Here is a 55,730-nt window from a genome sequence, read left to right as displayed (position 1 = left end):
TGCAGCGCCTCCTGAATGGCCTCGCGGGTGATCTCGTGGAACACCATGCGGCGGGTGGGCACCTTGGGCTGCAGCACCTGTTGCAGGTGCCAACTGATACTTTCCCCCTCCCGGTCTTCGTCAGTGGCCAGAATTAGCTCGTCGGCTTTCTTAAGCGCCTCCTTCAGCTGTTTGACTACCTTTCTTTTGTCCTTGGGGATCACGTAGAGAGGCTCGAAGTTGGCGTGGACATTGACCCCGAGACGGCTCCACTCTTCTCCCTTCACCTCTTCGGGAATGTCAGAGGCCGACTCCGGCAGATCGCGTACATGTCCCATCGAGGCTTGCACCTCATAGCCGGCGGGCAAGAAGCCGCGGATGGTACGGGCTTTGGTGGGAGATTCGACAATGACCAGCTTGGGCATGATGATGTTGACTAGAAGGAATCGACTGAAGGTGGTGAGCCTCCCGACCCAGGGGTGCGGCGGATCGGCGCCCACAATCGGGTCTACCTATGGATCTATCGCTACTTCTTCTGGAGCCTAGCAAGTCTGCTTGTGCTTGGCTAGCGATCCTGGGCGGTTGACCTGGGCAGTCTGCTCCTATTCGACCTCTTAGCACAACCATGAAGCTGCATCACTTTTCCATTCGCACCGCCGATATTTTTCGCTCCATCGCCTTTTACGAGGGTCTGGGCTTTGTGGTGGAAGAACGGTTTACCGCTGGGATCACCTTAGCCTGCTGGATGCTCAGCCCCTGGGGTCGCCTGGAGCTGATGCAGGTGCCGCAGCCCCATCCTGCGCCGGATCCTTTCGGGGATCCCCACTATGTGGGCTACTACCATCCCTCTTTGGAGATCGGCCCTGAATGGGGATCCCTGGCCGACTATCTACAGCATCTGGAGGCACAGGTGCCCCTTACCTTGCTGTTGCCGCCGCAGTGCCAGCAAATTGGCGGCCAAGTCTATGAGGTGGCGTTCATCGCCGATCCCGATGGCCTGCCGATCGAACTCATCCGCCCCCAGGGATGCCCAGGATCAGAATAAGGTTTGCCCCGACGCAGGGATCCAGGAGATATCTCCTCAATTGACGGAACGGGTGGAGGCGGTCGCTCTCTCTAGCTGGGCTGGCCCTTAAGGATCCCAGCGCTAGAGGCGTTCCTTGATGGGCCAGCCAAAGTGGCAGGGGCAGAACCAGCGCCCAGTCCGGCGCCTGCGCCGAGAAGCGGATCAGATCATGGGGCCCAAGGGTCAAGACAATCCCAAAGTAACGCCTAGAAAGGTAGCTCCTCCTCTGCGGGGGCTAGGGGGGACTGGGTTGCCGGCGGGCCGTAGGCTTCACCCAGATCCGGGGATCCCTCTGCTTCCAGGCTCTCGAGAGCGGACAGTTCTGCCGTCGCCTCCTCGGGCGAGGCCAGGATCCCTTGCAAATCTATCAGGCTGCCGTTGAAATGGTCGGCAAAGCGGCGGGCCACCTCCGCCAGCTCGTGGGCAAGGTGGTAGGAGGGAGGCTTTGCCGCTTGCGCTGGCGGGATGGAGTTCTCGCCAGGGGTCTCTGGCTCAGCAGGAGGAGGTTGCCCGACTCTACCGTAGCTTTGGGATCCCGCCTTGGGAGATGGCGATAAGTCTTTGGGGAGGTTGTCGCCCCTGGGGGTTCGGCTCTGCAACTTTGCAGGGGCGAGGGGTGGAGCCTTTTCGCGACCTGAGGTTTCGCCAGCACTCCCCTCACGATGGCGGGACGAAGGTCCCTGCTGCACCACCAAATTTAGCCGCACCGGGCGCTGCAGCAGGTTGTGGAGCGCAGAGCAGAGCTCGGCTTCTTTGCTGCGCACCTTGTCCACTAAGCCCTTATTGGGAAAAGCAAGGGTAATCTCTAAGGTCTCCGTCCCGTCAGAGCCAACGAGAGACTCCTGCTGCAAATAGCCGGATGCCAATAGGCCTCTGGTGATGGGGCGAAGGTTTTCAAGAAACTCCTCCCACCGGGGCCGCAGCAGCTTGAGGGGATGCGGATCTTTCGCTTTTTCCGGGCTGGCCGGCTTCTCCCGACTTGGCTTTGCCGTTTGCGACGGCGGGAGGGATCCCCCTGTTGCAGCAGGGGAAGGGGCTGGGGTCTCTGGAAGGGTTGTCGTAGGAGCTGTCAGCTCCTCGCTGGCTGGGACGGTGGGGCTAGGGGTCTTTCCGACCGTTGGCGGGCCGACGGCTGGGAGCGGCTCTCCGCCTTTGGCCTCTATTGACGGCAGCGGGACGGCACTCTGGCGAAGCTGGCCCAGCAGATCCAGCAGGGCGATCTCCAACCAAAGCTGGGGTTGCCCGCTCTGGCGAATTTGCGGCTCGCACTGGCGCAGGTGGCTCTGGGCCGCCAGCAGCATCTCCACCGAGTAGCGAGGAGCCCGCTGCTGCAGAGCTGCCCAGGTGGGATCCGTTACGGCCGCCAACTGCCGCTGTTGGGGGGCCGTCTTGGCCAGCAGCAGATCCCGGTAAAAAACCACCAGGCTCTGCAGCACCACCAGGGGCTCTCTGCCCCGCTCCAGCAATTGTCGCGTCTGGGCCAGCACCGCCTGCACATCCTGAGCCAGCAACGCATCGGTCAAATCCAAAAGCTGCCGCTCCGGGATCCCGCCCACCAAGTCCCATACGGCTTCTGGGGTGATGGATCCCTCCAGCAAGCTGAGCTGATCCAACAGGCGCTCGGCGTCCCGCAGCCCGCCCTGGGCCAGTTGGGCCACCAGGTGCAAGGCTTCTGGTGCAATGGGGATCCCTTCCTGGGCGGCGATCTGGCCCAGGTGGGCCACCATGTCGTCGAGGGGGATGCGGCGGAAGTCAAACCGCTGACAGCGGGAAACGATGGTGGGCAGAACCCGCTGTGGGTCGGTGGTGGCCAGCACAAACACCACGCGAGGAGGCGGCTCTTCCAGCGTCTTCAGCAACGCGTTGAAGGCGGCATTGCTGAGCATGTGGCACTCGTCGATGACATAGACCTTGTAGCGGCTATTTACCGGCGCAAATTGGGCCCGCTCGATCAGCTCGCGGATGTTGTCCACGCCGGTGTTGCTGGCCGCGTCGATCTCAATCACGTCCAAAGAAGAGCCGGCGGTGATGGCGCGGCACTGGCTGCATACCTGACAGGGATCCGGCGTTGGCCCCTGCTCGCAATTTAAAGACTTGGCCAAGATGCGGGCGCTGGAGGTTTTTCCGGTGCCCCGCGGCCCACAGAACAAGTAGGCCGGCGCCACCCGCCCCAGCCGGATGGCATTGGCCAAAGTCTGCACGACTGCCCCTTGGCCCACCACCTCGGCAAAGCGCTGCGGGCGGTATTTCAAATGAAGGGGTTCGTACTTGCCAGCAACGGCCATTTTTTCGAGCTCTCCAGTCGCCTTGCAAGCGCGCCCCCGCCGAAACCGCTCTTGCTGGGCAATGCTGAGGCATCCCAGGGGGGCTCCCCTATTCTGGCTTCTCCCTTTGTCCCTCAAGAGCGATACTGGGCCTGGGAGGAGATGTCGCTCCCTGGGCGGGCAGAGCTTTGGGATCCCGGCGGCGCAGCGGAGGGATCTGCGGCAATTGCACCTTCCAGCCGGGGGCATCCAGTTGATCCACGTGCTGCAGCCGGTAGCTGAGCTGGTACAGTTCCCTCTTGAGCCGGCGATTTTCTGCCTGCATGGCGGCGATGCGCTCGCGGATGGGCTGCAGGCGGGCCTGAAGTTTGCGCCGGTAGAGCTCCGGCAGCTCCTGGAGCATCTGCTCCAACACCTGCTTTTCTTGGTAGAGCTGCTCGATCTCGGCCTCGTAGCTGCGAATTTGCCGCTGTTGCTTTTCTTGGCGCAGCTCCAACAGGTCGATCTGGCTCTGCAGCAGGCGGTTGCGCTCCCGCAAAAGCTGGATCTCCCGCTCCCGCGCCGCCAGCGCTGAGGTCCACAAAGACTCTCTCCCGCTGCCACAAAGTGCTTCCTGCATCGCCTCTTTCTCGATCCATCCAGACATAGCTGCAAAGAAAGGGATCCCTCCCCCGTCACTCTATCCGGCTCGGCGGGGTGGGGCAAATGGCCCCTCCTTCTCTGGGGTGAGCCCCCAGGGCTTGCCTAACCTGGGCTTCCAGCTGCGCCAGGGATCCGGAATTGTCCAGCACTACATGGGCGCGACGGGCCTTTTCTTCTAGGGGCCACTGGCTGGCCAGGCGCGCCTCGATTTCTGCCGCCGTCAGCAGATCCCGCTGCGCCAGCCGCTGCCGCTGCTGCTCCGGGGTACAGGTCACCACCCAGATCTCGCTGGCCCAGTTTTCCATGTGGGCCTCAAACAGGAGCGGGATCATCAGGCAAACGGTGGGATGGCCTTCCCCGTGAGGACATTGGCAACTGGGTCGAGCCTCAGTCGCTTCCTCAGGCGGCGCAGATGCCCCGTGGGCCTCGAGAAACTCCCGCAGCCGCGCTTTGACAAAAGGATGGATCTGGGCTTCCAGCCAGGCCCGCTCGGCGGCATCGGCAAAGACAATCCGCCCCAACTGGCGGCGATCCAGCGCTCCAGAGGGATCCTGGATGGCCCGGCCGTAGCGCTGCAGCACCCGCTCGCGGATGGGGGATCCCACCGCTAGGGCTTGCCGCGCCATCTGATCTGCATCGGCCACCGGGATCCCGTGCCGTTCCAAGAGGCGGGCCACCGTGGATTTGCCTGTGGCTATGCCGCCCGTCAGGCCGATGATTCTCATGGGAGCTGGGTGATTTCAAATGAGTTGGAGACAGGCCCAAGCGCTCCGCGCCGGCCCTCACCCCCAGCCCCTCTCCCAGAGGGAGAGGGGAGATCCCCTTCAAGGCGAGGCCCTTTGGGCAGAGGGTGGGGAAAGGCAAGGTTCTGTTAAGAGACTATACTCAAAGCCTTCCACCAAGGCCCGGCAGGAGGCTTCGATGATGTTGGTGGAAACTCCCACCGTGGTCCAACGGCGGTGGCCGTCGCTAAACTCCACCAGCACCCGCGTCTTGGCCGAGGTGCCGGCCCGCCCGTCCAAGATGCGCACCTTGTAGTCGGCCAGGTGAATGGCCTCCAGTTGCGGGTAAAACTCCAGCAAGGCTTTGCGCAGCGCCCCATCCAAAGCCGCCACCGGCCCATTGCCTTCCGCTGCCGTCACCCGCGTCTGCCCCCGCACCGCAATCTTCACCGCCGCCAAGGACTGCACCTCCGTTGCCTCGCCGCTGGGATCCCAGTCTTTGCTGCTCCAGTCGGAGCGGGTGGTGGCGCTGACATGGAAGCTGAGCACCTCAAACGGATGCGAGCGCTGCCCCAACAGCTCCCGCACCAAGAGCTCAAAGCTGGCCTCAGCGGCCTCAAACTGGTAGCCCTGCAGCTCCAAGGTCTTCAGCCGCTCTAGGATCAAGCGGGCCTGGGGATCCGACTTGTCCAGCCGGATCCCGAACTCGGCCACCTTGCTGAGGATATTGCTCAGCCCCGCCTGTTCCGAGACGACGATGCGCCGGCAGTTGCCCACCTGCTCCGGGGCGATGTGCTCGTAGGTGAGGGGGTTTTTTTGGACGGCGCTGACGTGGATCCCGCCCTTGTGGGCAAAGGCCGACCGGCCCACAAACGGCGCGTGGTCATCTGGGGCCAGGTTGACCACCTCGCTGATGGCGCGGGAGATCTCTGTTAGGTGTTGCAGCTTCCCCTCCGGCAGACAGCGGTAGCCCAGCTTCAGTTGCAAGTTGGGGATAACGCTGCACAGGTCGGCATTGCCACAGCGCTCCCCGTAGCCGTTGATGGTGCCCTGCACCATGCGCGCCCCCGACTGTACTGCCGCCAGGGCATTGGCCACAGCAGTGCCAGAGTCGTTGTGGGTGTGGATCCCCAAGGGCAAATGCCCCAGGTGATGGGATTCGGCCAAGACGGCTGCCGTGATGGCGGCGATCTCGTGGGGCAGGGATCCGCCGTTGGTATCGCAGAGAACCAGCCACTCCGCCCCTGCCTCGGCAGCCGCCACGAGGGTTTGCAGGGCGTAGTCGGGGTTGTGGCGGTAGGCGTCGAACCAGTGCTCGGCATCGTAGATCACCCGCCGCCCTTGGGAGCGCAAATAGGCGATGGTGTCGCGGATCATGGCCAGGTTTTCCTGCAGCGTGGTGCCCAGCCCCTCCGTAACATGCAGATCCCAAGACTTGCCAAAAACCGTCACGTAGCGGGTTCCCGCCGCCAAGATGGCCTGCAGCAGGGGGTCATCGGCTGCCCGCCGCCCCGGCTTGCGGGTGGAGCAAAAGGCCACCAGCTCCGCCTGCTCCAGCGGCTCTTCCCGCAGTTGCCAGAAAAATTGTCCATCTTTGGGATTGGCCCCCGGCCAGCCCCCCTCAATAAAGGGGATCCCCAGCCGATCCAGCAGCTTGGCAATCTGCACCTTATCTGGCACCGACAGCGACAGCCCCTCCCGCTGCGCCCCATCCCGCAGCGTGGTGTCGTAGAGGGTGATGGCGACCGGAGAATCTGCTTCAGTCTTCATACCGCATCAACTTTTTGTAAAAGGCGGTGGTGAAATCCGGCGGCTGCCCCCGCTGCACCAGCGCTACCACGTCGATGAGGTAGTCCACAAACTCGTAGTTGGCGATGGAGAGCTGGTAAGTGAGCTCGGCATCCTGATCGAAGACCACCTGCACCACGGTCAGATCTGCGGGCAACAGCGACGTGTGCCAACTGGCCAGGAAACGCACGGGCTTGTCTCCCTCGATGGCCCTCTGTCCTTCCAGGCTGCCTTTTTTGTAAAGGCCCACGGCCAGGGGCAGGTACTGCCGGCGGGCAACCGCGTAATAGGGCTGATAGACGGACACTTCCGACGGGCCGGCGGGTTCGAGCTGCAGAGCCATGGCGTGTCAAGGGAAGAAAACGGTTAAGGACGGCAACAACCCCAACTGCAATCCAGCCTACCGCCTCGACGACTTGCTGGTCTAAGGGTTAGGGGCTCTAGGAGGGATCCGGCACCTTCTTTGGGAGAAAAGCGTTGGAAAGTCGAGAAGCTCTGCGGAAGAATAGGAGAAGTAAAGAGGGGATCCCCCCAAGCGACTCCCTCTTCGGCATGTCCTGGACCCATGGACACCAACCAAGACAGGAACATCCCTTCCCCCGCCCCAGCTCTGGCGACGGAGTGGGATCCCGTGCTGCAGCAAAAGTTTGAGCAGCTTGCCCAGATCTTGGCCAAGATGGGGCGGGTCTTGGTGGCCTACTCAGGCGGGGTGGATAGCAGCCTGGTGGCCAAGCTGGCCTGGGATCAGTTGGGGGAGGGGGCCCTGGCCGTCACTGCCGCCTCCCCTGCCCTTTTGCCCGAAGATCTGGAGGAGGCCATCTGGCAAGCCCAATCCATCGGCATCCGCCACCAGATCGTCGAGACCCAGGAGCTGCAGGATCCCCGCTACGCCGCCAACCCCGCTAACCGCTGCTACTTCTGCAAAAGCCACTTGCATGACCTGCTGTGCCGGCTGGCGCAAGCCCAAGGATACGACTACGTGGTGGATGGCCTCAACGCCGACGATCTGGCCGACTACCGGCCGGGAGTGCAGGCAGCTCGAGAGCGGGGCGTGCGTTCCCCCCTGGCGGAGGTGGGGATGAGCAAGCTGGAGGTGCGGCAACTGTCTCGCCATCTGGGCCTGCCCTGGTGGGATAAGCCGGCTCAGCCCTGCCTCAGCTCCCGCTTTCCCTATGGCGAGGCCATCACTGCCGAGAAGCTGCGCCGAGTGGGGGCGGCAGAGCGCTATTTGCGCAGCTTGGGCTGGCACCAGGTGCGGGTGCGCTCCGAGAAAGATACTGCTCGCATCGAACTGCCCCCTCACCAGATCCGAGAGTTTGTGCAAAAAACCGATCTGGAAGCGCTGGTCAGGGCTCTGCAATCCTTCGGCTACCTCTACGTCAGTCTCGATTTGGAGGGCTACCGCAGCGGCAAGCTCAACCGCGCCCTCAACCCGCCCCCGCCGACAACGGGCTGAGCCAGCCCGGGGGCTTGGGCTGAAGTTTTGCGCAGGTTTGGGGGAGTATGAAAGGGTTTTGGTGGCTCTGGCTTTGCTTGGGGGTGTTTGGCCTGGCAACGGCTGCTCCTGCCTCAGCCCAGAAAGACCAGGTGGCAGCCGCTCAGCCTGGGGATACGAGTGCCCCCGATACCCTTGCGGATCGCACGTTACGGCTGCGCTCCGACCGCCAAACCTTCGACCAACGGGCGCAGGTTTTCCAGGCGGAAGGAAATGTGGAGATGCGGCTGGGCCGCTCTGTGCTGCGGGCAGACCGCCTGCGCATCGAGCTGCAACAGCGGCGAGCCCTGGCCGAGGGCAATGTCTCGGTGGAGCTGCATCGGCAGCGCATCCAGGGATCCCGCCTGGAATACGACTTTGAGCGGGAGCAGGGAGTTTTGGAAGAGGCCTTCGGGCAGGTGGATATCGGCCAGTTGCAGGCCGCCGGATCCCCGGCAGCGGCCCTCTCGCCGCAGCGGCTGGTGCGCTTTCGCGCCGTTCGCATCCGCTTCGCTGCCAACAACTGGGAAGGAGAGCAAGTGCAGTTGACCAACGACCCGCTAGATCCGCCAGAGCTGGAGATCCGCAGCCCGCGAGTGACCTCCGCCCTGCAGCCGGATGGTTCCAGCCTGCTGATGGCCGAGGCGGGGCAACTGGTTTTCGACCAGGTCTTTTTTTTGCCCCTGCCCATTCGGCTGCGTCTTGACTCCTTCAACCGTCAGCCTCCGGTCAGCCTTTTTTACGATGACTTCGACCGGGAAGAACTGCGGCGCGGCCTGATCCTGCAAGCCAACATCGAGCTGCTGCAGGATCCCAACCTCAGCTTGGTGCTCTCCCCCCAACTGTATCCGCAGCGCCTCTGGGGGAGCCTCCAAGGGATCCGCGATGGGGTTGGGCTGCGGACGGATTTTCGTTGGCGGCAACCGGAAGCCAATGCCCAAACCTCGCTGTTTGCCGAGCTGCGCGGGATCGTCTTCGAGGAATTTGCTCGGCGCTTGCGGGCGCAGGTCGAACACCGCGTTACCACCGGCGACGGCGGCCAAGTCACCTACACCTATGCTTATCGGGAGCGTTTTTTCAGCGGGCGGCTGGGGTTTCAGATCGTGGAAAATCGCTTCGGTGTCAGCTACAACTCGCCCACCCTCCTTCTCGGCGACACCGGCTTGAATTTCAGCTACCGCATAGCCGCCGACTCCATCGACGCCCTAGGACAACTCGGCGACATCGACACCGATCCCGATCTAGCCCTGGCCAAGACCACCGACCGCATCCAGCTCACCCGACTGCAACTGGGGGCAACCGTGAGCCGCTCCTTTCCCATTTGGCGGCCCCCCAAGACGGCAGCAGATCCCCCACCCCGCTTTTCCGCTTTGCCCATCGAACAGGGAATCTGGCTCAACACCGGCCTCAGCAGCAGCCAGTCGTTCTACTCCAATGGCCGTGCCCAAAGCTATACTGCCGGCAGCATTGGCCTCGACGCGGTAATCGGGGCTTTCGTGGCCGATACCTTCGACTACACCAACCTGAGGGTGACCTACTCCAATGGCTTTTTGGCGGGGGCCTCGCCGTTTTTGTTCGACCGCATCACCACGCGGGAGCAGCTTGTTCTGGGCTTTTTACAGCAACTGTACGGCCCGCTGCGGGTGGGGGCCGAAACCACACTGGATCTCCAATCCGGCCAGCAGGTGGATACCACCTATCGCCTGGGTTACGACCGCCGCACCTATGGATTTAGCTTGCAATACAATCCGGTGCGTCAGTCGGGGGCGCTGGAGCTGCGGGTGGAGGGCCTGAACTGGGATCCCCGCCAGTCCTCGCCGAAGCCGACGACCGGAGCGAGCCTCCACGAGCCGTGATCCCCAAACTCCCAAGGGGACTCAAAATGTAATCTTAACTACTGCTCTGCGGAGATTCTCTGTGAGAAATTGCCTCGCCGCAGGGAGAAATTTCAATCCAAATCCCTCCTGATTTGAAGGGCCATTCTGAAAAATCAAAACGGTAAGATAAAATACAGAAATTACTTTTCCAGGATTCATTTTTGCTGGTTGGGATCGCCGTATCAAAGGCTACTGCAGCGATCCCCAGGCGGTGTTAGGGTAGATAATAGGCTGAGCAGAGTGGGCTGGTGATCTAATTATGCAAACACTTGATGCGATCCCCGACAAAAAACGAGTAGAGCGAATAACCTGTAGCTACATCAACGCGACCAGCTCCGTTCAGGTGGTTCGCATCACAAATATCGAGAACTGGTACTTTGAGCGGGTGGTCTTCCCAGGGCAGCGGCTGCTGTTTGAGGCAGTGCTGGGAGCCAAACTGGAGATCCACACGGGCATGATGGCCAGCTCCATCCTGACGGATATCATCCCTTGCGAAAAGCTGCGCGTGCGAGAGACGGAGCCGGTGACGGTGGGCGCCTAGATGCCCCGAGGCCAGCGGTGTGGACTAGGTCTCGCGACCTTGCTCCTTTCTCTCCTCTCTTTCCGGGCTAGGGGAAGGTTGGGGTGAGGGGCGAGGCTTGGGCGGCAGTGGGATCTCAAGGAAACGGGCGCTCAACCGCACCGGGCTGATCTCGCGCCGTTGCGGCGGCCACGGGATCCCCAGCCAACGGGCCGTGAGCTCCAGCAGGCTGGGGGGCGGTGTGGGAGTAGGGGTGGGCGTTGGTGGTGGGGTGGGGTACAGATCCAAGCGCGGCGGACGGGGGGTGCTGACCCGAAAAGCATCGGGGGGAGGTTGGGTCAGCGGCACATTGGGATCCCCGCACCCCAGCAGGCCCAGCCCCAGCAGGATGTACAGCGTTGCGGTGCCTCTGCTTCTCATGAACAAGCTGCCGAGCATCGACACCAGACTATCACCGGGATCCCAGGGCTCTGAGCTGGGTTTGCAGATCTGCTTCCAGGGCAGATAGCTTGCGAGCTATGGCTGCGTAGCGGTTGGCAGTCAAGTTTTTGGCGATAAATTGCTCCAGCAGTTGCTGATCCCGGGCAACCATCTGGTTAAAGTACTGCTCTACGGGAACCCGTGGGTCTTCGATCAAGGCTCTGCACATCTGCAAAGCCGTGATCAACTGGGCCCGCACCTGCAAAAAGAGCGACTGGATATACCGCTGCTCGGCCTGGCTCAGTTGGCGAAAATCTCGCCAATACTGGCCCCCCTCCAGCGATTGTTGGAGCTCTTGCACCCAGCGGTTGTACTCTTTTACCTTGCGGGCGAGATCGCTGGCAAACTCCATGATCTTGGGAGGGCTATTTAGGAGGTGGGCCTCCTGCCAGCGCTGGCGAATGCGGCGCAGGCTCTGCTGCAGCTCCAAGCTGGCCCAGAGGAGCCCCAGCAAAACCACCGCCAGCAACACGACGGCCACTGTATACAGTAGCCAATAGCCGGGATCCCGCATCCCCAAAAAGATCACCAGGGCAACCACCAACAGGCAGAGGGCCAGCATAACCCAGAAGCGCAGTTGTTGTTGTTGCAGACGCAGGTACCCTTCCCTCAGGCCAAATGCTTCACAGCAAGCCTCCAGATCCGCATCCATGATCTGGCGAAACTCCTCTAGAGAGATTGGTTCGGCAGTGATCATCGAAGACCCTCGCAACGCAATCTGGGTTGAAGTCCAGGCCGTTAGGATTTGCCCTGCCAATTCCGCGCGGCTTCCGTACTCTCCTCCAGCGGCTCCAGCACCTCGCTGGCTGGAACCACCATCAACCCATAGCCCCCTTCGCGACAAAAATCGACGATCTCCTGAGTATCAAAGCGCTCGGCCAGCGGCTTGGGCAGCCCCTGCTGGGCCAGCCTTTGGGCATATTTTTTCGCCCCAAAGGCGCTCTCAAACGCAATGACAATGTCCTGCCCCCCGATCTGGCGTGTGCAGATCCCCTCTTGGCCATTGGCTTGGTAAAGCAGCACGATGACCTGGGAAGGCAAGTCTTCCGGGCTAGCCCAAGCCAACTCCTTCTCAGCCTGGGATCCGCCGCCGAGCAACACATCCCGCGCCTCGTTGAGCCGTGCCAGTTGCGCCTCCAGCAAGGGCCTTTGCCGTTCGTCCTCCAGCTCCAAGAGGGCGGCACTAAGGGTTTGATATTCTCGAAACCACTTCCTCCGGATCTCCCGTTCGCTGGCATCCGGCGGCAGGTTGAGAACTTGGAGGGCCTCGGCGGTGTCCATCGACAGCCTCTGCTCGGATTGAGAGGAACGTCACTGTCCACAGTCTAGACTAACCGCTCTGGGAGCTTTGAGAGGGGGACTCTTCCAGGGATCCCCGCTCCTTGGCGCTGTCAGCCGGTCGTTGGGTAGGAAGCCGAACTGCTGAGCAATTCCCCTTGCACCACGTTCGAGATGCCGCCAGCGGGGTGGGCAGATATCGGGCTTGGCCAACTGGATAGGCAAATCGGGCAGAGCAGCAAAGGATGGTGTGGCACAGCAAGTGGGGGTTGCCTGCCAGCAGCTACTGCAAGTTGTGAAAGAATCGCCGCTCTCCCCCTGCGTGGGAGCAAGCCGGCAGGGCTGCGGACAACGTCAAGGTTAATTCTCAGTTAAGAAAAAAGCCGTTGCGGGGTGTAATCCCGCTGCATCTATGAGAAGATGGTAAAGCTGTGCTTTTTGTTCGCACGGCTTCGGTAGTCTATCTGGCCAATTAGGGGATAGTATGCTGCACACACTATCTGGCCAATTAGGGGATAGGTCTCTGGCTCTGATCGGGATCCACTGCATCCTAGAGCTTTACGACTGCCCGGCCAAACTTCTGGATGATGTTTCCCTGGTGCAACAGGCCTTGCGGGAGGCAGCAAGACGCTCCAACTCCACCCTCTTGGGCGAGCTTTGCCATCCGTTTGAGCCACAGGGGATCACGGCTCTGGCCCTTTTGGGAGAATCCCATATCTCCATTCACACTTGGCCCGAAGCGGGCTATGCAGCGGTGGATGTGTTCACCTGTGGTCGCCACACGCGGCCCGAAGCAGCCTGTGAATACTTGATCCAGGTGTTTCAAGCGCGGCGGTATTCGCTGCGCAAGCTACCTCGCCGAACCACGGATGCGGCACCCATTGAAGAGATGGCGGATTTTCCCGAAGCGCTAAGCTGTGAAACGGCCGGACGAAGGCGCTGAGATCCCGCCACTTTTTGTCAGGTGTCCTATGAACACCCCAAAGAGCTTCTTCTGGGCGCAGGAGTACTTCACCCCCTGGGACTACACTGCCCGTGCCATCACGCGCATTCTGGCCTACCGAAAAACCCGTTTTCAGGAGATGCTGATCGCCGAGACGGGAGCCTATGGCAAGGGCCTGATGCTGGATGGCCACTGGCAGTCCACCACGGCGGACGAATTCCTGTACCACGAGGCTCTGGTTCATCCGGCCCTGGTGCAGGTCGTCCAGGCGGGTGGGATCCCGCGGCGAGTGTTGATATTGGGTGGTGCGGAAGGGGCGACGCTGCGGGAGGTGCTGCGCTGGCGCTCGGTGGAGCAAGTGGTGATGGTGGATATCGACGGGGAGGTGGTGGAAGCCTGTCGAGAGCATCTGCCGGAAATGCACCAAGGATCCTTTGCGGATCCGCGGGCAGAGGTGGTGATCGCCGACGCCTTGGACTTTCTTGGCCAGACGGAGCCGATCTGGGACGCGATCCTTTCCGATCTGTCGGATCCCGTTGAGGCCGGCCCGGCCTACCGCCTCTTTACCCAGGAGTTTTTCCGCCAGGTTCGCTCCAAGTTGCAGACCGCTGGGGCTTTTGTCATCCAAGCTGGGCCGACGGGTCCAGTGGAGTTGTGGCAGCACACTCGCATCGTTCACACCTTGAAAACGGTGTTTGCTGCTGTGCAGCCCTACGCTATCTACGCCCCCACCTACGGCGGGCCGCTGGGGTTTGCCCTGGCAGCCCAGGATCCCATCTCTTCCAGGCCGGAGCCCGAACAGGTCGACCAGATCCTGGCCCAACACCTGGATCCCGACCGCGGAGCGCTGCGCTTCATCGATGGCATCACCCTCCTGGGACTCTACCAGGTTCCCGCCCACCTGCGCCGTGCCATTGCTGCTGAGACCACCGTCTACACCCTGGCCAACCCTCCTCAGGTCGAGTAATCTGGCGGCCCAATCCGCGATTAAAAGTGGGATCCCAGGGTATTTGTCTTCGGTGCCATAACTTGGTAGATTCGTGAGCAGCCGAATTTTGCTTCCCCGATGAAAGTCCTGGTTATTGGTGGTGACGGATACTGCGGCTGGGCAACGGCCCTACACCTGTCCAACAGGGGCTATGAGGTGGCCATTCTCGATTCCTACGTGCGCCGCCTCTGGGATCTGCAGCTAGGGGTTTCTACCCTGACGCCCATTGCCCAGCTCGAGCAGCGGGTGGATCGCTGGAAGGGGCTGACCGGCAAGGATATTCCCATTTTCGTTTGCGACGTCACCAACTACGAGGCCCTCATTTCTTGCATGCGTCGCTTTGAGCCGGAGGCCATCGTCCACTTTGGCGAGCAGCGCTCTGCTCCCTACTCGATGATTAGCCGCGAACATGCGGTGATGACCCAGGTCAACAACGTGGTGGGCACCCTGAACATCCTCTACGCCATCAAGGAGGAGTTTCCCGACTGCCACCTGGTGAAGCTGGGCACCATGGGCGAGTATGGCACCCCCAACATCGACATCGAGGAGGGGTACATCACCATCGAGCACAACGGCCGCAAGGATACCCTGCCCTATCCCAAACAGCCGGGTTCCATGTATCACCTCTCCAAGGTGCACGACAGCCACAACATCCACTTCGCCTGCCGCGTCTGGGGCCTGCGGGCTACCGACCTCAATCAAGGGGTGGTGTACGGCGTGTTAACAGAAGAAACCGGCATGGATGAGGTGCTGATCAACCGCCTCGACTACGATGGCGTGTTCGGCACGGCCCTGAACCGCTTTTGCGTTCAAGCCGCAGTGGGCCACCCCCTGACGGTGTACGGCAAGGGGGGCCAAACCCGTGGCTTCCTGGATATCCGCGATACGGTGCGCTGTGTGGAGCTGGCCATCGCCAATCCTCCTGAGCCAGGTCAGTTCCGGGTGATGAACCAGTTCACCGAGCAATTTAGCGTGGAGCAACTGGCGCTGATGGTGCAAAAGGCCGGAGCCGCCATGGGCCTGAAGGTGGAAATCAACTACTTGGAAAACCCCCGTGTCGAGCTGGAGGAGCACTACTACAACGCCAAAAATACCAAGCTCCTAGACCTGGGCCTACAACCCCACTACCTATCTGACTCGCTTTTGGACTCGCTGCTCAACTTCGCCCTCAAGTACAAAGACCGCGTGGATGTGCGGCAGATCCTGCCCAAGGTGAAGTGGAAGGGCTAGCTCTCCAGGCAAGCTTGGGCCAGGCTCAGCCAGCCGCGGGCCAGATTCTCCAGGTCATAGCCCCCTTCTAACCCGAAGACGGTCTTGCGGGTCACCTCCTCCAGGCAGAGGTGGGCCATGCGGCCAAAGTCTTCCGGCTCCAGCAGCATACTGGCCAAGGGATCCCCTTTGGCACAGTCAAAGCCGGCGCTCACCAGCAGCAAATCCGGTTGGAAGGCCCGCAAAAACGGCAAGACCTTCTCATCGAGAGCTTTTTTGTAGACCGACCAGTCTGACCTGGCAGGCAGAGGCACGTTGCAGAGGTTGCCGTGGATCCCGGTTTCGCGAGCGGAGCCGGTGCCGGGGTAGAGGGGAAACTGATGGATGGAGGCATAGGCCAGTTGGGGATAGCGCTCCACCACCGCCTGCGTGCCGTTGCCGTGGTGAACATCCCAATCGAAAATCGCCACCCGCTTCACCCCCGGCTGATCCAGCGCCCACAGCGCCGCAATGGCTGCGTTGCTGAATAAACAAAACCCCATTGCCCGTTCTGGCTCTGCGTGATGCCCAGGCGGACGACACAGCACCAAAGCAGGCTGAGCCGCGGCCAAAGCCGAGGCCGAAGCAGCAATCCAGGCTCCAACTGCCTGCCGCGCCGCCTCAAAGCTCGCTGGGGAAACGGCGGTATCGGCATCGAGGCGACCCCCTCCTGCCGCAGCCAACTCGGCCACCCGTTGAATGTGCCAGCGCGGGTGTACCCGCTCCAGTTGTGCAAGATCGGCCAAGGGGGGATCCCGCCATTCCAGATGCTCGGCGAAAGAGGCACCGCGCAGCGCCTTGACAATGGCCTGCAGGCGAGCCGGACGCTCGGGGTGAAACGGCCCGGCGTCGTGGCGGAGAAAAGTCTCAGAATAGTAAACGGGCAACATACCAGGGCAAGGTAGCGTTCTTGCAGTCTAGCCTAAGCCCATCTTCCCTCTACCCGTAGAAGGCTTCCGACATGGATCCCGCATAGGGATCAACGCCAAAAGAAGCTTGTTGCAGCTTTTGATTGACCACCTCCCGCACTACCGAGCGGAGCAATTCCAGCTCAGAAGGGTTGAGCTGATCGCGGCTGGGACACTCATCGGCAGCCAGCCACATATAAACAGCAGGAACCCGGTTTAAGATCTGCTGCATCAGCGCTTCCCGCTCCCTGGCATCGTGGAAAACCTGCTGATGGGGGTGCTCAGTACAGAGGACATTTTCCAGTTCTCCCAAAGCCAGGTACTCAACGATATTAACCAACATCTTTTCCATTTGTCCCTCCTAAAAATCCCCGTCGCTCTTAAAACAGGCATTAAACAAAAAGTGCAACTTTCTCCTTTCCTCCTTCGCCGCTCTTTGCCTCGGACTCTTGCCTACAGGCCGGATAGCTGAGCCGGCGGCAGATCCAGTCCACCAGCGGGAAGAGGTTGTGGATTTGTCTGCTAAGATCTCCCCTGCGGCCAATCCTTAGCCCCCTCTATTTGCCCCGTTTGCCCTCCCCTCTGCCGCTGAAAGCAGCCAACAATCAGCAGCCGGAAAATCTCTTCGCTGGTATCCGGTACCAACGAAAAATTATCGGCTTTTTGAGAAGGACAGGGTAGGCCATTTAACAAAGACTATAGAAACTCAACCGCAAGAGGGAAGAAGATCTTACCCAGCTACTCCTCCTCCAATACGCTAACACGTAACTATGTAGGAAGTTATGGGACTATTAAGAAGTTTACACATTTCTTGACGATCGGCTAACACTTTCGTTTGGCAAAGACACCCACTTGAAGAGCTAAGCGGAGCAACTCTTCGCCTGGCTACAAGCTCTGAAAAGCTGCCAAGATCTAAGGATCTAAAACTATGTCTAGCCTGCTATTGGCAAATCGACTCGCTGAGCCTGGATCCAGAAAGATTCCAGGTCGTAATAGTCTCTTTCCTCCTGCATGAACACATGGACGATGAGATCGGCATAGTCGATCAGTATCCAAGAGCCTGACTCTTGACCTTCGATGCGGCGCGGACTCTGTTGCCACTCCTCCCAAACCTTTTCCTCGATTGCTCGGGCAATGGCGCGGACTTGCGTAAGCGAGTAGCCGCTGACCAGAAGAAAGTAATCTGCCAAAGTGGAGACTTGGGATACATCCAGCAGAACGATATCGCCACCTTTTTTCTCTTCTGCCGCGCGAGCTGCACTCAGCGCCATGCAATAGATGGGATCCCCAGCAGGGGCAGGCATGAGATGTAGCAACTAAAACCCTCCTGAAACGACTGAGTTAACCTAGGACACCGCTTTTTCTAAAGGATGTAACAAAAAATGATTCCGAGTCATGAGTGTGCGCGGATGAACCACCTGATTCCGGTCTAGCAAAAATTTTAGGCTCAAGTCACATACTCCCACTACGGTTTTAGACAAATCTACAAAAGCCATCTGCCGCAACCGCTCCAATTCTGGGCTGTTGCCCCGATTCGGCTCCAGGGCATCGGCCACGAAAACCACGCAACTGAGCGGATCCATGCCGGGCTGCCCTAGCGTGTGGTTGGCAATGGCCGCCAAAATCTCCGGGTCCTGTACCTGAAACTGCTCCCGCGCCACCAGGGATCCCACCTCAGCGTGCAGGATGTGAGGTTCGGCCCGCTCAATTTCATCCAGCTCCCGTTCCTGAGCCACCCTTTGCAACAGTTGCTCCGGGGGGAAGGACTTGGCCAAGTCGTGCATCAGCCCTGCCCAAGCAGCTTTTTGCTCATCCAGCCCATAGTGAGCTGCCAGTTGCCGGGCCATCGCCTCTACCCCCAAGATGTGGCGAAGGCGAGGGGGGGGCACCTGCTCCTGGAGCCAGGCCAACACCTCTTCCCGCCGTAAGACCGGGCTAGTCATTTTGCAACTTCAGCACCGCCATAAACGCCTCTTGGGGCACCTCGACGGTTCCCACCGCCTTCATGCGCTTTTTCCCCTCCTTTTGTTTTTCCAACAGCTTGCGCTTGCGGGTCACATCCCCCCCATAGCACTTGGCCAGGACATTTTTGCGCAGGGCAGGAATAGTTTCGCGGGCTATCACCCGAGAGCCAATTGCTGCTTGAATGGGCACCTCAAACTGGTGGCGTGGGATCAGCTCGCGCAGCTTGGCTACCAAAGACCGGCCCACATAAAAGGCTTTGTCCCGATGCACAATGGTGGACAGAGAATCCACCACGTCGCCGTTGATGAGGATGTCCAAGCGCACCAGGTCGTCGGCGCGGTAACCCACCATTTGGTAATCCATACTGGCGTAGCCGCGGGTGCGAGATTTCAGTTGATCGAAAAAGTCGGTGACCACTTCTGCCAGCGGTAGCTCATACACGAGCGTAGTTCGACCCTGCGCCAGGTATTTCATGTCCTTAAAGGTGCCGCGTTTGGTCTCGCACAGCTCCATCACGGTACCGACAAATTCCTCAGGAAGAATCACCTCTACCCTCACAATCGGCTCCTCAATGCTGGTGCGCTCGTTGGGGGGAGGCAGCTTGCTGGGATTGTCTACCCGAATCACAGAGCCATCGTTGAGGGTAACCTGATACACCACCGTCGGAGCGGTGATCACCAAATCCAGGTTGTATTCCCGCTCCAGGCGTTCCTGCACCACCTCCATGTGCAGCAGGCCCAAGAAACCACAGCGGAAGCCAAAGCCCATCGCAGGGGAAACTTCCGGCTCAAAGTAGAGGGCGGCATCGTTGAGCTTCAGTTTTTCCAGAGCTTCTTTGAGTTCGGCGTATTGATCGGAGTTGCTGGGGAAGAGGCCGCAGAAGACCATCGGCTTGGCTTCTTTGTAGCCGGGCAGAGGCTCAGAGGCCTTGCGATGGACAAGTGTGATGGTATCCCCGACACGGGCGTGCTCGACACTTTTAATGGCGGCGGCAATGTAGCCCACTTCCCCAGCATGGAGAGACGCAACGGACTCTTGATGAGGGCGCATCACCCCCAGCTCGGTAATTTCGTATTCCCGACCGGAGGCCATGAAGCAGATCTTATCTCCCGTCTTCACCTCCCCATCCATGATGCGCACATAGACAATCACGCCGCGGTAGGAGTCGTAGTAGCTATCGAAAATTAGGGCCCGCAAGGGATCCGCCACTGTATCCCGCGGCGGGGGCACCCGCTGCACAATGGCCTCTAGGATCTCTGGGATGCCGATGCCCATTTTGGCAGAGGCCAAGATCGCTCCGCTGCAATCGAGGCCGATGACCTGCTCGATCTCGGCGATCACCCGCTCCGGCTCCGCCCCCGGCAGGTCGATTTTGTTAATGACCGGGATGATCTCCAGGTTGTTCTCCAGGGCCAGATAGACGTTGGCCAGGGTCTGCGCCTCCACACCTTGAGAGGCATCCACCACCAGCAGCGCCCCTTCGCAGGCGGCCAGGGAGCGGGAGACTTCGTAGGTAAAGTCCACATGCCCCGGCGTATCGATGAGGTTGAGGACATAGTCTTGGCCGTCTTGGGCGCGGTAGTTCATGCGGGCCGCCTGCAGCTTGATGGTGATGCCCCGCTCCCGTTCCAGTTCCATGTTGTCCAACAGTTGCGGCTTCATCTCGCGGGCTGAAACGGTGCCGGTCGCCTCCAGCAGCCGGTCGGCCAGGGTGGATTTACCGTGGTCGATGTGGGCGATGATGGAAAAGTTGCGAATGCGGGAGACGGGAACGTCGGTCATAAAAACCTGGTTGGGGCAAAGATTTTTTACAATGCTAGCCTCTTTGGCCCTCTGCCTGGGCCAAGGTTGCCCAGAAGTTAAAGTGGCTGGGACAGCTTTTCCCGGCAACGCCGACGATGGCCGGTGTAACAGATGGGTCGCTTGCGTGGCAGCAATTTTACCAAGCAGACTTTCTCTCAAGGCGGAGAAACCCGAAGGGCCTCAGGTGGGTTGTGACAACTCCGCCGGGGAGCTGTGGGGCCAGCTCGAGAGTAGAGGGATCAGCCCTACTTATCCAGCTTCTCGATGTAGGGGCGAATGTCGTTGAGGTCGATGTAGCGATCGGTGGCATTGCGCAGCTCGCGGGCGATCATTCCTTCAGTGGAGACGACTGTAATCAAAGTGTTTTTGGAGCGCAACAGCTCAACGGCCCGCTCAAAATCGCCATCGCCGCTAAACAAGATGATCCTGTCGTATTGCCCAACCGTGTTGAACATATCGATGACGATCTCGATATCCAGGTTGGCCTTCTGGGAGTAGCGGCCAGAGTCTTCGTCTCGATACTCTTTAAGGATCTTGGTGCGCACCGTAAAACCCAAGCTGATCAGAGCATCTCGAAAGGCCCTTTGATCGTTGGGATCCTTGATGCCGGTGTACCAAAATGCGTTGACTAGCTCGACGTTGGGCTGTGACCTGACAAAATAATCCAAGACTCGGCGCGGGTCGAAAAACCAGCCATTTTTTTGTTGAGCATAAAACATATTGTTCCCATCGATAAAGATGGAAACCCGCGTGACGGGATGGCGAAACATAAAGATTTTTCTCGGAATAAAGGTGGACTGGTCAGGAAAAGAGGGTGAAAACGAGAGTGTCGATTATCCTAAGGTAAGGGTGGCCACGGCAGGCCAGCGCCTGCTGATACCGATCACCCATCATAGCGAAAACAGGGATCTTTTTCCCTAGCCATTAGCCCAGGCGCCTTTGGAGATCAGGGTGGGTTCCGGCTGCCGCAGGGCATAGCTGGATCCAGGGCGGTCGGCTTGGCTAACGTACAGCTCTGCCAATTGTCGGGCCAGGTTGCGGATGCGCCCAATGTAGAGGGTGCGCTCGGCTACGGCAATGACGCCGCGGGCATCGAGCAGGTTGAAGGTGTGGGAGCACTTGAGCACATAGTCGTAGGCGGGCAGGAGCAGCGACACCGCCAGCCGATCGGGAAGCACCTGTTTTTGCAGCTTCTGCTGTGTGGTTTCGATCAGGCGCTTGGCCTCGGCTTCGTAGAGCCGGAACAATTCCAGTAGCATCTCCGGATCGGAATACTCGAAGTTGTAATAAGATTGCTCGACCTCATTTTGGAAATAGATTTGCCCATAGGTAATCCGGCCTAGGGAAGGGTGCTCACCCCAGCAGAGGTCGAAAACCGAGTCCACCCCCTGTAGGTACATGGCCAGGCGCTCTAGGCCGTAGGTAATCTCCACAGAAACGGGGCGACAATCCAGCCCGCCCACTTGCTGGAAGTAGGTGAATTGGGTTATTTCCATGCCATCTAGCCACACTTCCCAGCCCACGCCCCAAGCCCCCAAGGTGGGAGATTCCCAATCATCTTCCACAAAGCGAATGTCGTGTTCTGCCGGGTCAATGCCCAGGGCCCGCAGGCTCTCCAGGTACACCTCCTGGATGTCGTCGGGGGAGGGCTTGATCAGAACCTGGTACTGAAAGTAGTGCTGCAGACGGTTGGGGTTTTGGCCGTAGCGCCCATCGGTGGGGCGGCGACAAGGTTCCACATAAGCCACCCGCCAGGGATCCGGCCCCAGGGCGTGCAAAAACGTGTGGGGGCTCATGGTGCCGGCGCCTTTTTCCAGGTCGTAGGGTTGCAGGATGAGGCAGCCTTGCTCCCCCCAAAACTGCTGCAGGCGAAAGATCAAGTCCTGAAAGGTGTGGGCTGACATACCAAGGGCTGAGCAGGGATACCTTATCCTACCAATCTCCCCCCCTCAGTCGATCAGCTCTTCTTGATCGGCATCCGCTGGGTCTGAGTGGTTCCACTCGATGGGCGGCATTTGGTCGAAGGCTTGTTTGAGGGCGCTCTCCCAGAGCTTGCGCATTTTGGCCAGGTAGGGATCCCCGGTGCGCAGGCGCAGACGGTGGGTGACCTTGAACTGATCCGCTTGCACCATCACCAAATCGATGGGGGGGCCGACGGAGATGTTGGATTTCATGGTGGAGTCAATGGAGAGGAGAGCGCATTTGGCCGCATCTGCTAGCGAGGTTTCGTAGGAGAGGGTGCGATCCAGGATGGGTTTGCCGTATTTGGTTTCCCCCATCTGCAAAAAAGGGGTTTCCGGGGTGGCCTGGATGCAGTTGCCCTGGCTGTAGATCAAAAAGAGGGCCGGCTCTTCGCCTCGGATCTGTCCCCCCAGCAACAGGCTGCACTGGGCGTCGATACCGTCCTTTTCCAGCCAGGGTCGGTCTTGCTCCTGGATGTACCGAATTTTGGATCCCAGGTAGCGGGCCACGTCGTAGAGATGGGGGAAGGTGTGGAGATTGGAACTTTCCGGTTGGCGCAGATCCCGCTGCACTTCGGTCAAAACGCCCTGGGTGATGGACAGGTTGCCGGAGGTGCAGATCAAGATCACCCGCTCTTCGGGCACGGAAAAATCGAACAGCTTTTGGTAGGTGGAGACGTAGTCCACCCCGGCGTGGGTGCGGGAATCTGCCGCCATCACCAAGCCAAAGCGGGTGATGATGCCAAGGCAGTAGGTCATGCGAACGATGCGGCTCGGCTCTCTGATTGTAGAGGGATTGTAGAGGCGATTGTAGAGGTTCAGGGGAAAGCAAATCCGATTTTGTGGCGGATTTCCTCCCGCAGGCGGGCGGTGATCGAGGCTTCGTCCAAATCGGCCAAAATCTGGGCTATGGCGGCTTTGGGGCCCTCTGGCCCCCAACTGGCTCCCTGGGCCAGGTAGTGGCGGGCGGACTCGCCGATGGCATAGCAGGAAAACCCGGCCAAGACCGCTTGCGTCAGGGCCACCGAACCGTAGGCCCCTAGGGAGAATCCTCCAGCGAAGGGCAGGGATCCCCCCAGCAAGGTTTTCAGGGATCCCAGGCCCAAGAGCGCCACCCATTCTCCTGCCCCCAGGCTGAGCATGCTGAGGACGATCTTCTGCAGCAGTTGTGCGGCTCCCGCGCTGCTCATGGGCCAGCCATAGAGGCGGGACAGGCGCAGGATCAAGGCAATATCCAGGGCCAGCCCTCCCAAGGTATCGAGCAGGGTAACGGGGTTGAGGGCAACGGCCAGCGCCTTGGTGCGGGCAGCGGCGGCGATGAGGTCTTGGGCTTGCTGGGCGCGGCTTTGCAGCTTGCGCTCGATGACCTGTTGGTTGACGCGATCGGCAAACAGGAGGGCATTCAAGGCCAGCAGGGAGCGCCCCTCCCGGTGCAGCACCTCCAGGATCTTCAGGCGCAGGGCGTCCACTTGGGGGGGGCCGATCTCCATCTCCACGCCGAAGCTGCCATCTGGCCTCTGCACCAGCCGCGGCACGCGCGGGGAGGCCGCCACCATGACGATCTCGTCGGGAGAAAGAAGTTGCCGCACCCGTTCGTTGCGGATCTTGTCGTAGATGGCCTGGCGATCCGCCTCCGGGTACTGGTCGATCTTGTTGAACACCAGCAGCATGGGCTTGCCCGCCTCCCGCAGGGCCGCCAGGGCCTCAAACTCCACCCGCGTCAGATCCCCGCAGACCACAAAGAGGATCAGATCGGCCCGCTGCGCCACCTCCTGGGCCAGCCGTGCCCGCTCCTCGCCGTCCACTTCATCCAGGCCGGGCGTGTCGATCAGCTCCAGACGGGATCCCTGCCAGTGACTAACCTGAACCGACTGCACCGAGGCAGGGGGCAGACGGGATCCCTGCAGGGCTGCTGCAGAGAAGGGGGATTGGGGGCGGGTTTCCCAACTGATGTTCCAAGCTGCCGCTTGCTGGGTGCGGGTAATGCCGTGGGTGGGCCCCGTCTGGAAGACCGGCTCCCCCAGCAAAGCATTGAGCAGAGAAGATTTGCCCCGCCCCACCAGGCCAAAGGCAGCGATGTGGATCACCTCGGTTTCCAGCTTGTCCAGCAGCGTCTGCAGGCTCTCCAGCTCCCCTTCCAAACCCGCCATCTCCTGGGGGCTTAGATCCAGTTGAGCCACCCACTGGCGCAGGCTGCGCTTGGCTTGCTGGTAGTTGAGGTCATCTTCTAGGGTGTTGCGGCGAGCCATGGCAGTGACGCTCAATAGCAGTGGAGAACAGCCCGGCAGGGGCGGGTGTCAACCCTCAACGACAACGATGACGATAAGCAGAAACGCTAATCTCAAAGAAAGGCAGTTGGCCTTGCCGGGATCTGCAACTTTAAAAATAACGTTGAGAACTGGGAGTTTGCGACAGGAGCTTTTTCATGCCGAGGGCCATCTGGAACGGGGTGGTTGTGGCGGAGACCGACCGCTACGAAACCGTGGAAGGCAACATCTATTTTCCGCCGGAATCCCTGCGCTGGGAATACTTCCAGCCCAGCTCCACCCACACCACCTGCCCCTGGAAAGGACAAGCCAGCTACTACACCCTGGTGGTCAACGGCCAGGAGAACAAAGACGCCGCCTGGTACTACCCGGATCCCAAGCCGGCTGCAGCCAACATCCGCGGCTACGTGGCCTTCTGGAAGGGCGTCGAGGTAGAACTCTAGCCGAGCCGAGTTGCCAACTGAGTATGATGGAGAAGAATTGGAGGGGCAATGCGATGCTGACCGATGGCCAGATTCCACGCAGCCCAACCCGCTGGGCAAGCAGGTGGTGTTGGGCCGGCTTGAGCCTCCTGTTGCTCGGTTGTGGCCCGGCAGGGTTTCGCACGCCGCGCCCCACGCTGGCCGGCAGCGGCCTCAACAGTATCTTCCCCGATGGGGAGCCCTCCTTCAGCGGGGATGGTCGCTACCTGGTGTTTTCCTCCGCCCGCGGCGGCAGCCAGGATATTTTTCTCTACGACACGGTGGAACAGCGGCTGGTGGACTTGCCCGGCCTGAATTCCAGCGACGTGGCCGCCACCTCGCCCGACATCAGCGCCGACGGCCGCTACATCGTTTACGTGTCCAATGCGCTGGGCAAATCGGAGATTTTTCTCTACGACCGCCAAACCCGCCGCGTTGAGAATATCAGCAGCCGGGTACCGGGAGATGTGCGCAACCCCACCATCAGCGGCGATGGCCGCTTTATCGCCTTTGAGAGCAACGGTCGCGGCCAGTGGAACATCGAGATCTTCGACCGTGGCCCGGCAGCGGCCACACGGCCCTCTGCCCCCAGCTCTTCTAATGCCGGCAGCAATCCCTAAGGGGATTCAGGAATAGCCAACCTGGACTTGTCGCATGCTCGCTGCCTTCGCCCAACGACTGGAGCCGCTGCACTCCAATGTCTTTGACCAGCTAGACCAGGCCAAGTGGGAGGCGCGCCGGTCGGGCTTGGATGTCATCGACCTTTCTTTGGGCTCCTCAGACCTGCCCCCGCCCCCGGAAGCGCTGGCAGCCATTCAGAGGGCCCTGGCAGATCCCTCCACCTATGGCTACACCCTGTTCCACGATACGGCCGAGTTTCGCGCCGCCTGCGCCCAATGGTATCTCAGGAAGTTCGGCCTGGAGATCGACCCAGAAACTGAGGTGCTGCCGCTGATCGGATCCCAGCAGGGAACGGCTCTCCTACCGCTGGCCCTGCTCAATCCCGGGGATGTTGCTTTGATCACCGACCCGGGCTACCCCTCCCATGGGGGCGGGATCCATCTGGCGGGCGGGATCCCCTACTATCTGCCCCTGCGGGCGGAAAACCGCTTCCTGCCCCAGTGGGATGAGATCCCGGCGGAGATCTGCCGTCGGGCGCGGCTGTTGGTGCTGAGCTATCCCCACAACCCCACCACCGCCACCGTCACCCCAGAGTTTTGGCAGGAGACGCTGCAATTTTGTCAGCAGCACGATATCTTCCTGGCCCATGACTTTCCCTATGTGGACTGGCGTTTCGACGGCCAGGTGGCTCCCTCGGCGCTGCTGGCGGATCCCGGCAAGACCCGCACCATCGAGTTCTTTTCCCTCTCCAAGTCTTACCACATGGGGGGGTTCCGGGTGGCCTATGCCATCGGCAGCCGCGAGCTGATCCGAGCTTTGCGCCTGGTGAAGTCCACCATCGACTTCCACCCCTACCAGGGCATCCTGCGGGGGGCGGCGGCGGCCTTGGCAGCTCCCGACAGCTTTTTGGATCACTGGCGGCAAGTGTACCGCGAGCGGCGAGATATCGCGGTGGCGGCTCTGCACCGCATCGGCTGGCCCGTGCCCCTGCCGGAGGCCACCATGTACCTGTGGGCGCCTTTGCCGGAGTCGTACCGCGGTTCCTCGGCCCAGTTTTGTCTAGACTTGGTGCGGGCCACCGGCGTTGCCCTGTCTCCAGGCTCTGGCTTTGGCCCCAGTGGGGAAGGCTACGTCCGCTTTGCTTTGGTGGTCGAGGGATCCCGGCTGGAGGAGGCAATAGGTCGGATTGGGGAGTTTTTATCCCAGGGCCTTGCTTAGCCCTCACCCCCGCCCCCTCTCCCAAAGGGAGAGGGGAGTTAGGGCGGCGCGTTCGCGACAGCGTTGCGTCGCAACAACAAGGGAATGAACCATCTCATTGCTATTTGATAATGACCGTAAAATAACGGCCGCGGTTTCCTTGCCGCAGCTTTTTCGAGTTTCATCAGCTTTTTGCAGACGAGGGGGATCCCTGTTACGCGAAGGGTAATTGCAGCGGCTGCGGTCAGTGTGCTGGAAAGCGCTGTACTGGGCAAAGATTGGCAAAGACTGTAGGAATAGGCTGCAGCCAGCCGGTGTCGGCTAATCTGAGCCAGGATAGGAGTTTTGACACTCCCTCGACTAAAGTCGGTGGATTCTTACGCAGTCCACAGTTGGACTCGTAAAGGCGCTGTCAAGACGCCCCTAGACGGTTCCTAGAGACAAAGCCTCAAGGTTCCGCTTACTTACTTGCTTTCAGTACTGTCCGGGTTTTTCACCGGGTTAGGTGCTAACTTAAGATTACAACATAATAACATTGGCGAGCGACTCAAGTCGCTCGAAGGCTTTTCCGCCCCGCACTAAAGTACGGGGCTACCGACCTACTCTGCTGTGTTGGCCGAGTTGGCTCCTGAGGGGCATGGAGAAGGAAACGCTCGAGAGTTTTTTGTCCATCCGCGGGGTGATGGGGGTGGCGCTCCTAAGTCGGACAGGCCGCCCTTTTTTCTACCGTTCTTTTCAGAACTTGGACAGCCGGCAGCAGCAGGCTCTCGCCGAAGGGCTGTTTCAAGTTTTGCAGACCATGCCCCCGGGACTGGACTATTTTGACTTTCAGTTTGCCGAGCAGCGGGTTTTCGTTTACCCTTTGGGGCCGGAGTGGGTGCTGCTGGTGGCGGTCAATGACGACCTGGTGATGCCGGTCTACACCTTGGCCGTGAACCGCCTGCGAGCCGAGCTGCAGCAGGATACGCCAAAGGGCTTGGCCACCTTTCGTCTATTGACCAGCCAGGCGGAGGCAGGCCGGAACGCTACCCAGCCCAGTTCCGCTCCTGCGGCGGGCCCGCGCATGGAGATGGATGTCTTCGTGCAATCTCTGAACCGTCTCTGCCAGATTACAACCGGCTATTTGGGCAAGGCGGTGATCGTCAACTATTGGAAGGCAGCACGGCAGGAAGTGGTGGAACGCCAGGGATCCAAAGCAGAATGGCTGAACCAGTTCGAGATCGAGCGCAGCGGCCAGATCCACTACCGGGGATCCCTCAAGGAACTGGACGAATCTCAGCAAAGGGTGCTACGGGATTGGGTGCTGGCTTTTTTCCGTCGCTGTGAAGAGGTAATCCACGATTTTCGCAACTTGATCAAATCGACAGAACTGGGCCTATGAAAAAGGGGCAGGCTTTTTCCTAAGTAGGGCTATCGGCGAACTCTACCCGGCTCTTGGTCGAGGAAAATCCAGGCTAAGCTATGACCATGATCAACCCGGATCACGCTAGGTGCAGACGGGATCCCTGACCGAGGGTAGCTCCTCTGGTCACTGCGAACCGGTGCAGCGAGGATCTGCTTTGCTACCGCGATGCCACCGGATCCCTCGCTACCATCTGCTTACGGCACGCTAAGCGAAGGAGTTGCCATGCTGAGAATCGTCACCCAGCTAGCTGAGGCTGAAGCCGAGCTTAGACGGATCTCGGAGCGCACTCAGGCTGACCAGAACTTGCACCGCGAGGCAACCGTGCGGGAGATCCTACAAGCGGTACGCCGCCAGGGGGATCGCGCTCTCCTGGCCTACACGGCGGAGTTCGACCAGGTGGAGCTGAGCGTAGCCGAGCTAAAGGTGTCGGGGGCTGAGCTGGAGGCAGCCTACCAGGCGGTATCTCCGCAACTGCTATCGGCCCTGCGCTTGGCCAAACAGCGCATCGAAGCCTTTCACCGGCAGCGGGTGCCCAGCAGTTGGGTGAGCTTTCCCGGCCCCGAGATCGTCTTGGGCAAGCAGTACCGCCCGGTGGATCGCGCTGGCCTCTACATTCCAGGAGGGCGGGCCGCCTATCCCAGCACGGTGTTGATGAACGCCATTCCGGCCAAGGTGGCGGGGGTGCCCGAGATTGTCATGGTGACCCCGCCGGGATCCGACGGGCTGGGGGGCAAGGGGATCAGCCCGGCTATTTTGGTGGCCGCCCAAGAAGTGGGCATCCACACCATCTATCGCGTCGGCGGGGCCCAGGCTATTGGGGCCTTGGCCTATGGCACCGAGACCATCCCCAAGGTGGACGTGATCACCGGCCCCGGCAACATCTATGTGACGCTGGCCAAGAAGCTGGTCTACGGCACGGTGGGGATCGACTCGCTGGCGGGGCCTTCCGAGGTGTTGATCATCGCCGACGAGAGCGCCAATCCCCTCTACGTGGCTGCCGATCTGCTGGCCCAAGCGGAGCACGATCCCTTAGCAGCCGCGATCCTCCTGACCCCCGATCCCAAGCTGGCCCAACAGGTGCAGCAGGCTGTAACCACCCAGATGGAAGCCCACCCCAACCGTCTGCTGGTGGAGAAGGCGGTGGCCAACTACGGCCTGATCGCGGTGGTGCCGGATCTGGCCACAGCGGTCAACTTGTCCAACCAGTTTGCGCCGGAACACCTGGAGCTGCAGGTGGCGGATCCCTGGGCTCTGCTGGATCCCATTCGCCACGCGGGGGCGATCTTCCTGGGACACTACACCCCAGAAGCGGTGGGAGACTACCTGGCCGGCCCCAACCACACCTTGCCCACAGCGGGGGCGGCCCGCTACGCCTCAGCGCTGGGAGTGGAGACCTTCCTGAAGCACTCCAGCCTAATCCAGTACGGCTCGGCAGCCCTGCAGGAGGTGGCCGGCGCGATCCAAGCTCTGGCGCAAGCCGAGGGGCTGCCCGCCCATGGCCAGTCGGTACAGGTACGGCTGGCGGAGGAGCACTAACCTAGCCTAGACAGGGCTTGAACCGCAGTGAAGACGGAAGGTGGAGCAGATGGGGAGCCGGCTCAGGCAAAACTGGCTGGGGCAACTGGGGGGAGCCCTTGTGGCGGTTTGGATCGTCTGGGCGGAGGGGAGCGCCGCCTGGCCGAAGGACATAAAAGACATAATGTCGGCTGCCCCCGAAGCAATCTCTTCTCCTGCCTTGCCCATCCCGTGGGAGTGGGTATACGACTTGCAGGAGCAGGCGCGGCAACGGCAGTGTACGCTGGTGGGCCTGTTGCGCAGCCGGCCCCTGCCGGCCCCGGATCCCCAGTGGCAGGTGTACACTCGTCTGGATTTGGTTGCCACGCCTCAGACCAGTCGGTTGACCAGTGTGTTGTTTGCCAAGAACACTCGTACCCAAGCCTTGCAAGTGATCTATCAAGCTGCGGCGTCTGTGTACGACCCCGTTGAGCCATTGGATTTTGCCATGATCCTGCCTCTGGCCTGGCAGGACAACACCCTGCTGGCGCGGGAGTACGCAGGCTGGTTCCAGACCGACTTGAGCTGGGATCGGGCGGTGATCTGGCCCTTGCCCGCCGACTCGAACAGGATCCCACCGGTACAGGTTTGGGAGCCACCGCCGGCCCTGGGGTATGCCGAGCTGCTGGACTGGGATCCCCAGGCGCGAGGGCGGGTGCTGTTTGCCGTGGCCGATAGCCTGGAGGAGGTGCCGCGGCTGGTGAGCGTTGGCCCTGGTCAAGACTTGCTGTTGCGAGGGACGGCACCGCTGCCAACCTCCGAGCCTCCTCTCCCGCAAAAGGGCTGGACCAGCGCTACCCTCGCAGGGTCGGTACCCATTTGTCATGCCAACAACTTTGGGCTAAACATCAGGTAGTTCCTCCCCAGGGTTTTGGAGCTGCTGCCGATCTTTGGGGTGCTTAGGAGCCGAGGGGAGGATCTAGAGCAGCCCCTAGCGGGAGAGGGAGTAAGCATGCCTAGACCCCAAGTACGACGCGGCTGGCCTTTAGAGGCCTTTGTGGGCGATGTTATTGTCTGTACGCTGGAGGGATCCCATCTGGATCAGGTGACGGAGATCCGGATCAGCCCGGCGGGCAAGGGGATCCGGGTTAGCTTCGGGGATCCCTTGGGGCGCTCCCAAGAGCCGGTGCAGGCCACTGCCGAGGCGCTGACTGTGACTTTTGAGATCGATCCCAGCACCTACCCCGGCGAAAAGCGCATCGAGCTGATCTCGCCGGCAGGGCCCAGCGATCCCCTGCCGTTTTTGGTGATGATGTAGAGGCGCGCAGAGGGGAAGTGAGTCATGGCGTTGGCAACTGCCTCGACCGACTTGGGCGCGCTGCTGCTGGGAGTGGGTCTGTTGCTCCTGGTGGGAGGCTGGGCTTGGCGGCTGCGGCGACAGCAGCGAGCTGCTCCCCCAGAGGCTGTTTTGCCGGCAACGGCGGTTGACCTCTCTGCCCTTACGGCGGAACAGGCGGCCCAACTGCAGCCCTTCGAGCAGGCGGTGGGAGATCGGCCGCGGGATCCCATTGCCTGGTACAACCGCGCCACCACCCTCGACCAAATGGGGCAGGCCCAAGCCGCCCTGGCCAGCTACGACCGGGCCCTGCAGCTGAAGCCGGATTTTCCCGAAGCCTGGAACAACCGCGGCTCTCTGCTGGACGATCTCGGCCGTCACCAGGAGGCGCTGGCCAGCTACGAGCGGGCTTTGCAACTGAGGCCGGATTTTTTCGAGGCCCGCTTTAACCAGGCCAACACGCTGCGGCAACTGGGCCGCTACCAAGAAGCGCTACGCGCCTACGAGCAGGTTCTCACCTTCCGCCCCGACAGCGGGGAAGCCTGGCATCTGCACGGGCTGACCTTGGCCTCCTTAGAGCGGTGGCAGGAGGCGGTGAACAGCTACGACAAGGCCCTGGCCATCAATTCCAGCGATCCCCGGGTTTGGCAAAGTCGCGGGCTGGCCCTGGTGCACCTGGAGCGCTACGCCGAGGCTCTGGCCAGCTATGAACGGGCTCTGCAACTGGGATTGGAGTCGGCCTCTCTCTGGGCCGGCCACGCCCTCGCCCACCACCGCCTGGGCAACTGGATGGAAGCTCTCAACAGCTACGACCGCGCCCTGCAGCAGGATCCCCGGCGTTCTCAGATCTGGGTGCAGCGCGGCCTGGTGCTGATGGACTTGAACCTCTACGGGCTGGCCATCCAGAGTTTTGACCGAGCCCTGCAGATGGATCCCGACGATGCCGAGGCCCACTACGCCAAAGCCTGCTGCTGCGCCTGGGAAGGCCAGGTGCCCCAGGCCCTGCAAGCCTTGGAGCAAGCCCTGCGCCTGCAGCCGGAACGCTACCGCCCCTTGCTCGCCTCTGAGCCCTATTTCGACCTCATTCGCGGTGAGCCGAGCTTTACGGCCTTCCTGACAGCCCTCTCCGGCCTTGGAACCGACACGAACTCTACCTCCCTGACGCGAACGGCTCCATCCTCTGCTTCCTAGATTTCTTCTGAGGTTCCAAAGTGAGCCAGCAGCAGCAATCCGGCGATTCCGCCAAATGACGGAGAGAAATTCGGCTCTTTTGCTGAAGAAAGCTGCTGATTTTCCGTAGGGATGCTGTTGCTTGCGGCGGAAAACCCAGTAAACTAAGAACGCTCCAGCTCCTGGCAGATCTCGGAGGCAAGCTGTGTTCTTGTTAACATCTGGTAGCATTTTCACGGCTACAACCTGATACTGTCTGCCTGCAAGCTTCTTCGCGGTTGGTTCCAGCAGAAGTCTGGCCTAGGGAGAATGGGGGTCGCCTGGCATCCTCTGCCTTTGAGTTGTTTGGGTGCTGAATCCAACCTTGAATGGCTTCAGCTCAAAAAGAAAAAAAGTAGTTGTCTATGCTAACGGCTCCTCAGCAGCCTTCTCTCGACGACTCCGAGCCGCCGGCGCCATCGACAGCCGCGGCTCCCCTGTTTTCTGCCAAAGCTGGTGCTGGGGATTCTGGATCCGGAGCTGTGGGTGCGTCTATGGCATCCAAATATGAAGATGTTAAAGCTCAAACTGCTGCACTGTTGCGACTCTACCACCAGACTCGGGATCCGGCCCTGCGCAATCGACTGGTGGAGCTAAACCTAGGATTGGTGCGCAAAGAGGCCCACTACTGGCGTAACCAATGCGACGAAGGATACGACGACTTGGTGCAAGTGGGTTGCATAGGGCTCATCCAAGCCATCGAGCGCTTCGATATCAGCCGCGGCCTGGCTTTTAGCTCCTTTGCCATGCCCTACATTCGCGGAGAAATTCAACACTACCTGCGAGACAAAAGCCCAACAATACGGATCCCACGCCGCTGGGCGACGCTGCAGCGACAAGCCAAGAAGGTGATCGCGCGCCTGAGACAAGAGTTGGGCCGTCCTCCCTCTGAGGCGGAGGTGAGGGAAGCCCTCAACCTAACAGAGCAGGAATGGCGAGAGCTGCAGCTGGCCCAACAAAACAGCCTTTTGCTCAGCCTAGATGCTCCCGTACAGGTTGAAGAAGACAGCGTTGCTTTGGGGGATACCATTCCCGATCAGCGCTACCGCAGTTTTCAACTGGCCGAAGAAGATCGCATCCGCCTGCAAAATGCCTTGGCCAAGCTGGAGGAGCGCACCCGCCAGATTTTGGAATTTGTCTTCTTCTACGACCTCACCCAAAAAGAAACAGCAGAGCGGCTGGGGATCAGTGCTGTTACCGTTTCCCGACAGGTCAAAAAGGGCCTGGAGCGCTTGGCTAAGCTGCTGAGTCAGGACATTTTTTAGGGCGTTGCCGAGAAGGAAGATCCCTGGGCTTCGCGACAGTCTCCAGCGCTTTTCCAGGCAGATCTGAACCCTCTCCCAAAGTGGAGATCAAGGCGACAAAGAGCCTCACAACGACTTTCCCGTAGTCCAAGGCTTTGGTTACTTCAATATCAGTGCAGCATCCTGGTCGAAATAGCTGTAACTTGTGTCTTCGCTTTAATCTTTTTTGTCTCGAGCTTTGTCTGAAGCTTGATCTTTGTCTTGGGAACAATTTGCTCCCCGGTTCTGCAGTTGGCTTAGTTGAGAGCGCACCTGCAAGGCAATTTGCAAAGCAGCATCCAAAAGCTGCGACTGTTCGCTGGCCTGTTCTCTTAGCTGGAGCGCAGTCAGAGCTGCCAGCTCGTCGCCGAAGAACTCCCTTTGCTGCTCAATAAAGTCTTTGTTCTGTCGCAAGATCCGTTCAGTTTTCAAGGCGCGGATTAGGTCGCTGCGAGTCAGCTTCAGAGCCTCGATGATCTGATCCCGCTGGGGCAGCTTGGCCTCAGGATTGCCCGCCTCTACCAATTCATCGTTGATGTGAATGGCTTGAATGAGCCGATTGTAGCGATCTACTTCTTCTAGCAAGTTCAGCAAGAGCGGCATGCGGCGGCTGCGGAAAATCCAATAGGCTTGGCCCAAAGCGGCAATGGCTGTCAGGATTCCCCATTCCACCAGCCAACTTTCCCAACTGCTGCGCAGGCCAGGGATCAAAATTCGCCCCACCAAGGTCAGCAGGGATCCCCCTGACCAAAAGGTCAAGAAACGGCAGAACAAATCCAGCACCAACAGCAGGCCCAGTAGATTCCAAAAGGCGGAGAACTGGCGCAGCCGGTCTTTCCAGCGACGGATAGGCCGAGGTCGGTACAGCCAGGCTATGGGTACCCCAGAAAGGTTTTCCACCAGAAAAGGGGAAATGACCAGCTCTTGTAAATCCCGCCGCATGGCCATGGACTCTGCCAAGGGCTAAGTTTTCCACCCAATTCTACTGCCGGCACCTGAGATCCTGCTGAGATCCCTTCTCAGGGGTAAAAGCTGGCCAAAGAGGAGACAAGCAGGGTGAGTAGCCCAACTACGCCAACTGAAGGCACCTCTGGTTGAAGCGGAAAACTTTGCGGTCAAGTCGCGATTTTTGTGGGTTTCTCTTCCGCGGCCCAAAGCGGGCCCATGTCCAGGTAACGCCGGAAAGCCCAGTCCTCCGTGGCCCTCAGCATCACCACCGTGGCCAGATTCACCAGGCTCCCCTCGCCGGGGAAACTCCGCCGCTTCACCTCACGGATAAGCCGCTCCAGCACATTCGTGCTCTTGATGTGCCTCTGGTGGCCGCTGGGAAAGTCCAGGTAGGTCAGGGCCTCCCCCAGACCCTGGGCAAACACCTCCACCGCCCGCTTAAACCCGTACACAAACGCTTACACATAGCATACTGTCAGCGAAGTATTGGCTAACTGTATCGTTGCATACTGTCAGCTTGGCTAATGCAACTTTATGCCTTCCACTAGGGTCGGACCTGAAGTCCGACTCGGAAGGAGGAACACATGGGAAAAGGCTGGAGGTTACTAGGGGTACTGCTAGGGGTACTGGGGGTGGTTAGCTTGGTGGGTCTGAGCCTCGCCCAAGGCCTTGCCCAAGGCGAGGTCAAGGTGGGCGTACTCCACTCCCTTACCGGCTTGGTGGAGCAGAAACTAGAGTTCGCCTGGAACTTCGCCCAAAGATTTTACGTAATGGACCGGGGACGTGTGGTCCTGGAGGGTCGGACCTCGGAGGCCAGTCCGGAGACGGTGGGTCGGCTGATCAGCTTGTAGGAGAGGCCATGCGGTTGACCGAACGCGAGATCGATAAGCTCCTGATTTTCCTGGCGGCCGAAGTCGCCCGACGCCGCCTTGCCCGGGGGCTCAAGTTGAACTACCCCGAGGCAGTGGCCTTGATCACGGCGGAGGTACTGGAGGGTATTCGCGAGGGTAAAAGCGTGGCTGAGCTAATGGACTTGGGAGCCCAGGTATTGAAACGGGAGGACGTAATGGACGGAGTGGCAGATATGATAGAAGAAATTCAAGTAGAAGGTACCTTTCCTGACGGGACCAAGTTGGTAACGATCCACAAGCCTATTCGGTAGGGGGTAAAAATGCGGATCCTTCTGCTTGCACTTTTGGTCCTAGGAGCGTGGGGGAGCGTTTCGTCCCGGGCGCAAAATGGGAAGCCACTGCGTTTGGCCCTTCCCCCCTGGCCCGGCTGGTTCGTCTGGTTCTGGGCTAGGGAGCAGGGCTTGTTTAAAAAGTACGGGGTGAAGGTAGAGGACCTCTTGGCCCACCCTAGCTGAGCAGGGCCATCTGCCCAAGGGGAGGAGGTGAACCCGTGAGCGTCCCCGGTCTGACCTTTTGGCTTGTAGGGTTTCTAGTGGGGTTGCGCCACGCCCTGGAGCCCGACCATTTGGCTGCGGTAAGCAACCTCGCTTTAACCTCAGGCCGCCCCCTCAAGGCAGCCCTGGCGGGTGCCCTGTGGGGTTTGGAGCACCTCTTTACCCTGGCGGCAGTGGCGGGGGTGGCCTTGGCCTTGGGCCTCCGGCTTCCTGCTGCCTTTGGCTTCCTCACCGAGCTGGTAGTGGCGCTTGCCTTGGCTTGGCTGGGGCTTAGCACCCTCCTAGGTCTCCGAGTTCGGCGCACCATGGGTCCGAGCTACCGGAGCCGCTCCCCTCTGCGCAACCCCTTCCTCTGGGGTGTTCTCCACGGCTTGTCCGGATCCGCTGCTTTGGTGCTCTTGGCCTCCAGCCAGCTCACCTACCCTCTACAAGCTACAAGCCCTTGGGTACGTGGTTGTCTACGGCGTGGGCGCTTTTTGGGGTATGTTTCTCATGAGCCTCGCAGTGGGCCTCTCCTTTCTTTGGGCGGCTTCGCGGGCACGTCGCCTGCAATGGTACGGGACAGCGGCCGCGGCCCTTTTTGCCTTGCTGGCCTCAGGGAGGCTTTTTTGGGAGATCTTGGTGCGAGGTGAATCGTGATTCCCGGAGAAATCTTCACCGAGTCAGGGGAAGTGGAACTCAACCCCGGCCGCCGCACGGTCCGCCTCGAGGTGGCCAATACTGGGGACCGTCCTGTTCAGGTGGGCTCCCACGCCCATTTCTTTGAGGTCAACCGCGCCCTTCGCTTTGATCGAGAAAAGGCCTATGGGTTCCGCCTCAACATCCCCGCTGGAACGGCTGTGCGATTCGAGCCTGGGGAGACCAAGGTGGTGGAACTCGTAGAGATAGCGGGTCTTAGGAAGGTTTACGGTATGAATGCCTTGGTCATGGGCTCCTTGGAAGAGAAGCGGGCGGAGGCGCTCCGTGCAGCTCGGGAAAGGGGGTTCCTATGAGGCTTTCCCGGGAAGCCCGTGCTCGCCTTTATGGACCCACAGTAGGGGATCGGATCCGCCTGGCCGATACCAATCTGATCCTGGAGGTGGAAGAGGATTGGACCCTGCCCCCAGGAGAGGAGGCGGTCTTCGGCGGAGGAAAGACTGTCCGGGACGGCATGGCCCAGTCTCAGAGGAGCCGGTCGGAGGGAGCCCCCGATCTGGTGATTACCAATGCGGTGGTCCTGGACTGGTGGGGTGTTGTCAAGGCAGATGTGGGTGTCCGGGATGGGCGCATTGTGGCCTTGGGTAAGGCGGGCAATCCGGACATCATGGACGGCGTTACGCCGGGCTTGGAAATCGGTCCAGGAACAGAGGTCATCTCTGGCCAAGGTCGGATCCTCACCCCCGGAGGTATTGATGTCCATATCCACTTCATCTCTCCCCAGCAAGCTTGGGAGGCCCTCTTTAGTGGCATAACCACCATGACCGGGGGAGGTACCGGACCGTCCGAAGGAACCAAGGCCACCACCTGTACCCCGGGCCCTTGGTATATCCACCGGATGTTGGAGGCCCTCGAGGGGCTACCCCTTAACTTCGGTTTGCTGGGGAAAGGGAACGCCTCCTCGCCCCAGGCGCTGGAGGAACAGATCCTGGCCGGTGCTATCGGGCTCAAGATTCACGAGGATTGGGGGGCTACCCCCGCCGTTATCGACACCGCTCTGACCGTGGCCGAGGCCTACGATGTCCAGGTGGCCATTCACACGGATACTTTGAACGAGAGCGGTTTTGTAGAGGATACGCTGGCGGCCTTCAAGGGGCGAACCATCCACACCTTTCACTCGGAGGGGGCCGGGGGAGGCCATGCCCCGGACATTCTCAGGGTAGTGGGGTACCCCAACGTGCTCCCCTCTAGCACCAATCCCACCATGCCTTACACGGTGAACACCCTTGACGAGCACCTGGACATGCTAATGGTGTGCCACCATCTAAGCCCCAATATCCCCGAAGACGTGGCCTTTGCGGAGTCCCGCATCCGACCCGAGACGATGGCAGCGGAGGATGTTCTCCATGATCTCGGAGCCATTAGCATGATGACCAGCGATTCCCAGGCCATGGGACGCGTGGGGGAGGTGATCCTAAGGACATGGCAGACAGCCCATAAAATGAAGGAGGAGCGGGGTCCACTACCGCAAGACAGCACGAGGAACGACAACTTCCGCATCCGGCGATACCTGGCTAAATACACCATCAACCCGGCCATCGCCCACGGGATCGCTGAGTATGTGGGGTCCATAGAGCCCGGAAAGTACGCGGACTTGGTCCTGTGGCATCCGGCTTTCTTCGGCGTCAAGCCCGATCTAGTTCTCAAAGCTGGCTTTATCGTTGCTACGCCTATGGGAGATCCCAACGCCTCCATTCCCACCCCTGAGCCCGTCCGTTATCGCCCCATGTTTGCTGCTTTTGGCAAAGCGCTGACGCGAGTCTCGTTTACCTTTGTCTCCCAAGCCGCCCTGGAGAGGGGGGGGCTTCCGGCCGGGCTAAACCGTACTCTGCTTCCGGTACGGAAAACCCGGGGGCTCACTAAGAAGGATATGCGACTTAACGATGCCTTGCCCCAGGTAGAGGTGGACCCGGAGACCTATAGGGTTTTGGTGGATGGGGAGGAAATAACCAGCGAGCCTGCCAAGATCCTGCCTTTGGCCCAGAGGTACTTCCTTTTCTAGGAGACTTATGATCAAGACCTACGTGGTGACCCATCTTAGAAAGATGGAGGAGGGCATCCCTGAGGGGTTACAAGTGGTAGACTTACCCATGACCTCGGAGGAGCGTACCCAGGTGCGCCGGCGCTTGGAAACGCCAAGCGGCCTTGTCCTGAACCTGGCCCTGCCTACAGGAACTGTGCTTCGGCCAGGGCAGATTCTCTGTGTGGTAGAGGGTGTGGCCTACCGGGTAGTAGCAGCTCCGGAGGAGGTTCTCGTCATTTATCCCAGAAGTCTCAAGGAAGCGGCTCAAGTGGGCCACCTCATCGGCAATCTTCACCGCCCCATAGACCTTTCAGGGGAGGGGATTGCGATCCTCTACGATGCCGCTTTGGAAGAGCGGTTACGGAACCTTGGTTTGGTAGTGGTTAGGGAAATGCGCTCTTTCGCCAAGACCCCTCTGCCTGGGCATAGCCACTAGCGCTCCATGAAGGAAGTAACCCTCCTCAGGCTTTTCCAACTCGCTGATACGGCCTTCCCGGTAGGAAGCTTTGTGCACTCCTACGGCTTGGAATCCTACGCGGCCGTTGGATTGGATCCTGGAAGGATACCCGATCTGATCCTCGCTGACCTTCGGCTTGGGCAGCTTCGTTTGGACCTAGCCGCCTTGGTGCTGGCCTTTGAGAAGAGTCCCGACCTCGAGGCCCTGCAACGGCTTAACGCCCTGCTTACCGCATGGAAGCCGGTACGGGGGGCCAGAGAGGCCAGCCTGCAGGTAGGAAGACGCGTTCTGGCGCTTCTAGGCCGTCTATATCCCAACCTGCCTTGGCCACCCTTACGGGAAGGGCATCAAGCAGTAGCCTGGGGTATTGCGGGAAAAATGCTGGGGCTTGAGCGGGAACCTCTGGCCCTGGCCTTCCTGCACACTTCCGTACAAGCTTTGCTTTTGGCCGGAACCCGGGTGTTCGCGTTGGGAGCTGAGCGTGCCCAACACATGCTTTGCTCCCTTCACTCTTCCATGGCCAAAACGGTGCAAGAGGTACTCCGCAACCCTGGTGAGGCGTTGTTTGCCGCTACGCCTGCCTGGGACCTGAGAGCGCATCAACAGGACTTCCTATGGACCAGGCTGTTTCAGAGCTAAGGAGGGGGATTGTGAAACCGGTAAAAATCGGTGTGGCCGGGCCTGTCGGCTCAGGGAAAACCGCCCTTATAGATCGGCTGGCCAAAGCCATGCGGGATCGCTACAACCTTGCGGTGATCACCAACGACGTCTACACCTATGAGGACGCCGAATTCCTTGTGCGCTCGGGGGCTCTTCCCCCCGAGCGGATCGCAGGGGTGAGGACGGGAGGATGCCCTCATACGGCCATTCGCGAAGACCCTGCAGCCAACCAGGAGGCGGTGGAAGCCATGCTGGCCCGCTTCTCCGATCTGGACATCCTTTTTTTGGAATCAGGGGGGGATAATCTCGCTGCTTCCTTTAGCCCAGAACTGGTGGACGTGTGGATCTATGTGATCGATGTGGCTGCGGGAGACAAGATTCCCCGCAAGGGGGGCCCGGGCATTGAAAAAAGCCATCTCCTGGTGATCAATAAGATCGATCTTGCCCCTTTGGTTGGGGCCGACCTTGGGGTCATGGAACGGGATACGCGGCTCAAACGGGGTTCACGTCCTTGGGTGTTTACCAACCTCAAGACGGGGGAAGGGCTGGATAGCGTGGTGGAGTGGATCCGACGGGAGGTCCTCTTTGAGGGAGACTGAGGCGTCCCCACCAGCTTTGGTTAGCCAATTTTTGGTTAGCCAATTGGAATTGGAGTTCATCGCTATCGGCGGCCGGACCCACCTGCGTAGGGCTTACAGCCGCGGTGCCCTCAAAGTGCTAAGGCCCTTTCCCTATGGGGAAGGCCTGGTGTTGCAGCTTTTGACCCTTGGCCCTGGCCTTATGGGAGGGGACCAGGTGGAGATCCGGGTTCATGTTGCTCCGGGGGCCAAGGTAATCCTCCTCAACCAATCGGCGACCAAGGTTCTCCCTGCCCGGGGGTATCGACCGGTGGTTCAGAGGCTCCTTTTTCGGGTGGAAGGCTTTTTGGAGTACTACCCCGGCCTCACCATTCCCTACCCCGCCTCGGCCTTGGACCAAAGGATGGAGGTGAGTTTGGGAACGGAAGCGTCTTTTAGCTGGATGGAAATGTATGCCCTAGGGAGATTAGCTAGAGGAGAAGTGGGAAAGTTTAAGTGGATTCGCGCCCGAACGGCGATTTTCGGCCAGGTTCCCTTTTATATGGACGCTTTGGAGCTCCTTCCTGAGGAGCTGGGTCCAAACCACCCAGGGGTTCTAGAGGGTCACCCCTACCTTGTGTGCGGTTTCTGGAACTGGGAAAGTCACCCCTTCTTTGAGGAAACGGAAAACGGGCTTCTAGGAGTGGGGCTTACCGCGTTCAGGCACTCTTTTCTTAGGGGGATTGGGAACAAGGAGGTGACCCAGAGGGCCCTAAAGATTTGGAGTCAGGAAAGAGCCTTAAGGGGGCTTCCAGCCGTAGACGTAATGCGCTATAGCAGCGCCCTTTAATCGTGTAAGAGGCTGTCGTAAAAGTCCTCCACAGGTCAAGTCGCAATTTTTGTGGGTTTCTCTTCCGCGGCCCAAAGCGGATCCATGTCCATAACGCCGGAAAGCCCAGTCCTCCGTGGCCCTCAGCATCACCACCGTGGCCAGATTCACCAGGCTCCCCTCGCCGGGGAAACTCCGCCGCTTCACCTCACGGATAAGCCGCTCCAGCACATTCGTGCTCTTGATGTGCCTCTGGTGGCCGCTGGGAAAGTCCAGGTAGGTCAGGGCCTCCCCCAGACCCTGGGCAAACACCTCCACCGCCCGCTTAAACCGGTCCCGGTAGCGCTCAACGAACCCCCGGGCCAGAGATTCCGCCGTGCCCCGCCGCCGCGCCACAAACACCTCCTGGAGGGAGCCGCTCCGACTGCGGCACATGAGCTAAAACGTTCCGCATAAAGTGCACCACGCACCGCTGCCAGCTGGCCCCAGGAAGCTCCGCCATCACCGCTTGGCGGATGGAAGGGTGGTCGTCGGAAATGACCAGCCTCACCCCATGAAGCCCCCGCTCCACCAGGCCCTTCAGCAGGTTCCTCCAGGCCTCCTTCCGCTCCCCGCCCGCCGGCTCCACCGTCAGCACTTCCCGGTAGCCTTCTTCGTTCACCCCCACCGCCACCAGAAGGGCCAGGTCCACCACCCGCCCGCCCCAGTTCACCTTGAAGTAGGCCGCGTCCAGGTAGAGGTAGGGGTAGGCCAGCTCCAAAGGCCGGCCCCGCCAGGCGGAGAGCTCCTCCAAGCGCTGGGCTACCCTGGAGACCGCGTCCTTACCGATGCGCACCCGGGACAGGCCCTCCGTGATGGCCGCTACCTTGCGGGTGGAGACCCCTTGGAGGTACATCTCCAGCACCGCTTCTTCCACCTCTCCGGTCATCCGCTTGTACCGCTCAAAGACCTCGGTCAGGAAAGTCCCCTCCCGGTCCCGGGGTACCCGGAGCTGGGCGATCCTGCCCGCCGGCGTGATGAGGTCCCGGGTGTAGTAGCCGTTCCGCTCCCCGCGGCGGCTTGGGGTGCGCTCACGGTAACCCGCAGCCAGGTGCTCGGTCATCTCTTCTTCCAACACCTGCTCGTTCGCGTAAGCGGTGCGGAGCACTATGACGGCCTTGACCCCTTCCCGGATGCGCCGGCTGATCTCCTCCTTGGTCAACCTCTTGAGCTCCTCTCGGTCCATTCCGCCCTCCATGCTTAACCCACAAAATACGCGACACTACCAACTTTGCCCCTTACGGGCAGGCGATCTACCCTGCTCCCGACGACAAGCCTTTCGACAGCTAAGATGCCCAGTTGGTTTTGAATCAGGGCCAGCCCCGCTTTTACCTCATGCGCTTGCTCCGTCCTGGCCTCAAGTTCAGCCAAATAACCGGCCACACCCGTTGCACCCAGTGCCTGGGATCCCTGCACGGCAAGGAGTGGTTCATCGCCGTCGCGCCGCCTGCCGACGAGCTGCAGGTGGACGGGATTCAAGCTTTTCGAGTGGCTGGCGACTGCTTCATCAAACTGGAGCTGGGCACCTGGCACGCTGGCCCCTACTTCGACGGCGAGGAGTTTATCGACTGCTACAATCTGGAGCTGGCTGACACCAACATCACCAACCACGAGACAATCGACCTGCTCCAGACCCACAACCTGGAGTTTCAGATCATCCCTTGAGCAGCCAGATTCGGCAGCCAAGACAAATAGGTGGGGGGATCCGTGGCAGCACTACGACAGGAGCCTTGGCACTCCCCCCTATGTGATAAAACGGGGTCAAACCCAGCGGCGTCTTGGAGATTTGTTACTATGGCTACACTCCAACCTACCCCAGAAACCGGCAAGCTCTTGAGCACCCTGGCTCTGTTCCTGTGCCTAGGGCTGTTGTCTGCCTGCGACGGGGGCAGCGGCAGCACGGTTAGCCCCCCTAGCCTCACTCCCACCCCCACTCCCGCTGGCCGATAGTTTTGCATGCGCTGGCAGCGGCTGCTTGGCTTAAAGCAGCGGTGGGGGGTAGGGCTGGTCATTCTGCTCTGCCTTGGTCTCTTGACGGCCTGCAATGGGGAGGGATCCCCCACGGCTCCAGAGCCTCCCCGGGCAGGGGAGCTGCCAATTGCTAGCTTTCTTTGCCAGTTGGATCGCCAAACCCGCACCTTTGCTGGTCCCATCTACGCCGAGCAGCCTCAGGCTGCCATCTGCAATCCCGGTCGCCTCACCCCAGCAGCAGCCCAGAAGATGATGGATCGGTTGAACTTTCTGCGGCTGTTGCACGAGTTGCCGCCGGTGAAGCTCAATCCCGAATTCTTGGAGGCCGCTCAGCAGGCGGCCCTGATGCAGGTGGCCAATGGCGCCCTCAGCCACCAGCCGCCCCCCTCTTGGCGCTGCTTTACCCCTGCTGGAGAGGCAGGATCCCGCTTTGGCAACTTGGCGATTGGCCCCATTCTGGAGCTGAACGGCCCCGACCCAGGGCGGGTGTTGGCGCGCCAGGTGGATATCTACTTTGCCGAGCCGGGCCGAGAGAACTTTGTAGATGTGGGGCATCGCCGCTGGAACCTCTATCCCCAATATGCCCAAGGAGCCTACGGCATCGTCTTTGACCCGCGGGCCGGGCGGGTGACCCAGGCCAATGCCAATTGGGTCTTCGGCTTTGACGAGTCGGTACCGGATCCCGAGTTTATTGCTTTCCCCGAAAGAGACGGCTACCTGTACCGTCTGGAGGGCTTTTCCGGCCAGCCCTTGTCTGCCTACCGCTGGTCTTTCTCGGTGCCCAGCCGCGGCGGCCTGTCTGACCTCAGCCAAGCCCAAATCCGCATCACCGATGCCGTCACAGGTGAGCCGGTGCCCGTTGGAGATATCCGGGTTGGGGATCCCGCCTTTGGCCTAGAAACCCTCACCTACTCGGTGGGATCCGTTCAGCCCAATCGCCCCTACCTCTTTGAGATCAGCGGCATCCGGCTCATGGGTGGGCCGCCGCGCACCTATCGCTACACCACCACCCTCTACGACTGCGACCCTCAGGCGCCGCCAAGGCCCGCACCCCTCACCGAAGGGCTGGGGATCCCGCCCCGTTTCCTCTGGCAGAGGGAGCCTTTCGACTCTTTCAACCCTCTCAACTAGCTTTTCCTCACCCCCAGCCCCTTTCCCAAAGGGGAAAGAGGGGTCTGCTGCTCCTGGAAGCCTGACTTTATGCATAAAGCGCAATTCGAGAATGACAAAACTGCATAACCTGTTACAAAGCGTAACTGCCAATACCAAAGTTAACGGTTCGTCATTGCTAGGGTAGCTAGTGTTCACCCCACGGCAGCGATCATGGCGAACCAATTTGAACGCCTCAAAAGCGAAAAGGATGGGCTGGCGGTCAAGGCCGAGCTGGAGGCGTTTGCCCGGATGGGTTGGGAGAACATTCCTGAAGACGACCGGGATCACCGCCTCAAGTGGCTGGGGATCTTCTTTCGCAAGCGCACCCCTGGCAAGTTCATGCTGCGGCTGCGCCTGCCCAATGGGATCCTGACCAGCGGCCAAATGCGCAAGTTGGCCGAGATCCTCCGCCCCTACGGCCAAGATGGCGTAGCCGACATCACCACTCGGCAAAACCTGCAACTGCGGGGCATTCCCATTGAGGACATGCCTCAGGTTCTGCGGCAACTCAAGGAGGTGGGCCTGACCAGCATCCAGTCAGGCATGGACAACGTGCGCAACATCACGGGATCCCCTCTGGCCGGTATCGACCCGGATGAGCTGATCGACGTGCGCGGCCTCACCCGCAAAGTGCAGGACATGGTAACCAACAACGGCGAGGGCAACCCTTCCTTCACCAACCTGCCGCGCAAGTTCAACATCGCCATCTGCGGTTGTCGCGACAACTCGGTGCATGCCGAGATCAATGACCTGGCTTTTGTGCCTGCTTTCAAAGAGGGCAAGCTGGGCTTCAACGTCTTGGTGGGAGGCTTTTTTTCGGCCCGCCGCTGTGCCGAGGCCATCGGGCTGGACGTTTGGGTAGATCCCCGCGATGTGGTTCCTCTATGTGAGGCGGTGCTGCTGGTCTATCGGGATCACGGCCTGCGGGCCAACCGGCAAAAGGCGCGGCTGAGGTGGCTCATTGACGAGTGGGGCCTGGAGAAGTTTCGGGTGGCGGTGGAGCAGCAGATTGGCCACCCTCTGCCCAGAGCGGCGGAAAAAGACGAGGTGGTCTGGCACAAGCGGGATCTGCTGGGAGTACACGCCCAAAAGCAACTGGGCCTCAACTTTGTAGGCCTGCACGTGCCCGTCGGGCGGCTCAACGTCCCGGAGATGAGGGAGCTGGCTCGCTTGGCGGAGGTGTACGGCTCCGGGGAGCTGCGGCTAACGGTGGAGCAGAACGTGCTCATCCCCAATGTGCCCGACTCGCGGGTGGCCCCCCTGCTCAAAGAGCCGCTCTTGAAAAAGTTCTCCCCCAACCCGGGACCCTTGCAGCGGGGGTTGGTGTCCTGTACGGGCAACCAGTTTTGCAACTTTGCCCTCATCGAGACCAAAAACCGCGCCGTGGCCCTGATGGAAGAGCTGGAAGCCGAGCTGGAGATTCCTCAAACGGTGCGCATCCACTGGACAGGCTGTCCCAACTCCTGCGGCCAGCCCCAGGTGGCTGATATTGGCCTCATGGGCACCACCGTTCGCAAGGACGGCAAGCCGGTGGAGGCGGTGGACATCTACATGGGGGGAGAAGTGGGCAAAGACGCCAAGCTGGGCGAATGCGTGCGCCAAGGGATCCCTTGCGAAGACCTCAAGCCCGTCTTGGTGGAGCTACTGATTGAGCACTTCGGGGCCAGGCCGCGTCGTGATCCCTCGGCTGCTCAGACCTCTGCTTCCCCCTTGATGACCTACTAGGCAGTTCGTCGTTCGAAATTTTGGAGGTTGTGATGTCTAAGCTATTCAACACTTCCTCTCCCATCTCCCGTCGCCAGTTTTTGGCTGGGGCAGCTGCCCTTGCGGCTGGAGCAGCTACGGCTGGGATCCCCCGCGCCCAATCCCAATCCTTGGGGCAGGGCTACTGGGTAGCTCAAGCTGATACCCCAGAAACCACGCGAGCCAGGCTGGGATTTATCGCCCTCACCGACGCTGCCCCCCTGATCATCGCCAAAGAAAAGGGGTTCTTTGACAAGTACGGCATGAAGGACGTAGAGGTGGTCAAGCAGGCCTCTTGGGGCACCACCCGCGACAACTTGGTGCTGGGATCCGCCGCCGGCGGCATCGATGGGGCACACATCCTCACCCCCATGCCCTACCTCATCACCACCGGCAAAGTTACCGATGGCAAGCCGGTGCCTATGTACATTTTGGCCCGTCTCAATCTGGACGGTCAGGGCATCAGCATTTCCAACCAATATCGGGATTTGCAAATCGGCCTGGATAGTTCCCCCCTCAAGGCCAAGTTTGCCGAGCTTCGAGCTGCCGGCAAAGATCCCAAATGCGCGATGACCTTCCCCGGCGGTACCCACGACATGTGGATGCGCTACTGGCTGGCCGCAGGCGGGATCGATCCCACCCGCGATGTCTCCCTCATTGTGGTGCCGCCGCCGCAGATGGTGGCCAATATAAAATCCAGAACCATGGAAGCCCTCTGTGTGGGCGAGCCTTGGAATGCCCAACTGGTGAACCAAAAAGAGGGGTATAGTGCCCTCACCACCGGCGAGCTATGGAACAACCACCCGGAAAAGGCCTTTGCCCTGCGGGCCGACTGGGTGGATGCGCACCCGAAAGCCACCCTTGCCCTGTTGAAAGCGGTGCTAGAAGCCCAGATCTGGTGCGACCAGATGGAAAACAAAGAGGAGATGTGTCGCATCATCGGCGACCGCCGCTGGCTGGGGGTGCCTGTGCCCGATATCTTGGGCCGTTCTCGGGGCACTTTTGACTACGGCACCGGCAAGGTCGTTGAAAACAGCCCCCACCTGATGAAGTTCTGGCAGAACTACGCTTCCTACCCCTTCAAGAGCCACGATCTCTGGTTTTTGACCGAAAACATCCGCTGGGGCTATCTGCCTGCCGACACCGATACCAAAGCCTTGGTGGAGCGGGTGAATCGGGAAGAACTCTGGCGAGAAGCTGCCAAAGCCATTGGTCAGGGGGCAGCCATTCCCCCCAGCACCTCTCGAGGAGTGGAAACCTTCTTCGACGGGGTGCAGTTCGATCCCGAAAATCCTGCCGCCTACCTGGAGAAATTGGCGATTAAGAAGCTGGCCTAATTTCCCAACTTTCCCCAGCAAGTTAGCTGCAAACCCTCTGTCCAGGAGAGAAGGGATCCCCGAATCCCCACAAAGAGTGTTCAACTGAAACCCCTTCTCTCTTGGAATCCTCTTAAGTTGACTTCAACCTTACTCCCAGCAAGCCATGAGGATTTTCCACTCTGCCCTACAGTTGGGCTACCACCTCTTTCGGATCCTGCTTCCCCTACTGGTTGGCCTAGGCCACTGGCTGCTGAAAACCAGCCCAGGCTTTGTTCTTCAGTCCAATGCCGGGCTCCACTCCCCGGCCAGCTCTGCATCTTCTTCTGCTTGGAGGCAGCGAGTCCAAATCCACCAAGTGCTGCGCCGCGTTCTTTTGCCCACCACGGCCATTTTAATAGTGCTCGTTCTCTGGCAAATTGCCTATAGCCGCCCCGGAGCCAACTTGCCCACCCCTCTCCAGGTTTGGCAGGACACCTGGGATCCCCTCATTAAAGATCCCTTTTTTGACTATGGCGGCAATGCCAAAGGGCTGTTCTGGCAAATTTGGGCCAGCTTGCGGCGGGTGTTCATTGGGTTTGCCCTGGCCGGCTTGGTGGGGGTTGTGGGCGGCATGATCATCGGGGTCAATCGCTGGCTGTACGAGGCTTTGGATCCCATTTTTCAGGTGCTGCGCACGGTGCCGCCTTTGGCCTGGCTGCCGATTTCTTTGGCTGCCTTTCGAGATGCCAACCCTTCCGCCATTTTTGTAATCTTCATTACGGCTCTCTGGCCCATTTTGATCAACACCGTTGCCGGCGTACAGCGGATCCCTCAGGACTACCGCAACGTGGCCAGAATTGTGCGCATGTCCGGCTGGAAGTACTTTTTCAAAATCGTTTTCCCGGCAACTGTGCCCTACATTTTTACCGGCTTGCGCATTGGGGTGGGCTTGTCTTGGCTGGCCATTGTGGCAGCGGAAATGTTGATTGGCGGTGTGGGCATTGGATTTTTCATCTGGGATGCCTGGAATAGCTCCCGCATCAGCGAAATCATTCTGGCTTTGATCTATGTCGGGATGGTGGGTCTTCTGCTGGATCGCATCACGGCTTGGATTGGCTCGCTGGTGGTGGCTGAGGATCGCTAAATGAGCTTGGCCGAGTTCTAGATTGGTTGCTGACAATTTCTCCATGCTCTCAGAAATCATCTCAGAGGAATCATGAAGACCCAGCCTTACATTGAAGTGGATCATGTCGACAAGGAATTTCTCCTCGACAACGGAGAGATCTACCCTGTCCTGAAAGACATCCACCTGGAGATCCAAAAAGGGGAATTTGTCTCGCTAATTGGCCACTCCGGCTGTGGCAAATCGACCCTGCTCAACATCATTGCTGGCCTGGAAAAGCCTTCCCGCGGAGGCATTCTCCTGGAGGGCCGACAAGTTACAGATCCCGGCCCAGATCGCATGGTGGTGTTTCAGAACTATTCCCTGCTGCCCTGGCTGACGGTGCGGGAGAACGTTGCCCTGGCTGTGGACGAGGTGCTGGGATCCCTTCCCAAAGCGGAGCGGGACCGGATTGTGGCAGAACACATTCGCCGTGTGGGGTTGCAGGGGGCAGCCGACAAGCGACCGGCCCATCTGTCAGGAGGGATGAAACAGCGGGTAGCCATTGCCCGGGCTTTGGCCATCCGTCCGCGGGTGCTGCTGTTGGATGAGCCCTTTGGCGCTCTGGATGCCTTGACGCGCGGCAACCTGCAGGAGCAACTGATGGAGATTGCCCAGGCGGAGCAGCTCACCTGTGTCATGGTTACCCACGATGTGGATGAGGCGCTGCTGCTTTCGGATCGGGTGGTAATGATGACCAATGGCCCGGAGGCCCGCATTGGCCAGATTTTGCGGATCCCTTTTCCTCGGCCCCGCCATCGTTTGGAAGTGGTGCGTCACCCCGACTACTACAGCCTGCGGGGAGAGATGATCTACTTTCTCAACCAGCAAAAGCGGGCTCGCCAAAAAACGCCTGTTCGCGTGGCCATTGCCAAACACGGCCTGGAGAAGGTCAATTTGGAGGTTGGCTTTGTGCCCCTCAACGACTGCGCGCCGCTGGTGGTGGCGCAGGAAAAAGGCCTGTTTCAAAAGCATGGCCTGGAGCAGGTCACCCTGGTGAGGGAGCCAGGCTGGAAGACCATCTGGGAAGGGATCCGCTCCGGTCGGCTGGACGCGGCTATGGTGGTGGCCGGGATCCCGTTGGCTTCCACCTTGGGAGTAGGGGGAGTTCCGGTGTCTTTGGTAACCGCCTTAACCCTCTCCCGTGGCGGCAACGCCATTACCTTTGGGCGCAGACTTTTGGAGCGAGGCGTTCAAAGCCTGGCGGATTTTCGCCAATACCTCAACCACACCCCCGACACAGTCCACACCCTGGGAGTGGTTCATCCGGCTTCCATGCAAAACTTCCTGTTGCGGCACTGGCTGGCCGGTGGGGGGGTGGATCCGGATCGGGATGTCACGTTAACCGTGATCCCGCCGCCGCAGATGGTGGCCCACCTCAAGGCCGGCAACATCGATGGCTACTGCGTGGGCGAGCCCTGGAACTCCCGCGCTGTGCGGGAACAGGTGGGGGTTATCGTCGCCACCACCCCTGAAATCTTGCCCAGCCACATCGAAAAGGTGCTGACAGTGCGCCAGGATTGGGCGCAAAACTACCCCCGCACCCATGTAGCTCTGGTCAAGGCACTACTGGAGGCTTGTCACTACTGCGATCAGCCGCAGCACCGTTCTGAGATCTTGGAGTGGCTGGCTCAGCCCCAGTATGTGGGCGTGGCCCTGGAGGATCTGCAGCCGGGGTGGACGGGTATTCTGCAGCGGGGAATTGCCGATGAATCCCAAGCCCTCACCGGTTTTCACCAGTTTGCCAACGGGCGCAACACCTGTCCGGAAAGATTGGAACACCTCTGGATCCTGACGCAGATGGCTCGCTGGGGCCTCTGCCCTTTTCCCCGCAATTGGGTTTCGGTTCTCGACCAAGTTCTGGACAGCGAAACCTACGCCCTAGCCGCCAGAGAACTGGGCCTTCCGGATTGGGCCCACGACCGCGGAGCTTTACTCTTTGGCGATGGATCCCGCTTTGACGGAGAGGATCCCGTTGCTTACCTGGAGTCGGTGGCCATCCGGCAGGATCTGAAGCTGCAGGAGTACCAGCTCAGCGAAGTTTAGCTTTTGTTACCTTAAACTCTCGATTGGAAAACACTATGATGACCAGCTCCCGCACGTTCTCCTCACCGCTATCTTCTGCTTCTCCGGTTGCAGGACTGCCCCTTCTTTGTCTTCAGAATGTGGGCAAGACCTACTTCACCTCAGCAGGGCCCTTCGTTGCGCTGGAAAATATCAATCTGGAAGTGGCCGCCGGTGAGTTTGTTTGCATTATCGGCCACTCGGGTTGTGGCAAATCCACCTTGATCAACATGGTGGCGGGTTTTTCGACTCCCACTTCGGGATCCATTACCCTCAAGGGCCAGCCCATCACTTCCCCAGGGCCGGATCGGATGATGGTGTTTCAACATTATTCCCTTTTGCCCTGGCTGACTGCCTTTGAAAATATTTATCTGGTGGTGGATCAGGTGTACCCAACCAAACCCCGGTGGGAAAAAAGGGAAATTGTTCAAGAACATCTGGAATTGGTAGGTTTGGCGGAAGCAGCCCACAAGCGGCCCAAGCAGCTTTCTGGAGGCATGAAGCAAAGGGTAGCCATTGCCCGTGCTCTTGCCGTTCGTCCGCAAGTTTTGCTCTTGGATGAGCCTTTTGGGGCCTTGGATGCCATTACCAAGGAAGATCTACAAGATGAGCTGCTGGCCATTTGGCGGGATCACCGCTGCACAGTTTTGATGATTACTCATGACATCGACGAAGCTCTTTACTTGTCAGACCGTGTGGTGATGATGACCAACGGCCCCGCTGCCCATATCGGCGAGATCTTGACCATTCCCTTTGAGCGACCGCGCATCCGCTCCCGCATTATGGAAATGCCTGAGTTCTACGAATTGCGTAACCGCGCCCTTGACTTCCTCTATCGCCGCTTTGCCCATGGAGGGGATTGAGCTAGGGTTCAAAATACTTGGAGAGGGAAGTTGATGGCCACTGCTCCGGTTCAGCTAGAAATCGCAGGAGCCCCGCACTGTACCCGTAGGGTCAGTGTCGGGAGGAATGCGGAAGTTATGATAGAACCATGACCCAAGTCCTGACCGTCTCCTGCAAGCTCAAGGTGTCCCAGTCGCAAGCCGCAAAGTTGGACGCGACAATGGATGCCTTTGTGCAGGCGTTGAACTGGGTCAACCAAAACACACCAGAAAAAGTAGTCAACGCAGTCAAACTCCAGTCCCTTTGCTATTACCAGATTCGCGCTCGGTTTGGCTTGTCCAGTAACTTGGCTCAGCAGGTCTGCAGACGGCTGGCCGGTGCCCGTAAAGTTGCCCGACAGAAAAACCGTCCGGTCAAAGCGTTCAAGAGAGGCTTTGCGACCTACGATGCCCGTATCTTTTCGTTTCGCGAGAAAGACTGGACGGTGTCGCTGACCACGGTGGAGGGTCGGGAGCGCTTTGAGCTGGCGATTGGCCGCTACCAGAGAGAACGGCTGGCGGGCTCCAATCCCAAATCTGCCACTCTGGTCAAGCGCAAAGACGGTTTCTACTCTATTCAAATCTGTGTGGAAACGGAACCGTGCCCACCGCAAGGCACGGATAGAGTGCTGGGCGTGGATTTGGGCAGGACGGATATTGCTCATACATCGGAAGGAGATAACTGGAATGGACAGCAGTTGAACAGAGTCCGCGACCACTACTCCCGGTTGAGGGCGGCACTCCAACGCAAAGCCAGTAAGGGCACACGCAGTTCGCGGCGCAGATGCAGAGAACTGTTGCAACGGCTGTCTGGCAAGGAGAGGCGCTTTCAGGCGTGGGTCAATCATCGCATCTCCAAAGCTATTGTCTCTAGGGCAAAGGCGACAAACAGCGCTATTGCTCTGGAAGACTTGACAGGGATCCGGGAAAGGGTCAATCAACAGCCACGCAGCAAAGCTGAGCGCCGCAGAACCAATAACTGGGCGTTCTACCAGCTTAGGATGTTCGTGGTCTACAAGGCTGCCATTGCCGGAGTACCTGTGGTGCTGGTTCCGCCTGCCTACACGTCGCAGACCTGCCACCGGTGTTTGCACATCCATCCCGATCCTACGCAATCCTATCGCAGTGGAAAGAAGTTTAAGTGTGGACACTGTGGATGGGAAGGGGATGCGGATTTGAATGGTGCGAATGTGATTGCGCTTTTGGGGGCTGCTGTAAACCAGCCTAGAGGTTCGTGGTTGGCTTGCCAACTGCAGGGCTACCGAAAGCCCGCCCTGTACTGCGAAGCAGTCAGGGTCGGGTAGTTTACGTAGTTCCAACCGATCTCCCAATGGAGGAGCGGGTCTTGCCCTGCCCAAAACCCTTGCCGACTATCTGGCCAATCCAGTTGCCCAAACCAAATGGGTAGATGGCTACATTGTGGAGAAAGTGGGGCAAACTTTAGGGGATGCAAAGCTCCAAACCCGACTTCTCTTCCGTTGGCTCGGTTATGTTGAATGTCAGCCATTGGGGGGTATGGTTTTGGTGAAGGCTCCCGGCCAAACCAAAGGCAAAGTCAGAAGACCTGATGCTGCCTACTCATCTCCAGATTTAATCCAGCAATTTGGAGAGGATATTGCCACGCTACTGCAGAGCTATCCTCTGGTTGAGGAGATCTTCTCTCCAACCGACTGTGGAGAAGATATTTTCCTAAAAGCCCAAGAGTATCTCAGCTCCGATGTACTGGAAGTCTGGCTGATTTTTCCCAAAAGCAAATTTATTTTTATCCAGACTCAGGATCGCCACCTTTGGCTAACCGAACAAGAGACTGCCAAAAGCCAGGTTGTATTGCCCGGATTTGAGATCCAAGTGGCCGATCTCCTCGGCTAAGAGATCCTTAACCTGATGGCCTATCGGGATCCAAAATGCAAGACACTTATCCATCCTGACAGGGATCCCAACTCATGGTGACCGCGATGGAGCCGGAAAAAGCTGTCATCAAAACCCTATGTCCCTATTGCGGTGTGGGATGTGGATTGGAGGCGGTTTCGACAGCCTCAGGTGACTGGAAAATGAGAGGCGACCGGGATCATCCTTCCAGCTTGGGGATGGTCTGTGTAAAGGGGGCCACGATCCTGGAGGCAGTTGGTCGGGATCGGCTGCTCTATCCCCTGTTTCGGGAGAGCTTGGATCAGCCCTTTCGCCGCATTTCTTGGGATCAGGCTTTTGAGGAGATGGTTTCTCGGCTGCGCTGCCTCAAAGACAACCCTCACTCCATGGCTATGTATGGATCGGGGCAGTTGCTCACTGAAGACTATTACGTTGCTCAAAAGCTCATTAAGGGCTGCCTGGGCACCAACAATTTCGACACCAACTCGCGCCTGTGCATGTCCTCAGCCGTCTCGGCCTACACCCAATCCCTGGGATCCGATGGCCCCCCCTGCTGCTACGAGGATCTCGATCTCTGCAATCTGGCTTTTCTGGTGGGCACCAACACAGCAGAGTGCCATCCCATTCTTTTTAATCGCCTGAAGAAGCGGCACAGGACCGGATCCCCCCTCAAAATAGTGGTAGTGGATCCCCGGCGCACTCAGACAGCAGAAGCTGCCGATCTCCACTTAAAAATTCGCCCCGGTACGGATATCGATCTTTTCAATGGGATTGCCCATTTGCTGTTGAAGTGGGGATCAATGGCTACCGATTTTATCGAGGGCTGCACCCAAGGTTTTGCTGAATATGCAGCTTTGCTGGCCGATTATGAACCGCAGATTGTGGCCCAGCGCTGCGGAATTGCCACCGAGGATTTGATCGAAGCAGCCAAGCTTTGGCAGGGATCCCAAAGGGTTCTATCCCTTTGGTCGATGGGCCTAAACCAGTCCAGTGAGGGCACCGCCAAGATCACCAGCTTAATCAACCTGCATCTCCTGACCGGGCAAATTGGCCGACCGGGGACCGGCCCCTTTTCCTTGACCGGCCAGCCCAATGCCATGGGTGGTCGAGAGGCGGGGGGGTTATCTCATCTGCTGCCGGGATATCGGCTGGTGAGCCAGCCCCAGCATCGGGCAGAGGTGGAGCAGGCTTGGGGCTTGCCCAGCGGTTCCCTCTCTCCCCACCCAGGACTGAGGGCCACCGAGATGATTGCCGCTCTGGAGACGGGATCCCTGCAGTTCTTCTGGATTGTGGCCACTAATCCTTTGGTGAGCTTTCCGGATCTGGAACGGGTCAAAAAAGCCCTGAAAAAGTCTCCCTTTACCGTTTACCAAGAGGCTTATTACCCTACAGAAACGGCAGAATATGCCCATTTGCTTTTGCCCGCCTGCCAGTGGAGCGAGAAAACCGGGGTGATGACCAACTCCGAGCGCAGGGTTACCCTTTGTCAAGCCTTTCGAGACCCCCCTGGCGAAGCCCGACCCGATTGGGAGATCTTTGCTGAAGTGGGGCGCAGGTTGGGCTTTGAAGCGCAATTTTCCTTCCAAACCGCGGCAGAGGTTTATGCAGAATTTGCCGCCCTTACCGCAAATCGCCTCTGCGATCACTCCGGCCTCAGCCATGCCCTTTTGGCAGAACAAGGCCCTCAGCAATGGCCTTATCCCAAAGAAAGAACCTCGGCCCCTAAGTCCACTCGCCTCTACACAGATTGGCGTTTCCCGACCCCCAATGGCCGCGCCCGCTTTATCCCCCACCCTTCCCGTGGCTTGGCGGAGCCACCCAACCCTCAGTTCCCTTACGTGTTAACTACGGGCAGGCTATACGGCCATTGGCACACCCAAACCCGTACCGGCAGGATTGAAAAAATCAAGCACATGCACCCCCAACCCTTTATGGAGATCCATCCTCGCGATGCGGAAAAGCTGGGCCTCCAAGATGGGGATTGGGTTCAGGTGCGTTCTGTCCGCGGGCGGGCCTATTTCCCGGCCAAGATAACTGCCAACATTGCTCCCGGTACGCTATTTGTACCCATGCACTGGGGATCCCTCTGGGCAGAACAAGCCGAGTGTAATGCCCTTACCCATGACATCAGTTGTCCCGATTCCGGCCAGCCGGAATTAAAAGCCTGTGCCGTTGCTCTTGAGAAAGCCGACCCACCGCTCAAGCAATCCCCTCAACTCTAGATTTGGTTCCTAATCGAGGTTCCCATGACTCTGTTTCAGTTTGAGCAAGATTTTGCCGACTCTCTGCGATGCATCCCCATGACCTTGCGCCTAAAGCTGGATTTGTGCGGGATCAAGCTCAAGCTCCATCAATGGGCCAAGTTTTCCTTAGAAGAGCGGCGGAAGTGTGTTGATTGGCCCTCTGAATCTCCACAGGATCTAGAAGAACTCCGCAACCATCTGCGCCATTTGGTTCGCTCCATCTGCCACGAAGAGGCGCAAGAGATTCCCATTGACCCCCAGCCTGAATGGCAAAATCCCAACCAGATCCCAATGGCTGTCCAACAAAAAGCTCAAGACCTGGGGATCCGGCTTGCCCTCGATTTCTGGAGAAACTTGCACGATATCCAGAGATTTGCCTTGCTGAAGTTGAGCCGATCCCATCACGAAAACAAAAATTTCTTGCCCGCTCTGCGAGAGTTTGGCCTGAAGATGGCGAGGGATGGTGATTGCAGTTACTCTGAATCTATTTGAGAGAGATAGTCTGATACATTTACGCTGAACACTGCTGAACATCACTGTTCAACTATGCAGCG

59 protein-coding genes (1 of these 59 running past the window's edge) are annotated in these 55,730 nt (G+C 59.5%); 37 read left to right on the top strand and 22 right to left on the bottom strand.

Annotated elements, in window-relative coordinates; translation table 11 throughout:
• Nucleotides 1-404: the 5' end (the start) of a type I DNA topoisomerase gene (gene topA, locus NW855_RS09295; RefSeq protein WP_414402638.1), read on the bottom strand. 2,362 nt of this gene lie to the left of the window's left edge; 404 of the gene's 2,766 nt are visible here — the first part of the coding sequence; it begins with the start codon at nt 402-404; its stop codon lies off the left edge, out of view.
• A 200-nt stretch (nt 405-604) separates the two neighbouring features.
• On the opposite strand from topA, the gene NW855_RS09290 reads away from it, so the two are divergent.
• Entirely contained in the window at nt 605-1,024 is a 420-nt protein-coding gene (locus tag NW855_RS09290; protein ID WP_011429465.1) for a VOC family protein, read from the top strand.
• Between the two features lie 227 nt (nt 1,025-1,251).
• Here the strand turns inward: NW855_RS09290 and NW855_RS09285 are convergent, their stop codons facing one another.
• From NW855_RS09285 to ebsA, 5 genes are all read right to left on the bottom strand, one after another.
• Entirely contained in the window at nt 1,252-3,330 is a 2,079-nt protein-coding gene (locus tag NW855_RS09285) for a DNA polymerase III subunit gamma/tau (protein WP_011429466.1), read from the bottom strand.
• Nucleotides 3,331-3,418: 88 nt separating this feature from the next.
• Nucleotides 3,419-3,955 (bottom strand): hypothetical protein, encoded by a 537-nt coding sequence (locus NW855_RS09280; protein WP_011429467.1) that lies wholly within the window; start codon nt 3,953-3,955, stop codon nt 3,419-3,421.
• Nucleotides 3,956-3,983: 28 nt separating this feature from the next.
• Nucleotides 3,984-4,676 carry a dephospho-CoA kinase gene (coaE, locus tag NW855_RS09275; RefSeq protein WP_099812421.1) on the bottom strand — a complete coding sequence of 231 codons (693 nt, stop codon included), beginning with the start codon at nt 4,674-4,676 and terminating at the stop codon, nt 3,984-3,986.
• 99 nt (nt 4,677-4,775) lie between these two features.
• The gene (gene cimA / locus NW855_RS09270; protein WP_414389665.1) at nt 4,776-6,443 is read right to left on the bottom strand and encodes a citramalate synthase; all 1,668 of its coding nucleotides are present in this window, start codon (nt 6,441-6,443) and stop codon (nt 4,776-4,778) included.
• A complete protein-coding gene (gene ebsA, locus NW855_RS09265; RefSeq protein ID WP_414401301.1) occupies nt 6,433-6,804 on the bottom strand; it encodes a type IV pilus biogenesis protein EbsA in 372 nt (123 codons plus the stop codon). Before ebsA ends, cimA begins: the two co-directional genes overlap by 11 nt.
• Before the next feature lie 288 nt (nt 6,805-7,092).
• Here ebsA and larE point away from each other — a divergent pair, with 288 nt between their 5' ends.
• The 3 genes from larE to NW855_RS09250 all read left to right on the top strand — a co-directional run bounded on the left by larE (nt 7,093) and on the right by NW855_RS09250 (nt 10,353).
• Complete coding sequence (gene larE / locus NW855_RS09260; RefSeq protein ID WP_011429471.1) at nt 7,093-7,917, top strand: ATP-dependent sacrificial sulfur transferase LarE; 825 nt, start codon at nt 7,093-7,095, stop codon at nt 7,915-7,917.
• 47 nt (nt 7,918-7,964) lie between these two features.
• Nucleotides 7,965-9,791, top strand: a complete 1,827-nt coding sequence (locus NW855_RS09255) for a DUF3769 domain-containing protein (RefSeq protein ID WP_414402636.1) — start codon at nt 7,965-7,967, stop codon at nt 9,789-9,791.
• Nucleotides 9,792-10,071: 280 nt separating this feature from the next.
• Nucleotides 10,072-10,353: a DUF1830 domain-containing protein gene (locus tag NW855_RS09250; protein ID WP_011429473.1), complete on the top strand. Its 282-nt coding sequence runs from the start codon at nt 10,072-10,074 to the stop codon at nt 10,351-10,353.
• Between the two features lie 24 nt (nt 10,354-10,377).
• Here NW855_RS09250 and NW855_RS09245 read toward each other — a convergent pair whose 3' ends face one another.
• From NW855_RS09245 to NW855_RS09235, 3 genes are read right to left on the bottom strand one after another with little or no spacing between them, the layout of a single operon-like run.
• Complete coding sequence (locus NW855_RS09245) at nt 10,378-10,752, bottom strand: hypothetical protein (protein ID WP_011429474.1); 375 nt, start codon at nt 10,750-10,752, stop codon at nt 10,378-10,380.
• A gap of 31 nt (nt 10,753-10,783) precedes the next feature.
• Entirely contained in the window at nt 10,784-11,509 is a 726-nt protein-coding gene (locus NW855_RS09240; protein ID WP_414402635.1) for a hypothetical protein, read from the bottom strand.
• A gap of 41 nt (nt 11,510-11,550) precedes the next feature.
• Nucleotides 11,551-12,093 (bottom strand): DUF3110 domain-containing protein, encoded by a 543-nt coding sequence (locus NW855_RS09235; RefSeq protein WP_011429476.1) that lies wholly within the window; start codon nt 12,091-12,093, stop codon nt 11,551-11,553.
• Nucleotides 12,094-12,574: 481 nt separating this feature from the next.
• Between NW855_RS09235 and speD the strand changes: the two genes are divergently transcribed.
• From speD to NW855_RS09220, 3 genes are all read left to right on the top strand, one after another.
• The gene (gene speD, locus NW855_RS09230; protein ID WP_099812417.1) at nt 12,575-13,033 is read left to right on the top strand and encodes an adenosylmethionine decarboxylase; all 459 of its coding nucleotides are present in this window, start codon (nt 12,575-12,577) and stop codon (nt 13,031-13,033) included.
• 28 nt (nt 13,034-13,061) lie between these two features.
• A complete protein-coding gene (locus tag NW855_RS09225) occupies nt 13,062-14,000 on the top strand; it encodes a polyamine aminopropyltransferase (protein ID WP_011429478.1) in 939 nt (312 codons plus the stop codon).
• Nucleotides 14,001-14,099: 99 nt separating this feature from the next.
• A complete protein-coding gene (locus tag NW855_RS09220; RefSeq protein WP_011429479.1) occupies nt 14,100-15,251 on the top strand; it encodes an NAD-dependent epimerase/dehydratase family protein in 1,152 nt (383 codons plus the stop codon).
• Here the strand turns inward: NW855_RS09220 and NW855_RS09215 are convergent.
• From NW855_RS09215 to NW855_RS09190, 6 genes are all read right to left on the bottom strand, one after another.
• Nucleotides 15,248-16,159, bottom strand: coding sequence for a histone deacetylase (locus NW855_RS09215; protein WP_414508685.1), 912 nt, complete (start codon nt 16,157-16,159; stop codon nt 15,248-15,250). The two genes, NW855_RS09220 and NW855_RS09215, sit on opposite strands and share 4 nt — an antisense overlap.
• Before the next feature lie 49 nt (nt 16,160-16,208).
• The gene (locus NW855_RS09210; RefSeq protein WP_011429481.1) at nt 16,209-16,529 is read right to left on the bottom strand and encodes a hypothetical protein; all 321 of its coding nucleotides are present in this window, start codon (nt 16,527-16,529) and stop codon (nt 16,209-16,211) included.
• 580 nt (nt 16,530-17,109) lie between these two features.
• A complete protein-coding gene (gene rsfS, locus NW855_RS09205; RefSeq protein WP_414508684.1) occupies nt 17,110-17,481 on the bottom strand; it encodes a ribosome silencing factor in 372 nt (123 codons plus the stop codon).
• Nucleotides 17,482-17,523: 42 nt separating this feature from the next.
• Nucleotides 17,524-18,120 (bottom strand): bis(5'-nucleosyl)-tetraphosphatase (symmetrical) YqeK, encoded by a 597-nt coding sequence (yqeK, locus tag NW855_RS09200; protein WP_414508683.1) that lies wholly within the window; start codon nt 18,118-18,120, stop codon nt 17,524-17,526.
• On the bottom strand, nt 18,113-19,924 hold the full coding sequence (gene lepA / locus NW855_RS09195; RefSeq protein ID WP_011429485.1) for a translation elongation factor 4: 1,812 nt from the start codon (nt 19,922-19,924) through the stop codon (nt 18,113-18,115). Before lepA ends, yqeK begins: the two co-directional genes overlap by 8 nt.
• 266 nt (nt 19,925-20,190) lie before the next feature.
• Nucleotides 20,191-20,664 carry an NYN domain-containing protein gene (locus NW855_RS09190; RefSeq protein ID WP_346426099.1) on the bottom strand — a complete coding sequence of 158 codons (474 nt, stop codon included), beginning with the start codon at nt 20,662-20,664 and terminating at the stop codon, nt 20,191-20,193.
• 19 nt (nt 20,665-20,683) lie between these two features.
• Here NW855_RS09190 and NW855_RS09185 point away from each other — a divergent pair, with 19 nt between their 5' ends.
• Entirely contained in the window at nt 20,684-20,866 is a 183-nt protein-coding gene (locus NW855_RS09185) for a hypothetical protein (protein ID WP_168175270.1), read from the top strand.
• On the opposite strand, the gene glyQ is transcribed toward NW855_RS09185, so the two are convergent.
• The 3 genes from glyQ to NW855_RS09170 are packed head-to-tail and all read right to left on the bottom strand — an operon-like array spanning nt 20,863 to nt 24,155.
• Complete coding sequence (glyQ, locus tag NW855_RS09180; protein ID WP_414403009.1) at nt 20,863-21,849, bottom strand: glycine--tRNA ligase subunit alpha; 987 nt, start codon at nt 21,847-21,849, stop codon at nt 20,863-20,865. The two genes, NW855_RS09185 and glyQ, sit on opposite strands and share 4 nt — an antisense overlap.
• 45 nt (nt 21,850-21,894) lie before the next feature.
• Nucleotides 21,895-22,665, bottom strand: coding sequence for a peptidase (locus tag NW855_RS09175; RefSeq protein WP_414508682.1), 771 nt, complete (start codon nt 22,663-22,665; stop codon nt 21,895-21,897).
• Between the two features lie 59 nt (nt 22,666-22,724).
• Nucleotides 22,725-24,155 carry a DUF697 domain-containing protein gene (locus NW855_RS09170; protein ID WP_414508689.1) on the bottom strand — a complete coding sequence of 477 codons (1,431 nt, stop codon included), beginning with the start codon at nt 24,153-24,155 and terminating at the stop codon, nt 22,725-22,727.
• 176 nt (nt 24,156-24,331) lie between these two features.
• Here NW855_RS09170 and NW855_RS09165 point away from each other — a divergent pair, with 176 nt between their 5' ends.
• From NW855_RS09165 to NW855_RS09125, 9 genes are all read left to right on the top strand, one after another.
• Nucleotides 24,332-24,616: a DUF427 domain-containing protein gene (locus tag NW855_RS09165; RefSeq protein ID WP_011429490.1), complete on the top strand. Its 285-nt coding sequence runs from the start codon at nt 24,332-24,334 to the stop codon at nt 24,614-24,616.
• 53 nt (nt 24,617-24,669) lie between these two features.
• Nucleotides 24,670-25,254 carry a TolB family protein gene (locus NW855_RS09160; protein ID WP_011429491.1) on the top strand — a complete coding sequence of 195 codons (585 nt, stop codon included), beginning with the start codon at nt 24,670-24,672 and terminating at the stop codon, nt 25,252-25,254.
• Nucleotides 25,255-25,288: 34 nt separating this feature from the next.
• A complete protein-coding gene (locus NW855_RS09155; protein WP_414508681.1) occupies nt 25,289-26,473 on the top strand; it encodes an LL-diaminopimelate aminotransferase in 1,185 nt (394 codons plus the stop codon).
• Between the two features lie 643 nt (nt 26,474-27,116).
• Nucleotides 27,117-27,833, top strand: a complete 717-nt coding sequence (locus NW855_RS09150) for a hypothetical protein (RefSeq protein ID WP_414508680.1) — start codon at nt 27,117-27,119, stop codon at nt 27,831-27,833.
• Nucleotides 27,834-28,079: 246 nt separating this feature from the next.
• A complete protein-coding gene (gene hisD, locus NW855_RS09145; RefSeq protein ID WP_011429494.1) occupies nt 28,080-29,393 on the top strand; it encodes a histidinol dehydrogenase in 1,314 nt (437 codons plus the stop codon).
• A gap of 49 nt (nt 29,394-29,442) precedes the next feature.
• Nucleotides 29,443-30,267, top strand: coding sequence for a hypothetical protein (locus tag NW855_RS09140; RefSeq protein ID WP_041438096.1), 825 nt, complete (start codon nt 29,443-29,445; stop codon nt 30,265-30,267).
• Between the two features lie 96 nt (nt 30,268-30,363).
• On the top strand, nt 30,364-30,669 hold the full coding sequence (locus NW855_RS09135; RefSeq protein ID WP_011429496.1) for a hypothetical protein: 306 nt from the start codon (nt 30,364-30,366) through the stop codon (nt 30,667-30,669).
• 24 nt (nt 30,670-30,693) lie between these two features.
• Nucleotides 30,694-31,878, top strand: a complete 1,185-nt coding sequence (locus tag NW855_RS09130; RefSeq protein ID WP_414508679.1) for a tetratricopeptide repeat protein — start codon at nt 30,694-30,696, stop codon at nt 31,876-31,878.
• Between the two features lie 512 nt (nt 31,879-32,390).
• The gene (locus NW855_RS09125) at nt 32,391-33,161 is read left to right on the top strand and encodes an RNA polymerase sigma factor SigF (RefSeq protein ID WP_414402964.1); all 771 of its coding nucleotides are present in this window, start codon (nt 32,391-32,393) and stop codon (nt 33,159-33,161) included.
• Nucleotides 33,162-33,356: 195 nt separating this feature from the next.
• On the opposite strand, the gene NW855_RS09120 is transcribed toward NW855_RS09125, so the two are convergent.
• Entirely contained in the window at nt 33,357-34,139 is a 783-nt protein-coding gene (locus NW855_RS09120; RefSeq protein ID WP_414508678.1) for a hypothetical protein, read from the bottom strand.
• A gap of 155 nt (nt 34,140-34,294) precedes the next feature.
• On the bottom strand, nt 34,295-34,579 hold the full coding sequence (locus tag NW855_RS09115) for a transposase (RefSeq protein WP_414402944.1): 285 nt from the start codon (nt 34,577-34,579) through the stop codon (nt 34,295-34,297).
• A 407-nt stretch (nt 34,580-34,986) separates the two neighbouring features.
• Here NW855_RS09115 and NW855_RS09110 point away from each other — a divergent pair, with 407 nt between their 5' ends.
• The 8 genes from NW855_RS09110 to NW855_RS09075 all read left to right on the top strand — a co-directional run bounded on the left by NW855_RS09110 (nt 34,987) and on the right by NW855_RS09075 (nt 40,775).
• Entirely contained in the window at nt 34,987-35,289 is a 303-nt protein-coding gene (locus NW855_RS09110) for an urease subunit gamma (RefSeq protein ID WP_414402942.1), read from the top strand.
• A 239-nt stretch (nt 35,290-35,528) separates the two neighbouring features.
• A complete protein-coding gene (locus tag NW855_RS09105; protein ID WP_414402941.1) occupies nt 35,529-36,164 on the top strand; it encodes a hypothetical protein in 636 nt (211 codons plus the stop codon).
• A 3-nt stretch (nt 36,165-36,167) separates the two neighbouring features.
• A complete protein-coding gene (locus tag NW855_RS09100; RefSeq protein ID WP_414347588.1) occupies nt 36,168-36,524 on the top strand; it encodes an urease subunit beta in 357 nt (118 codons plus the stop codon).
• Nucleotides 36,521-38,230 carry an urease subunit alpha gene (locus tag NW855_RS09095; protein WP_414402940.1) on the top strand — a complete coding sequence of 570 codons (1,710 nt, stop codon included), beginning with the start codon at nt 36,521-36,523 and terminating at the stop codon, nt 38,228-38,230. Before NW855_RS09100 ends, NW855_RS09095 begins: the two co-directional genes overlap by 4 nt.
• Nucleotides 38,231-38,237: 7 nt before the next feature.
• Nucleotides 38,238-38,687 carry an urease accessory protein UreE gene (gene ureE, locus NW855_RS09090; protein WP_414402939.1) on the top strand — a complete coding sequence of 150 codons (450 nt, stop codon included), beginning with the start codon at nt 38,238-38,240 and terminating at the stop codon, nt 38,685-38,687.
• Nucleotides 38,688-38,693: 6 nt separating this feature from the next.
• A complete protein-coding gene (locus tag NW855_RS09085; protein WP_414402938.1) occupies nt 38,694-39,347 on the top strand; it encodes an urease accessory protein UreF in 654 nt (217 codons plus the stop codon).
• Nucleotides 39,323-39,967, top strand: coding sequence for an urease accessory protein UreG (gene ureG, locus NW855_RS09080; RefSeq protein ID WP_414402937.1), 645 nt, complete (start codon nt 39,323-39,325; stop codon nt 39,965-39,967). The genes NW855_RS09085 and ureG overlap by 25 nt, the downstream gene beginning before the upstream one ends.
• Nucleotides 39,968-40,082: 115 nt before the next feature.
• Nucleotides 40,083-40,775, top strand: a complete 693-nt coding sequence (locus NW855_RS09075; RefSeq protein ID WP_414508688.1) for an urease accessory protein UreD — start codon at nt 40,083-40,085, stop codon at nt 40,773-40,775.
• Here the strand turns inward: NW855_RS09075 and NW855_RS09070 are convergent.
• Both NW855_RS09070 and NW855_RS09065 read right to left on the bottom strand, forming a co-directional pair.
• Nucleotides 40,725-41,150, bottom strand: a complete 426-nt coding sequence (locus tag NW855_RS09070) for a transposase (RefSeq protein ID WP_414508677.1) — start codon at nt 41,148-41,150, stop codon at nt 40,725-40,727. The genes NW855_RS09075 and NW855_RS09070 overlap by 51 nt on opposite strands.
• Entirely contained in the window at nt 41,101-41,955 is an 855-nt protein-coding gene (locus NW855_RS09065; protein ID WP_414402934.1) for an IS256 family transposase, read from the bottom strand. The genes NW855_RS09070 and NW855_RS09065 overlap by 50 nt, the downstream gene beginning before the upstream one ends.
• A gap of 173 nt (nt 41,956-42,128) precedes the next feature.
• Here NW855_RS09065 and NW855_RS09060 point away from each other — a divergent pair, with 173 nt between their 5' ends.
• From NW855_RS09060 to NW855_RS09005, 12 genes are all read left to right on the top strand, one after another.
• Nucleotides 42,129-42,458 (top strand): ureidoglycolate lyase, encoded by a 330-nt coding sequence (locus tag NW855_RS09060; RefSeq protein ID WP_414508676.1) that lies wholly within the window; start codon nt 42,129-42,131, stop codon nt 42,456-42,458.
• 129 nt (nt 42,459-42,587) lie between these two features.
• Nucleotides 42,588-42,743, top strand: a complete 156-nt coding sequence (locus NW855_RS09055; protein ID WP_414409808.1) for a hypothetical protein — start codon at nt 42,588-42,590, stop codon at nt 42,741-42,743.
• A 6-nt stretch (nt 42,744-42,749) separates the two neighbouring features.
• Complete coding sequence (locus tag NW855_RS09050) at nt 42,750-43,895, top strand: CAP domain-containing protein (protein WP_414508675.1); 1,146 nt, start codon at nt 42,750-42,752, stop codon at nt 43,893-43,895.
• A 192-nt stretch (nt 43,896-44,087) separates the two neighbouring features.
• Nucleotides 44,088-45,641, top strand: coding sequence for a ferredoxin--nitrite reductase (locus tag NW855_RS09045; protein WP_414508674.1), 1,554 nt, complete (start codon nt 44,088-44,090; stop codon nt 45,639-45,641).
• 32 nt (nt 45,642-45,673) lie between these two features.
• Nucleotides 45,674-46,996: a CmpA/NrtA family ABC transporter substrate-binding protein gene (locus NW855_RS09040; RefSeq protein WP_414508673.1), complete on the top strand. Its 1,323-nt coding sequence runs from the start codon at nt 45,674-45,676 to the stop codon at nt 46,994-46,996.
• A 145-nt stretch (nt 46,997-47,141) separates the two neighbouring features.
• Complete coding sequence (gene ntrB / locus NW855_RS09035; protein WP_414402947.1) at nt 47,142-48,101, top strand: nitrate ABC transporter permease; 960 nt, start codon at nt 47,142-47,144, stop codon at nt 48,099-48,101.
• 72 nt (nt 48,102-48,173) lie between these two features.
• Nucleotides 48,174-50,165, top strand: a complete 1,992-nt coding sequence (locus tag NW855_RS09030) for a nitrate ABC transporter ATP-binding protein (protein ID WP_414402948.1) — start codon at nt 48,174-48,176, stop codon at nt 50,163-50,165.
• A gap of 38 nt (nt 50,166-50,203) precedes the next feature.
• On the top strand, nt 50,204-51,046 hold the full coding sequence (locus tag NW855_RS09025; RefSeq protein WP_414402949.1) for an ABC transporter ATP-binding protein: 843 nt from the start codon (nt 50,204-50,206) through the stop codon (nt 51,044-51,046).
• Nucleotides 51,047-51,174: 128 nt separating this feature from the next.
• A complete protein-coding gene (locus NW855_RS09020; protein WP_414508672.1) occupies nt 51,175-52,368 on the top strand; it encodes an RNA-guided endonuclease InsQ/TnpB family protein in 1,194 nt (397 codons plus the stop codon).
• 46 nt (nt 52,369-52,414) lie between these two features.
• A complete protein-coding gene (locus NW855_RS09015) occupies nt 52,415-52,933 on the top strand; it encodes a Uma2 family endonuclease (RefSeq protein WP_414508687.1) in 519 nt (172 codons plus the stop codon).
• 86 nt (nt 52,934-53,019) lie between these two features.
• Nucleotides 53,020-55,155 carry a molybdopterin oxidoreductase family protein gene (locus tag NW855_RS09010; RefSeq protein ID WP_414508686.1) on the top strand — a complete coding sequence of 712 codons (2,136 nt, stop codon included), beginning with the start codon at nt 53,020-53,022 and terminating at the stop codon, nt 55,153-55,155.
• A 24-nt stretch (nt 55,156-55,179) separates the two neighbouring features.
• Nucleotides 55,180-55,668 (top strand): nitrate reductase associated protein, encoded by a 489-nt coding sequence (locus tag NW855_RS09005; RefSeq protein WP_414357823.1) that lies wholly within the window; start codon nt 55,180-55,182, stop codon nt 55,666-55,668.
• Nucleotides 55,669-55,730 lie beyond the last annotated feature (62 nt).

The organism is Synechococcus sp. RC10B2 (assembly GCF_047502635.1).
The sequence above is the reverse complement of the archived record's forward strand: the minus strand, read 5'-3'. Positions and strand labels throughout refer to the sequence as shown.

Excerpts from the sequence above, each read along its gene's own strand:
- NW855_RS09290 (WP_011429465.1), top strand. The coding sequence starts at position 605 with ATGAAGCTGCATCACTTTTCCATTCGCACCGCCGATATTTTTCGCTCC.
- NW855_RS09285 (WP_011429466.1), bottom strand. The coding sequence starts at position 3,330 with ATGGCCGTTGCTGGCAAGTACGAACCCCTTCATTTGAAATACCGCCCG.
- NW855_RS09280 (WP_011429467.1), bottom strand. The coding sequence starts at position 3,955 with ATGTCTGGATGGATCGAGAAAGAGGCGATGCAGGAAGCACTTTGTGGC.
- coaE (WP_099812421.1), bottom strand. The coding sequence starts at position 4,676 with ATGAGAATCATCGGCCTGACGGGCGGCATAGCCACAGGCAAATCCACG.
- cimA (WP_414389665.1), bottom strand. The coding sequence starts at position 6,443 with ATGAAGACTGAAGCAGATTCTCCGGTCGCCATCACCCTCTACGACACC.
- ebsA (WP_414401301.1), bottom strand. The coding sequence starts at position 6,804 with ATGGCTCTGCAGCTCGAACCCGCCGGCCCGTCGGAAGTGTCCGTCTAT.
- NW855_RS09255 (WP_414402636.1), top strand. The coding sequence starts at position 7,965 with ATGAAAGGGTTTTGGTGGCTCTGGCTTTGCTTGGGGGTGTTTGGCCTG.
- NW855_RS09250 (WP_011429473.1), top strand. The coding sequence starts at position 10,072 with ATGCAAACACTTGATGCGATCCCCGACAAAAAACGAGTAGAGCGAATA.
- NW855_RS09245 (WP_011429474.1), bottom strand. The coding sequence starts at position 10,752 with ATGAGAAGCAGAGGCACCGCAACGCTGTACATCCTGCTGGGGCTGGGC.
- NW855_RS09240 (WP_414402635.1), bottom strand. The coding sequence starts at position 11,509 with ATGATCACTGCCGAACCAATCTCTCTAGAGGAGTTTCGCCAGATCATG.
- NW855_RS09235 (WP_011429476.1), bottom strand. The coding sequence starts at position 12,093 with ATGGACACCGCCGAGGCCCTCCAAGTTCTCAACCTGCCGCCGGATGCC.
- speD (WP_099812417.1), top strand. The coding sequence starts at position 12,575 with ATGCTGCACACACTATCTGGCCAATTAGGGGATAGGTCTCTGGCTCTG.
- NW855_RS09225 (WP_011429478.1), top strand. The coding sequence starts at position 13,062 with ATGAACACCCCAAAGAGCTTCTTCTGGGCGCAGGAGTACTTCACCCCC.
- NW855_RS09220 (WP_011429479.1), top strand. The coding sequence starts at position 14,100 with ATGAAAGTCCTGGTTATTGGTGGTGACGGATACTGCGGCTGGGCAACG.
- NW855_RS09215 (WP_414508685.1), bottom strand. The coding sequence starts at position 16,159 with ATGTTGCCCGTTTACTATTCTGAGACTTTTCTCCGCCACGACGCCGGG.
- NW855_RS09210 (WP_011429481.1), bottom strand. The coding sequence starts at position 16,529 with ATGGAAAAGATGTTGGTTAATATCGTTGAGTACCTGGCTTTGGGAGAA.
- rsfS (WP_414508684.1), bottom strand. The coding sequence starts at position 17,481 with ATGCCTGCCCCTGCTGGGGATCCCATCTATTGCATGGCGCTGAGTGCA.
- yqeK (WP_414508683.1), bottom strand. The coding sequence starts at position 18,120 with ATGACTAGCCCGGTCTTACGGCGGGAAGAGGTGTTGGCCTGGCTCCAG.
- lepA (WP_011429485.1), bottom strand. The coding sequence starts at position 19,924 with ATGACCGACGTTCCCGTCTCCCGCATTCGCAACTTTTCCATCATCGCC.
- NW855_RS09190 (WP_346426099.1), bottom strand. The coding sequence starts at position 20,664 with ATGTTTTATGCTCAACAAAAAAATGGCTGGTTTTTCGACCCGCGCCGA.
- NW855_RS09185 (WP_168175270.1), top strand. The coding sequence starts at position 20,684 with ATGGAAACCCGCGTGACGGGATGGCGAAACATAAAGATTTTTCTCGGA.
- glyQ (WP_414403009.1), bottom strand. The coding sequence starts at position 21,849 with ATGTCAGCCCACACCTTTCAGGACTTGATCTTTCGCCTGCAGCAGTTT.
- NW855_RS09175 (WP_414508682.1), bottom strand. The coding sequence starts at position 22,665 with ATGACCTACTGCCTTGGCATCATCACCCGCTTTGGCTTGGTGATGGCG.
- NW855_RS09170 (WP_414508689.1), bottom strand. The coding sequence starts at position 24,155 with ATGGCTCGCCGCAACACCCTAGAAGATGACCTCAACTACCAGCAAGCC.
- NW855_RS09165 (WP_011429490.1), top strand. The coding sequence starts at position 24,332 with ATGCCGAGGGCCATCTGGAACGGGGTGGTTGTGGCGGAGACCGACCGC.
- NW855_RS09160 (WP_011429491.1), top strand. The coding sequence starts at position 24,670 with ATGCTGACCGATGGCCAGATTCCACGCAGCCCAACCCGCTGGGCAAGC.
- NW855_RS09155 (WP_414508681.1), top strand. The coding sequence starts at position 25,289 with ATGCTCGCTGCCTTCGCCCAACGACTGGAGCCGCTGCACTCCAATGTC.
- hisD (WP_011429494.1), top strand. The coding sequence starts at position 28,080 with ATGCTGAGAATCGTCACCCAGCTAGCTGAGGCTGAAGCCGAGCTTAGA.
- NW855_RS09140 (WP_041438096.1), top strand. The coding sequence starts at position 29,443 with ATGGGGAGCCGGCTCAGGCAAAACTGGCTGGGGCAACTGGGGGGAGCC.
- NW855_RS09135 (WP_011429496.1), top strand. The coding sequence starts at position 30,364 with ATGCCTAGACCCCAAGTACGACGCGGCTGGCCTTTAGAGGCCTTTGTG.
- NW855_RS09130 (WP_414508679.1), top strand. The coding sequence starts at position 30,694 with ATGGCGTTGGCAACTGCCTCGACCGACTTGGGCGCGCTGCTGCTGGGA.
- NW855_RS09125 (WP_414402964.1), top strand. The coding sequence starts at position 32,391 with ATGGCATCCAAATATGAAGATGTTAAAGCTCAAACTGCTGCACTGTTG.
- NW855_RS09110 (WP_414402942.1), top strand. The coding sequence starts at position 34,987 with ATGCGGTTGACCGAACGCGAGATCGATAAGCTCCTGATTTTCCTGGCG.
- NW855_RS09095 (WP_414402940.1), top strand. The coding sequence starts at position 36,521 with ATGAGGCTTTCCCGGGAAGCCCGTGCTCGCCTTTATGGACCCACAGTA.
- ureE (WP_414402939.1), top strand. The coding sequence starts at position 38,238 with ATGATCAAGACCTACGTGGTGACCCATCTTAGAAAGATGGAGGAGGGC.
- NW855_RS09085 (WP_414402938.1), top strand. The coding sequence starts at position 38,694 with ATGAAGGAAGTAACCCTCCTCAGGCTTTTCCAACTCGCTGATACGGCC.
- ureG (WP_414402937.1), top strand. The coding sequence starts at position 39,323 with ATGGACCAGGCTGTTTCAGAGCTAAGGAGGGGGATTGTGAAACCGGTA.
- NW855_RS09060 (WP_414508676.1), top strand. The coding sequence starts at position 42,129 with ATGCGCTTGCTCCGTCCTGGCCTCAAGTTCAGCCAAATAACCGGCCAC.
- NW855_RS09055 (WP_414409808.1), top strand. The coding sequence starts at position 42,588 with ATGGCTACACTCCAACCTACCCCAGAAACCGGCAAGCTCTTGAGCACC.
- NW855_RS09050 (WP_414508675.1), top strand. The coding sequence starts at position 42,750 with ATGCGCTGGCAGCGGCTGCTTGGCTTAAAGCAGCGGTGGGGGGTAGGG.
- NW855_RS09045 (WP_414508674.1), top strand. The coding sequence starts at position 44,088 with ATGGCGAACCAATTTGAACGCCTCAAAAGCGAAAAGGATGGGCTGGCG.
- NW855_RS09040 (WP_414508673.1), top strand. The coding sequence starts at position 45,674 with ATGTCTAAGCTATTCAACACTTCCTCTCCCATCTCCCGTCGCCAGTTT.
- ntrB (WP_414402947.1), top strand. The coding sequence starts at position 47,142 with ATGAGGATTTTCCACTCTGCCCTACAGTTGGGCTACCACCTCTTTCGG.
- NW855_RS09030 (WP_414402948.1), top strand. The coding sequence starts at position 48,174 with ATGAAGACCCAGCCTTACATTGAAGTGGATCATGTCGACAAGGAATTT.
- NW855_RS09025 (WP_414402949.1), top strand. The coding sequence starts at position 50,204 with ATGACCAGCTCCCGCACGTTCTCCTCACCGCTATCTTCTGCTTCTCCG.
- NW855_RS09020 (WP_414508672.1), top strand. The coding sequence starts at position 51,175 with ATGACCCAAGTCCTGACCGTCTCCTGCAAGCTCAAGGTGTCCCAGTCG.
- NW855_RS09010 (WP_414508686.1), top strand. The coding sequence starts at position 53,020 with ATGGAGCCGGAAAAAGCTGTCATCAAAACCCTATGTCCCTATTGCGGT.
- NW855_RS09005 (WP_414357823.1), top strand. The coding sequence starts at position 55,180 with ATGACTCTGTTTCAGTTTGAGCAAGATTTTGCCGACTCTCTGCGATGC.